The organism is Streptosporangium sp. NPDC049644, from assembly GCF_040675205.1.
In the GTDB taxonomy this organism is placed as follows: Bacteria; Actinomycetota; Actinomycetes; order Streptosporangiales; family Streptosporangiaceae; genus Streptosporangium; species Streptosporangium fukuiense.
In genome coordinates, this window is record NZ_JBFAOJ010000032.1 from 1 (window position 1) to 57,671 (window position 57,671).

At 69.6% G+C, this 57,671-nt stretch carries 49 protein-coding genes (1 of these 49 running past the window's edge); 29 read left to right on the forward strand and 20 right to left on the reverse strand.

The features are described 5' to 3' along the window. Positions 1-111: 111 nt before the first annotated feature. Complete coding sequence (locus AB0J58_RS19645) at positions 112-1,200, reverse strand: substrate-binding domain-containing protein (RefSeq protein ID WP_364217463.1); 1,089 nt, start codon at positions 1,198-1,200, stop codon at positions 112-114. Between the two features lie 260 nt (positions 1,201-1,460). On the opposite strand from AB0J58_RS19645, the gene AB0J58_RS19650 reads away from it, so the two are divergent. Continuing rightward, positions 1,461-2,474, forward strand: coding sequence for a LacI family DNA-binding transcriptional regulator (locus tag AB0J58_RS19650; protein ID WP_364217465.1), 1,014 nt, complete (start codon positions 1,461-1,463; stop codon positions 2,472-2,474). Between the two features lie 231 nt (positions 2,475-2,705). Here the strand turns inward: AB0J58_RS19650 and AB0J58_RS19655 are convergent, their stop codons facing one another. From AB0J58_RS19655 to AB0J58_RS19685, 7 genes are all read right to left on the reverse strand, one after another. Continuing rightward, positions 2,706-4,142: an RICIN domain-containing protein gene (locus AB0J58_RS19655; RefSeq protein WP_364217467.1), complete on the reverse strand. Its 1,437-nt coding sequence runs from the start codon at positions 4,140-4,142 to the stop codon at positions 2,706-2,708. A gap of 462 nt (positions 4,143-4,604) precedes the next feature. Then, on the reverse strand, positions 4,605-5,759 hold the full coding sequence (locus tag AB0J58_RS19660) for an alpha/beta hydrolase (RefSeq protein WP_364217469.1): 1,155 nt from the start codon (positions 5,757-5,759) through the stop codon (positions 4,605-4,607). Positions 5,760-5,771: 12 nt separating this feature from the next. After that, positions 5,772-7,190: a S41 family peptidase gene (locus AB0J58_RS19665; RefSeq protein WP_364217471.1), complete on the reverse strand. Its 1,419-nt coding sequence runs from the start codon at positions 7,188-7,190 to the stop codon at positions 5,772-5,774. Further along, positions 7,187-8,230, reverse strand: coding sequence for an ABC transporter permease (locus tag AB0J58_RS19670; RefSeq protein WP_364217473.1), 1,044 nt, complete (start codon positions 8,228-8,230; stop codon positions 7,187-7,189). Before AB0J58_RS19670 ends, AB0J58_RS19665 begins: the two co-directional genes overlap by 4 nt. After that, positions 8,227-9,114, reverse strand: a complete 888-nt coding sequence (locus AB0J58_RS19675; RefSeq protein ID WP_364217475.1) for an ABC transporter ATP-binding protein — start codon at positions 9,112-9,114, stop codon at positions 8,227-8,229. The genes AB0J58_RS19670 and AB0J58_RS19675 overlap by 4 nt, the downstream gene beginning before the upstream one ends. Further along, positions 9,111-9,515, reverse strand: a complete 405-nt coding sequence (locus tag AB0J58_RS19680; RefSeq protein WP_364217477.1) for a GntR family transcriptional regulator — start codon at positions 9,513-9,515, stop codon at positions 9,111-9,113. The genes AB0J58_RS19675 and AB0J58_RS19680 overlap by 4 nt, the downstream gene beginning before the upstream one ends. Before the next feature lie 493 nt (positions 9,516-10,008). After that, positions 10,009-10,872 (reverse strand): NAD(+)/NADH kinase, encoded by an 864-nt coding sequence (locus AB0J58_RS19685; protein WP_364217479.1) that lies wholly within the window; start codon positions 10,870-10,872, stop codon positions 10,009-10,011. Positions 10,873-11,022: 150 nt separating this feature from the next. Between AB0J58_RS19685 and AB0J58_RS19690 the strand changes: the two genes are divergently transcribed. The 4 genes from AB0J58_RS19690 (at position 11,023) to AB0J58_RS19705 (ending at position 16,122) form a co-directional block, all read left to right on the forward strand. Further along, positions 11,023-11,904 (forward strand): sulfotransferase, encoded by an 882-nt coding sequence (locus AB0J58_RS19690; RefSeq protein ID WP_364217481.1) that lies wholly within the window; start codon positions 11,023-11,025, stop codon positions 11,902-11,904. Continuing rightward, complete coding sequence (locus tag AB0J58_RS19695) at positions 11,901-13,082, forward strand: glycosyltransferase family 4 protein (RefSeq protein ID WP_364217483.1); 1,182 nt, start codon at positions 11,901-11,903, stop codon at positions 13,080-13,082. Before AB0J58_RS19690 ends, AB0J58_RS19695 begins: the two co-directional genes overlap by 4 nt. A gap of 501 nt (positions 13,083-13,583) precedes the next feature. Next, positions 13,584-14,969, forward strand: a complete 1,386-nt coding sequence (locus tag AB0J58_RS19700; protein WP_364217485.1) for a family 2B encapsulin nanocompartment shell protein — start codon at positions 13,584-13,586, stop codon at positions 14,967-14,969. 112 nt (positions 14,970-15,081) lie between these two features. Next, positions 15,082-16,122 (forward strand): family 2 encapsulin nanocompartment cargo protein polyprenyl transferase, encoded by a 1,041-nt coding sequence (locus AB0J58_RS19705; RefSeq protein WP_364217487.1) that lies wholly within the window; start codon positions 15,082-15,084, stop codon positions 16,120-16,122. A 128-nt stretch (positions 16,123-16,250) separates the two neighbouring features. Here the strand turns inward: AB0J58_RS19705 and AB0J58_RS19710 are convergent, their stop codons facing one another. Both AB0J58_RS19710 and AB0J58_RS19715 read right to left on the reverse strand, forming a co-directional pair. Beyond that, the gene (locus AB0J58_RS19710; RefSeq protein ID WP_343962003.1) at positions 16,251-17,402 is read right to left on the reverse strand and encodes an acyl-CoA dehydrogenase family protein; all 1,152 of its coding nucleotides are present in this window, start codon (positions 17,400-17,402) and stop codon (positions 16,251-16,253) included. Between the two features lie 176 nt (positions 17,403-17,578). After that, the gene (locus AB0J58_RS19715; RefSeq protein ID WP_364217489.1) at positions 17,579-18,319 is read right to left on the reverse strand and encodes a hypothetical protein; all 741 of its coding nucleotides are present in this window, start codon (positions 18,317-18,319) and stop codon (positions 17,579-17,581) included. Between the two features lie 325 nt (positions 18,320-18,644). Between AB0J58_RS19715 and AB0J58_RS19720 the strand changes: the two genes are divergently transcribed. The 4 genes from AB0J58_RS19720 to AB0J58_RS19735 all read left to right on the forward strand — a co-directional run bounded on the left by AB0J58_RS19720 (position 18,645) and on the right by AB0J58_RS19735 (position 23,240). Continuing rightward, positions 18,645-20,282, forward strand: a complete 1,638-nt coding sequence (locus AB0J58_RS19720) for an ABC-F family ATP-binding cassette domain-containing protein (protein ID WP_364217491.1) — start codon at positions 18,645-18,647, stop codon at positions 20,280-20,282. 86 nt (positions 20,283-20,368) lie between these two features. After that, the gene (locus AB0J58_RS19725) at positions 20,369-21,349 is read left to right on the forward strand and encodes a LacI family DNA-binding transcriptional regulator (protein WP_364217493.1); all 981 of its coding nucleotides are present in this window, start codon (positions 20,369-20,371) and stop codon (positions 21,347-21,349) included. A gap of 348 nt (positions 21,350-21,697) precedes the next feature. Continuing rightward, on the forward strand, positions 21,698-22,249 hold the full coding sequence (locus tag AB0J58_RS19730) for a hypothetical protein (RefSeq protein WP_364217495.1): 552 nt from the start codon (positions 21,698-21,700) through the stop codon (positions 22,247-22,249). 19 nt (positions 22,250-22,268) lie between these two features. Next, positions 22,269-23,240, forward strand: coding sequence for a hypothetical protein (locus AB0J58_RS19735; RefSeq protein WP_364217497.1), 972 nt, complete (start codon positions 22,269-22,271; stop codon positions 23,238-23,240). A gap of 31 nt (positions 23,241-23,271) precedes the next feature. On the opposite strand, the gene AB0J58_RS19740 is transcribed toward AB0J58_RS19735, so the two are convergent. Then, positions 23,272-23,781, reverse strand: coding sequence for a hypothetical protein (locus AB0J58_RS19740; protein WP_364217499.1), 510 nt, complete (start codon positions 23,779-23,781; stop codon positions 23,272-23,274). Positions 23,782-23,909: 128 nt separating this feature from the next. Between AB0J58_RS19740 and ppgK the strand changes: the two genes are divergently transcribed. Next, positions 23,910-24,662, forward strand: a complete 753-nt coding sequence (gene ppgK / locus AB0J58_RS19745; RefSeq protein ID WP_364217501.1) for a polyphosphate--glucose phosphotransferase — start codon at positions 23,910-23,912, stop codon at positions 24,660-24,662. A gap of 93 nt (positions 24,663-24,755) precedes the next feature. Here the strand turns inward: ppgK and AB0J58_RS19750 are convergent, their stop codons facing one another. Further along, a complete protein-coding gene (locus AB0J58_RS19750) occupies positions 24,756-25,745 on the reverse strand; it encodes an LLM class flavin-dependent oxidoreductase (RefSeq protein WP_364217503.1) in 990 nt (329 codons plus the stop codon). Positions 25,746-26,011: 266 nt separating this feature from the next. Between AB0J58_RS19750 and AB0J58_RS19755 the strand changes: the two genes are divergently transcribed. The 12 genes from AB0J58_RS19755 (at position 26,012) to hrpA (ending at position 41,677) form a co-directional block, all read left to right on the forward strand. Beyond that, positions 26,012-26,743, forward strand: a complete 732-nt coding sequence (locus AB0J58_RS19755) for a PIG-L deacetylase family protein (RefSeq protein ID WP_364217505.1) — start codon at positions 26,012-26,014, stop codon at positions 26,741-26,743. Between the two features lie 10 nt (positions 26,744-26,753). Continuing rightward, positions 26,754-27,455 carry a 4-carboxy-4-hydroxy-2-oxoadipate aldolase/oxaloacetate decarboxylase gene (locus tag AB0J58_RS19760; RefSeq protein ID WP_364217507.1) on the forward strand — a complete coding sequence of 234 codons (702 nt, stop codon included), beginning with the start codon at positions 26,754-26,756 and terminating at the stop codon, positions 27,453-27,455. After that, a complete protein-coding gene (locus AB0J58_RS19765; RefSeq protein WP_364217509.1) occupies positions 27,452-28,246 on the forward strand; it encodes a DUF1932 domain-containing protein in 795 nt (264 codons plus the stop codon). The genes AB0J58_RS19760 and AB0J58_RS19765 overlap by 4 nt, the downstream gene beginning before the upstream one ends. Further along, on the forward strand, positions 28,243-29,334 hold the full coding sequence (locus tag AB0J58_RS19770) for a 4-oxalomesaconate tautomerase (protein WP_364217511.1): 1,092 nt from the start codon (positions 28,243-28,245) through the stop codon (positions 29,332-29,334). Before AB0J58_RS19765 ends, AB0J58_RS19770 begins: the two co-directional genes overlap by 4 nt. A gap of 60 nt (positions 29,335-29,394) precedes the next feature. Further along, positions 29,395-30,348: a VOC family protein gene (locus AB0J58_RS19775; RefSeq protein WP_364217513.1), complete on the forward strand. Its 954-nt coding sequence runs from the start codon at positions 29,395-29,397 to the stop codon at positions 30,346-30,348. Between the two features lie 115 nt (positions 30,349-30,463). Beyond that, a complete protein-coding gene (locus AB0J58_RS19780; protein ID WP_364217514.1) occupies positions 30,464-31,132 on the forward strand; it encodes a GntR family transcriptional regulator in 669 nt (222 codons plus the stop codon). Between the two features lie 369 nt (positions 31,133-31,501). Then, positions 31,502-32,470 (forward strand): ABC transporter substrate-binding protein, encoded by a 969-nt coding sequence (locus tag AB0J58_RS19785; protein ID WP_364217515.1) that lies wholly within the window; start codon positions 31,502-31,504, stop codon positions 32,468-32,470. Further along, the gene (locus AB0J58_RS19790) at positions 32,467-33,270 is read left to right on the forward strand and encodes an ABC transporter permease (protein WP_364217517.1); all 804 of its coding nucleotides are present in this window, start codon (positions 32,467-32,469) and stop codon (positions 33,268-33,270) included. Before AB0J58_RS19785 ends, AB0J58_RS19790 begins: the two co-directional genes overlap by 4 nt. Next, on the forward strand, positions 33,270-34,055 hold the full coding sequence (locus AB0J58_RS19795; RefSeq protein WP_364217519.1) for an ABC transporter permease: 786 nt from the start codon (positions 33,270-33,272) through the stop codon (positions 34,053-34,055). The genes AB0J58_RS19790 and AB0J58_RS19795 overlap by 1 nt, the downstream gene beginning before the upstream one ends. A gap of 1 nt (position 34,056) precedes the next feature. After that, on the forward strand, positions 34,057-34,890 hold the full coding sequence (locus tag AB0J58_RS19800; protein ID WP_364217521.1) for an ABC transporter ATP-binding protein: 834 nt from the start codon (positions 34,057-34,059) through the stop codon (positions 34,888-34,890). A gap of 370 nt (positions 34,891-35,260) precedes the next feature. After that, complete coding sequence (locus AB0J58_RS19805) at positions 35,261-37,564, forward strand: glycoside hydrolase family 6 protein (protein ID WP_364217523.1); 2,304 nt, start codon at positions 35,261-35,263, stop codon at positions 37,562-37,564. A gap of 219 nt (positions 37,565-37,783) precedes the next feature. Continuing rightward, positions 37,784-41,677, forward strand: coding sequence for an ATP-dependent RNA helicase HrpA (gene hrpA / locus AB0J58_RS19810; protein WP_364217525.1), 3,894 nt, complete (start codon positions 37,784-37,786; stop codon positions 41,675-41,677). Positions 41,678-41,831: 154 nt separating this feature from the next. On the opposite strand, the gene AB0J58_RS19815 is transcribed toward hrpA, so the two are convergent. Then, positions 41,832-42,434: a Uma2 family endonuclease gene (locus AB0J58_RS19815; protein WP_364217527.1), complete on the reverse strand. Its 603-nt coding sequence runs from the start codon at positions 42,432-42,434 to the stop codon at positions 41,832-41,834. Positions 42,435-42,645: 211 nt separating this feature from the next. Between AB0J58_RS19815 and AB0J58_RS19820 the strand changes: the two genes are divergently transcribed. Further along, on the forward strand, positions 42,646-43,305 hold the full coding sequence (locus tag AB0J58_RS19820; protein WP_364217529.1) for an HAD family hydrolase: 660 nt from the start codon (positions 42,646-42,648) through the stop codon (positions 43,303-43,305). Positions 43,306-43,550: 245 nt separating this feature from the next. On the opposite strand, the gene AB0J58_RS19825 is transcribed toward AB0J58_RS19820, so the two are convergent. Then, complete coding sequence (locus AB0J58_RS19825; protein ID WP_364217531.1) at positions 43,551-43,856, reverse strand: DUF5709 domain-containing protein; 306 nt, start codon at positions 43,854-43,856, stop codon at positions 43,551-43,553. 99 nt (positions 43,857-43,955) lie between these two features. Continuing rightward, the gene (locus tag AB0J58_RS19830; RefSeq protein WP_364217533.1) at positions 43,956-44,297 is read right to left on the reverse strand and encodes a hypothetical protein; all 342 of its coding nucleotides are present in this window, start codon (positions 44,295-44,297) and stop codon (positions 43,956-43,958) included. Positions 44,298-44,556: 259 nt separating this feature from the next. Here AB0J58_RS19830 and AB0J58_RS19835 point away from each other — a divergent pair, with 259 nt between their 5' ends. Together AB0J58_RS19835 and AB0J58_RS19840 are read left to right on the forward strand one after the other, a co-directional pair. Then, a complete protein-coding gene (locus AB0J58_RS19835) occupies positions 44,557-45,414 on the forward strand; it encodes a helix-turn-helix transcriptional regulator (RefSeq protein ID WP_364217535.1) in 858 nt (285 codons plus the stop codon). 20 nt (positions 45,415-45,434) lie between these two features. Continuing rightward, a complete protein-coding gene (locus AB0J58_RS19840; protein WP_364217537.1) occupies positions 45,435-45,668 on the forward strand; it encodes a DUF397 domain-containing protein in 234 nt (77 codons plus the stop codon). A 35-nt stretch (positions 45,669-45,703) separates the two neighbouring features. On the opposite strand, the gene AB0J58_RS19845 is transcribed toward AB0J58_RS19840, so the two are convergent. The 3 genes from AB0J58_RS19845 to AB0J58_RS19855 all read right to left on the reverse strand — a co-directional run bounded on the left by AB0J58_RS19845 (position 45,704) and on the right by AB0J58_RS19855 (position 48,758). After that, positions 45,704-46,180, reverse strand: coding sequence for an NUDIX hydrolase (locus AB0J58_RS19845; protein ID WP_364217539.1), 477 nt, complete (start codon positions 46,178-46,180; stop codon positions 45,704-45,706). A gap of 163 nt (positions 46,181-46,343) precedes the next feature. Further along, on the reverse strand, positions 46,344-46,889 hold the full coding sequence (locus AB0J58_RS19850; protein WP_364217541.1) for a GNAT family N-acetyltransferase: 546 nt from the start codon (positions 46,887-46,889) through the stop codon (positions 46,344-46,346). A 57-nt stretch (positions 46,890-46,946) separates the two neighbouring features. After that, complete coding sequence (locus AB0J58_RS19855; RefSeq protein WP_364217543.1) at positions 46,947-48,758, reverse strand: ABC transporter ATP-binding protein; 1,812 nt, start codon at positions 48,756-48,758, stop codon at positions 46,947-46,949. A 288-nt stretch (positions 48,759-49,046) separates the two neighbouring features. Between AB0J58_RS19855 and AB0J58_RS19860 the strand changes: the two genes are divergently transcribed. From AB0J58_RS19860 to AB0J58_RS19875, 4 genes are all read left to right on the forward strand, one after another. Beyond that, on the forward strand, positions 49,047-51,146 hold the full coding sequence (locus AB0J58_RS19860) for a M6 family metalloprotease domain-containing protein (RefSeq protein ID WP_364217545.1): 2,100 nt from the start codon (positions 49,047-49,049) through the stop codon (positions 51,144-51,146). A gap of 182 nt (positions 51,147-51,328) precedes the next feature. Continuing rightward, positions 51,329-53,893: a tetratricopeptide repeat protein gene (locus AB0J58_RS19865; protein ID WP_364217547.1), complete on the forward strand. Its 2,565-nt coding sequence runs from the start codon at positions 51,329-51,331 to the stop codon at positions 53,891-53,893. Between the two features lie 516 nt (positions 53,894-54,409). Then, complete coding sequence (locus tag AB0J58_RS19870; protein ID WP_364217549.1) at positions 54,410-55,486, forward strand: RNA-guided endonuclease TnpB family protein; 1,077 nt, start codon at positions 54,410-54,412, stop codon at positions 55,484-55,486. A 184-nt stretch (positions 55,487-55,670) separates the two neighbouring features. Continuing rightward, complete coding sequence (locus AB0J58_RS19875; RefSeq protein ID WP_343962078.1) at positions 55,671-56,468, forward strand: tyrosine-protein phosphatase; 798 nt, start codon at positions 55,671-55,673, stop codon at positions 56,466-56,468. A gap of 71 nt (positions 56,469-56,539) precedes the next feature. On the opposite strand, the gene AB0J58_RS19880 is transcribed toward AB0J58_RS19875, so the two are convergent. After that, positions 56,540-57,586, reverse strand: coding sequence for a Gfo/Idh/MocA family oxidoreductase (locus AB0J58_RS19880; protein ID WP_364217551.1), 1,047 nt, complete (start codon positions 57,584-57,586; stop codon positions 56,540-56,542). After that, positions 57,579-57,671, reverse strand: the end of a protein-coding gene (locus AB0J58_RS19885; protein WP_364217553.1) for a PAC2 family protein. Its footprint extends 816 nt past the window's final position; only the last 93 of its 909 coding nucleotides appear in the window; its start codon lies beyond the right edge, outside the window; its stop codon occupies positions 57,579-57,581. Before AB0J58_RS19885 ends, AB0J58_RS19880 begins: the two co-directional genes overlap by 8 nt.

Here is a 57,671-nt window from a genome sequence, read left to right on the forward strand (position 1 = left end):
TGGCCACCACCGAAACCGAGGCCACCCCGTGCAGGACCTCGACGTCGCCGAACGACTTCCGGATGCCGCGCACGCCGAGGAAGGGATGTTCCGTCACGTGTGCTCTCCGAATCAGCAGGCGTACTGCGGGTAGTACTGCTTGACGTTGTCCTTGGTCACCACGGCGTGCGGCACGAGCAACTGCTCGGGCACCTTCTCGCCCTTGATGGCCTTGATCAGATAGGGGACGAGGATCTCGCCGTAGCGCTCGGGGAAGTAGGCGACACTGCCGATCCAGTTGGGGTGCTGGTAGATCACGCAGTTGGCCGGGTTCAGGTTCTGCACGCCGAGGTAGAGGTCGTCCGTGCGGTTCTGTGCGCGCGCGGCGGCCAGAGCCCCCAGGATGCCGTCCTCGTTGATCCCGACGACGATGATCCGCTTCTGCCCGGGGAGCGCGGTGAGGGTGTCGGTCATCAGCTTCTGGGCGATGTCGCCTCCCGCACCGCCGGTGTCGAGCTTGCGCAGGTTGCGCACCTCGCCGCAGACGCTCGCGAAGCCCTCGCGGACGCCGCCCATGCGCTGCTCGTTGACCGCGCCGACCTGCAGTGCCTCAAGGGAGATGAAGGCGTCGTACTCGCAGTTGAACTTCTCCTTGAAGTACTTGCCCACCTCGTAGCCGGCGAGTTGGCCGGCGTAGGCGTTCGCGGCGCCCATGAAGGCGGTCTGGCAGGGTTTCTGCTCGATGTCCACGGACAGGACCGGAACCTGGGGGCCGGCCGCGCAGATGCGGGGGGAGGCGTTGGTGTCGGCCTGGAAGGTGATCAGGCCCTTCGCGCCGCGGGTCTTGAACAGCTTGGCGCAGTCGAGCGCCTTGGCCGCGTCGAGTTTGGAGTCGCAGGTGATCAGTTCCGCTCCGGCGAGCTTGGCCTGCGCCTCCACCCCCTTCTGGACGTCCTGCGGGAAGCCGGAGGCGAGCGAGAGCTGGGTGAAGCCGATGGTCAGCCCCTCGCCGCTGCCGGGCTCCGCCTGCTCGAACTCGACCACGCCCTCAGGGGCCTTGGGCGGCTCGGCGGTCACCTGCCCGCCGCCGGTGCTCGCCGACGTGCCCGCCGCCGGGGCCTCAGCCGTCGTCGGCGTCCCGCTCCCGCACGCGAGCGCGCCGGTGAGGACCAGGACCGCCGCGGCGGTGGCGCGGCCCGCCCGCTGCCATGAACCCTTCACAACTACCTCCTCAAGACGGCGGGATCTTTATGAAACGTTTCAACCGTCTGGCAGTGGAGGCTAGGTTTGTAACAGAAGATGCGTCAAGAGTTACCAGCAAGTTTCCAGGTCACGAAGGTGTTTCGATCCTTAATGTTGCCTCTGGGCGATTATTACGTTTCAATCGGTCCGTCCCGCGCTGTAGTACGCTGCGCTCGGACAGGCTGCGGCGACGCCTGTTCGATCCGGAGACGCGCATCTGTTTCACGCTGCGAGGGGCCATGGCGATAGCGAGCATCAAGGAGGTCGCGCAGCTGGCCAGCGTCTCGGTGGGCACGGTCAGCAACGTGCTCAACCGGCCGGAGGCGGTGTCTCCGGCCACCCGCGAGCGGGTCCTCAGCGCGATGTCGGAGCTCGGATTCGTCCGCAACGAGTCGGCGCGGGCTCTGCGCTCCGGGCGCACCCGCACGATGGGCCTCGTCGTGCTCGACGTGACCAACCCCTTCTTCACCGATGTCGCCAAGGGCGTCGAGGGCGCGGCCGACGCCAGCGGCATGATCGTCACGCTGTGCAACAGCGACCAGGACGGCCCGAGGGAGCGCCGCTACCTCGACCATCTGGAGGAGCAGCGCGTCCAGGGGATCCTCATCACCCCGGTCGAGGCCCGCAACCCCCACCTGGAACAGATCATCGACAGAGGCACCCCCGTCGTGCTGCTCGACTGCCGGACCACCAAGAGGAACCGCTGCTCGGTGGCCGTCGACGACGTGCTCGGCGGGCGCCTGGCGGCCGAGCACCTTCTCGCGCAGGGCCACCGTCGCATCGCCTTCGCCGGAGGGCCGATGACGATAAGCCAGGTGACCGACAGGCGTCGCGGGGCTGCCGCCGCCGTGACCGAGGCCGAGGTGGGGGCCTCCCTGACGCTCATCGAGACACCGTCGCTGAGCTTCGCCTCCGGCAGGCACGCGGGGGAGCAGTTGCTGGAGACGGACCCGTCGCGGCGCCCGACCGCGGTCTTCTGCGCCAACGACCTGCTGGCCCTCGGCCTGCTGCAGGAACTGTCCGCGCGGGGCCTGCGCGTTCCCGACGACATCGCGCTCGTCGGGTACGACGACATCGACTACGCCGCCGCGGCCGCCGTCCCGCTGTCCTCGGTCCGCCAGCCCCGCGAGGAACTGGGGAAGGTCGCCGCACAGCTTCTGCTGGAGGAGATCGACGAGCGCGACAGCCACCGCCACCGCCACGTGGTCTTCGAGCCCGAGTTCGTGGTCCGCGAGTCGAGCGTGCGCGCCTGAGGACGTTCCGGCCCTCGGTGCCGGGGCCCGCCGGAAGGAACGCCCCCGGCCGCGGTGGCAGTGAAGCCTTGTGACCGGGCCCCGGCGGGGCCCGGTCACGCTCAGGGATCGCCGTCCCGGACCGGTGCGATCGGCTCGGCTGGGTGGGGGTGCGGGCCGAACGGGCCGGCCCGGTACCGATTCGGCTCCGTGCCAGGTCCGGGTCAGGTGGCAGACCTGGCACGGGCTGGATCAGACCGCGATCCGGCCGGCGCCGGCGCCGCCGGTCACGATCGACTTGACGCTGGAGGCGGTGTCGAGCGAGTAGGAGTAGGGGATGGAGGCGACGCTGCCGCCCGCGTCCCCGGCACCGGAGTTGACGAAGTGGTTGTTGCGGGCGACCAGGTTGGCGGCGGGAGAGGAGCCCTCGCCGCGGTGGTAGGGGTCGGGGGTGTTCTCGAAGTAGTTGCCCTCGACCAGGACGCCGGCGTTCTTCGTGGACGCCACGCCGTAGCCGCCGCCGCTGCCGACGTTGCCGTAGTAGTTGTTGTAGACGTGCACCGGGTTGCCGAAGCGGACCCGCGGGTGGCGCTGGTTGGTGCCGTCGAACCAGTTGTGGTGGTAGGTGACGCGCAGCTTGCCGGTGTCCTCACTGGCGTTGCCGTCGTCGTGGCCGAGCAGCATGGTCTTGTCGTGGCTGGAGACCCGGTTCCAGGAGATCGTGACGTAGTCGCTGGCGCGCTTGACGTCCACGGCTCCGTCGTAGCCGTTGCTGAAGGAGTTGTGGTCGATCCAGACCCGGGTGGAGTACTGGACCTGGATGCCGTCGTCGTTCCAGTTGCGGAAGGTCAGGTTGCGGACGATGACGTTGGACGCCTCGGAGATGTTGAGACCGCAGCCGGAGATGACGGCGCCGGAGTTGCCGAGGACCGTCTTGTTGGAGGTGACCTTGAGCATCCCGGAGCAGGAGATCGTGCCCGACACCCGGATGACCGCCGCGCCGCTCGCCGAGAGCGCGCCGGCCAGCGCGGAGGCGCTGCTGACCGTGGTCGCCGGGGTGTTGCCGCCGCCGGTGGTGCCGCCGCCCTGGGTCGCCCAGCCGACCAGGCCGGTCTGGCCGCTCGGGGGAGGCGTCGTGGTGGGGGTGACGGTCGGCGTCGGGTTCGAGCCGCCTGCGGGGACGAGCCGCCACTGCTTGGTCGCCACCGAGTCGCAGGAGTTCTGCTGTACGAGGGCGCCGGAGGAGGTGGAGTTGTCGGCGGTGTTGAGGCACTTGCCGCCGTTGGCGTTCACCACCCGGTAGTTCGACCCCGACTCGGTCAGGTTCCAGGTCTGGGAGGACGCGCCCGAGCAGCTCTCCTGCTGGACGGCCTTGCCCGCGGAGGTGCTGGCGTCCTTGACGCCCGCGCACTTGCCGCTGTGCGTGGCCTTGAGCTGGGTGCTGCCCCCGGACACGGCCCAGGCCTGCCCGGCGCCGCCGCAGCCGCTCTGGGTGAGCTGGACGCCGTCGGACGAGCCACCGCCTGGAACGGTCAGGCAGAGGCCACTGCCGTTGTTCACCAGAGTGTAGTTTCCCGCGGCGGGAGCGGCGGCCGCGGCGGCGGAGACGCCCGCCACCGTTCCCGACAGGGCGAGGGCCGCGGCGGCGATGACCGCACCGGCCGTCTTTCCGTTGAATCTGTACAGCACGGTTGAGCTCCTTGCTGGTCCGGCAGACCGGTGCGGCCTGCGTTTCGGAGTCCCCCCAGCGAGCACTCGCCGTTCACACATGCGATCCACGGACATGTGAGCGAACAATCCACAAGCTAGGTAAGCGCTTTCCTGCTGTCAACCCGCCTGTGGAACTTTCATGACTTCCGCTGTTGCCGTGCCGTTCGTCATCACGTTCCGTGACCGGCGGCTGCGTGCCGGGCGGAGGAGATGACGGCGTCCGGATCGGGACTCGGAGACACCTGGAACGGAATCAGGAGCCAGCGCGGTTCCCGCCGGTCGTGTAGCCGCTTGTGCCGGGGCCCTTGAAGTCCGGCACGCCGTTCTCGCGGACACCGGGCCGGGCCGACCGGGATCCTCGCCCACAGAGGACGGCCTGGCCCGTGGGCGCGTAGAACCGCTCCGGGGTGTCGGCCGGTGGGCTTCAGGGTGCGCAGGACCTCAGGATCGTCCGCATGTCGCGGGGCAGAACCTGACCTCCGGGTAGCGCGATGACGGCTTGTCCAGGAGGGGCTGTCGCCGCGACCTCAGGTGCTGGTCGAGGAAAGCGGCCACGTACGTGCGGGTGAGCTCCGCGGCGCGCGCCGCGGGCAGAACGCCGGCGGTGGGCGTGATGCCGAGGGAGCCGGCCATCAGCGGGGCGTCGGTGAAGGACCGGTGTTCCGAGCCCGTCAGCACGAGCCAGCGCTTCCACCCGGTCAGCAGCTTCCAGTCGCGGTCCCATGAGGTGTCGCGGCCGCCGGGGAGGTGCTGCGCCGAGCCCAGGAACATGAACGGCCGGGTGAACCCGCTCCTGGGGATCCGGGCGTAGGTGGTGCCGTCCATGTCGACTCCGGCGCGCACCCGGGGATCCTTCACCATGGCAGCCATGGCGCCGGCCCCGCCGATCGACTGGCCCACCATCGCGATCCTGGACCGGTCGATCACATCGGAACCCTCCCACTTCGACGGCAGCTCGTCGAGCACGAACGAGACGTCGGCCGCCCGGCCCGCGACCACCCCCGTGCCGAAGCCCGCGTCCGTGTCGCTGTCACAGGCGAGGCATTCGGCGACCCGCCCGCCGGGCAGAGTGGTGGCGTAGCTCTCGTAGGTGTGGTCGATACCGGCCACGACGTACCCTCGGCTGGCCAGTTCCTCGGCCAGGGAGGTGAGCGTGCTCATCGGATTGGTGAAGCCGGGGGAGAGCACCACCAGCGGAAGCCTCCGCCCCGCGGGTTCGGCGCCTTTGACGGCGTTCGTGCGCGTCCCGCTGAGCGTGTCGTTCGGCACGCCCCCGATCCCCAGGTGCCTCAGGGCGAGCTCCGATTCCTTCGGCGTCATGTACGGAGCCCGCTGCCCGTTTCGCTGCTTGGTCGGATACCACAGGGTGACCTTGAGCTCGCGCGCATCGGCGTCGAGGTTCCAGGGATCGGGGCGGGAGGTGTCCTTCAGATACAGGGCGGTGGTGCCGACCGGGTGGGCGCCGGTGGGGGCGGGCAGGGTGGCGGGGCCGGTGGGCGTGGGCGACGGGGCGGCGGAGCGGGGCGGCGTGGGCGCGGAGCAGGCGGACGCGGCCAGGACGACCAGTCCCGCGGCGACTGCCAGGGTCTGTCTCATCGAGAGGTCCATTCACTTGTGCAGCAGGGCAACGGCCTTGGCCAGGGCGGGGTCGCGCCCGGCGGCCGCGTCCTTCGGGGTCAGGGGCACGTGGTGGTCGGGCGGTACGCCGACCCGGTCGATCACCTCGCGATGGGGCCCCAGGTGGTGCCTGGCGGGGAAGCCCAGCGTGGTGTTGTCGCCGAGCAGGTACCTCTGCGCCGGCCCGGAGATGACCCCGGCCGTCCTGGTGCCGACCAGCCGGCCGAGGCGCAGGTCCTTGACCGCGGAGCTGAAGTGCTCGCACGCCGAGGCGCAGCTGCGGTCGGTGAGCACCGTCAGCGGCAGATCGAGCAGCTCGACGGTGTCGTCGGTCCACAAGGTCTCGCATCTGGCGTCCACGGTGCACAGGTAGGCGGTGGCCTTTCCATGGGTGAACGCGCTCACCAGCCGGGTCGCCTCCGTGGGGCTGCCGCCGCCGTTGCCGCGCAGGTCCAGCACCACGCCGGTGAGCGTCCGGCCGGTGCGCAGCCTGGAGATCGCCTTGAAGACCCTGTCCGCGGAGTCGGGAGCGAACCCGCGCAACCGTACATAGGCGATGCTGTCGTCCAGCAGCTTCGACTGCACCGTTTGCAGGGCGGCAGGATCCCGCTGGTAGAGGCCGGGCTTGAGCGTCGTGCTCCAGCGGCGGCCGGTGCTCTGTCGTAGCAGCCGCAGCCGCACCGGACGCGCGTCGGGGTACTCGGGGTAGAGGACGGCGATCGCGGGGGTGGCCTCGCCGTCGACGAAGGGCGCCGATCCGTTGATCGATTCGATGACGTCGCCCGGGCGCAGTCCGGCGGCCCGCGCCGCGCCACCCTGCACGGTGGTGACGAACAGCGGAGGGAGGGCGACGCCGGGGTCGCCGCCCACCTGCGGGCCGTTGACGTTCGCCTGGAAACCCAGGCCGTAGCCGTCACCGTCGTAGTGGTCCGGCGGCCGTTCGACGTCGTGTGCCCAGCGGGCGTGGTTGTCGCCGAGGGCGGCCACGATGGCCTCAAGGGTGCCGACGGCCAGCTTGTCGCGCAGGTCGGGAACCCGATCGGTGATCTTGCGGTAGACGGCTTCGAAAGCGGTCCAGTCGGCTTTCCGGTCACCCGTCAGCGCCGGCATGCCCGCCTCGGGCAGGTCGCGCCCGTTGCGGTTGAGCTCCTGCGTCAGGGCGACGAATCCGGCGGTCAGCAACGAGCGGGCGTCCAGCGTGGCGCCGCTGTAGTAGTTGCCGAGGATGCAGAAGTACGCCTGCTCGATGACGTCGATCGTGGTGGCCGTCTCCGCCCCTGGAGCTCCCCGGGGTGCCGCGCAGACCGTACCGGCTGCCCTGCTCGCCTCGCTGCGCGGCGGCGCCGGCGCCGTGCAGGCCGCTGCCAGGAGGAGGGCGAGCCCGGCGGCCGCGGTCCTGATGACGGTCATGACAGGCGCCTGCGGATCCACCAGAAGCAGAACCAGGTGAGGCCGAGGGTGAGCAGGGCGTAGATTCCGGTCTCGGTCCACTGGAAGGGCCAGAAGCGCTCAAGGGGCTGGTAGGTCGCCTGCTGCCGGTAGCCGAGCCGGTTGATCTCGACTATGCAGCCGTCCCCGCCGCCCGCCGACGGTGCGCAGGGGCCCGACGTGGTGGAGATCGGGACGGCGCCTTCGCCGCCGGTGCCGAGCGTACGTCCGGACGGATCGACCAGGCCGGCGGACAGGACCCAGGCGCCCGCGTGGCCGGGAACGGCCGACCTCAGTTGAATCTCCACATATCCGCCTCGGTCCCGGTTCACGCCGATGCCGTTCACGTTCGTCTTGCCGAGCTCGAAGGTCGAGGTGATCGGGGGCATCAGGTGGGGCCGGACCAGCAGCGGCATGGCGAGCTGGATCGCGGCGAAGACGGCCAGGGTGAGGGCCATGGCGGGCAGCGTGCGGCGCACCAGCATGCCCACGGTCACGCCGAGGACGAAGGTGAAGGCCGCGTACCCCATCGGGGCGATGCCGCGCGCGCCGAACACCAGGGGAGCCATCAGGGCCAGGTTCTCAGCGGCTGATCTGTCCAGAGGGTCGGACCACCAGGTCACCATGAGGCCGCACAGGCCGGCGACGGCCACCGCGGTCAAGCCCGTGAGCCCGAGCTTGACCGCCAGCCAGCGGCTGCGGGTGATGCTCTGGTTCCACACCATCAGGTGCGTGCCCGCCTCCAGCTCACGGGTGATCAACGGTGCTCCCCAGAAGAGCCCGGCGAGGGCGGGCAGAAGCAGCACGACGAGGGTCAGGGCCGTGAACGAGGTCTCGTGCCCGCCGAAGAAGTGGTCGTAGAAGCGGTCGCAGGTGTTGTCCTGGGTGCAGGCCGCGATCCCGGCGGAGTAGTCGGAGACCAAGCCGGGGCCGGTCAGGGCCAGGGCGGTGGCGAGGATGACAAGCAGGGCGGCCGTCGTCGCGGCCGAGCCGCGGAACTGGCGCCAGGTCAGCCAGATCATCGCCGCACCTCCAGGGCGACTCGCCGGTCCGTGGTGCGCTTGTCCATGTAGGCCAGGACGAGGTCTTCCAGGCCGAGCCGGCTGACCGTCCAGGCGGGATCGTGGATCGGGGCGTCGGTACGGACCACGAACGTGCTCTGCCGCTCGGTGTGACGCGCGGAGATCACGTGCTGGTCGGCGGGCAGCCGACCGGGATCGCGGCGCGGGCCGGTGAGCCGGTGATGCGTGGCCAGCAGCCTGTCGACCTCCCCGGCCACCTGCACGCGCGAGTCGACGAGCACGATCAGGAAGTCGCAGACCCGTTCCAGGTCGGAGACCAGGTGGGAGGAGAGCACCACGCTGAACTCATGCTCGACGGTGGCCTCCATCAGCCCCTGCAGGAACTCGCGGCGGGCCAGCGGGTCGAGCGAGGCCACGGGCTCGTCCAGGATCAGCAGCTCGGGCCGCTTGGCCAGACCCAGGGTGAGGGCGAGCTGAGCGCGCTGGCCGCCCGACAGCCTGCCGGCTCGCTGGGTGGGGACGAGACCGAGTCGCGCAACGCGTTCCCGCGCCCCGGTGGCGTCCCAGCGGGGGTTGAGCCGTGCTCCTAACCGCAGGTGATCGGCGACGGTCAGTCCCGCGTAGACGGGGGTGTCCTGGGCGACGAACCCGACCTTGGCCAGTTGCGCGGGGCCGCCGGCGGGCCGGCCGCCGAGCACGGTGATGCCGCCCGCCGTCGGTTCGAGCTGGCCGCTGGCCAGCTTCAGCAGCGTGGTCTTGCCGGCTCCGTTGGGGCCCACCAGCCCGATGACGTGGCCCGCCGGGATGTCGATGGTGCACTCGCGCAGCGCCCAGCGCCTGCCGTATTTCCTGCCCAGTCCCTGGGCCTGTAGGACGGCGTTCACGCTATGTCCTCCTGAGCGGTGGTCCGAAAGGTGGTCATGAAGAGGGCCTCGATGCTTTCCTCGTCGAGGCCGGCCCGGCGGGCCTTGGCCAGCCAGCGCTGCAGTTCCAGGCGCAGCGGGCCGTGCGCGGCCAGCGAGGTGTCGGCGAGCGTCGCCGTCACGAACGTCCCCACCCCTGGCCGGGCGGCGACCAGGCCCTCGTGCTCGAGTTCCCGGTAGGCCTTGAGCACGGTGTTGGCGTTGATCGCCAGTTGCGCCACGGCCTCCTTGACGGTCGGCAGCTGGTCGCCTTCGCGCAGCAGGCCCAGCCGTAGCGCATGCCGTACTTGCTGGACCAGCTGCAGGTACGGCGAAACACCCGACCTGCCGTCCAGATGGAACTCGATCACTGGCTGCTCCATTTATCTAGCTTCCTAGTACTTTAGACTTCTACATGTTAAGGGATCATAAGGATCACTGTCCCGGTATCGCCCGGCAGCCGAAGCGGCCCATCGCTCCTCGGTCCGACCGCGGCCCTACGCCGGGGGCGGATCCTTCTCCTGCCTCGCCGAACGACCGCCGCGGTGAATACCGGATTCACTGCGGCAAGATCGTGATCGCGGCCGTGCTGACCTGGACCGCCTTCCTCGGTGGCCGAGGTCGAGGTGTACGCGCCTACCGCGGCGGAGCAGAGGGCTGGAAATGACGAGCGCGGGCACCGCCGACGTGATCCCCCTCGGCCAGGATCGCTCCGAGGCGTACGGCGACGCGGTCGAGGTCTGTCCGCGCCCGGCCGGGATCGGCGAGGCACCCAAGCGGATCCATCGCATCTCGACGACGTGGGCCTTGCTCGCCTGCGCGGCGGGACGCTTCTCTGGCCGCGGCGTCGTCACCGGTCATCGCGCGGGCGGGGGCCTAGTCGACCTCGGCGCTGCCGTTGACGCGGAGCTTGCGGCGGGCGCGCTCGTAGAAGCTCGTGGTGCCGAGCCGGACCACCCACGCGGCGGCGCGCACCGCGGTGACGGTGAGCTCGTCCCCCGGCGACAGGTGCCCGCCCACCGCGCCGTCCACCTCCAGGGCCAGCCGGCCGCTCGCCGGCAGCAGACCGAGCACGACCCGCTCGTCCGCCGACAGCACGAGGGCCCGGTTGAACGACGAGTGCGCCGCGGCCGGGACCACGAGGAAGCCCTCGACCGTCGGTGAGACGATGGGGCCGCCCGCGGAGAAGCTGTAGGCGGTCGACCCGGTGGGGGTCGCGACGATCACCGCGTCGGCCGCGTAACGCACGAAGGGGTGCCCCTCCACGGCGATCGACATCGCGGACAGTCCGTGGCCCGGTATCCGCACCAGGGCGATGTCGTTGAACGCGGTCACCGAGGTGCCGTCGGGCAGGGTGGCCCGCACCGCCATCCGGGGTTCGACCGTGTAGGCGTGGTCGTCGATGGCCGACAGCGCGAAGGGCAGCTCGTCGACGTCGATCTCGGCGAGGAACCCCAGCTTGCCGAGGTTGACGCCGAGGATCGGAGTCCGCCGCCCCGAGATGAGCCGCATGGTGCGCAGCATCGTGCCGTCGCCGCCGAGGCTGACGAGCAGGTCGGCGCGGTCGACCAGGGTGGCGCCGTCGACGGCCACCGCGCTGCAGTCGATGCGCCCGACCTCCTCGGGCAGCCCGAGCACCGTGACGCTGCGGGCGCGGGCCCACTCCACGATCGTGTCGATGGCCACCTTCGAATCGCGCTGCGGGTGCAGCACCAGTCCCACGGTCTTGACCATCCCCATGGCTCACACTGTACGGCGATTCGCGGCCTGTCCCGCGCGGTGAAAACCCTGGCGCGCCGCCCGCGGCTCGCCGGTGCCCGGCGGGAACGGACCGGTTTCCAAACTGAACACACAGTGAAATGCCAGGAAAGATGGGTAGCCTGCCTGGGCATGAAGTGGCAGCGTAAGGCCAACGACGCCCTTGTCAGGCTCACCGGATTCCAGATTAACCGGGTAGGGAAAAACGGTTCGTCGGCGGACGTGAGGGCCCCTGTCGCGGAGGAGCCGTTCGGCCCGCCCGCCGACCCGAAGATCGACCGGCTGCTGGTGGCGCCGGTCTTCGTCCTCTCGCCGGTGAGGTCCGGCTCCACGCTGCTGAGGGCGATGCTCAACGCCCACTCCATGCTGCACGCCCCGCACGAGCCGCACGTGCGGAGGCTGAGGGTGGAGTTCGGCACCTCGCTGGCGGAGCGGGCGATGAAGGCCCTCGGCCACGACCGGGCCGACCTGGAACACCTGCTGTGGGATCGGGTGCTCCACCGCGAGCTGGTCAGGAGCGGCAAGACGTTCTTCGTGGACAAGACGCCGGCCAACGCCTTCGCCTACCGGCGCGTCGCCGCGTGCTGGCCGGATGCCAGGTTCGTCTTCCTGCTGCGCCACCCGGCGTCCATCGCCAGGTCGTGGTACGAGGCGGGGGCGGGCAGGCGGACGCCGGAGGAGGCGGCACTCGACGCCCTGCGTTACATGAAGGCGGTGCAGCGGGCGCGGGGGGCACTCAGCGGGTGCACCGTGCGCTACGAGGACCTGACCGCCGACCCCGAGGCCGAGGCACGCCGCGTCTGCGACTTCCTGGACGTTCCCTGGGAGCCGGAGATGCTGGCCTACGGCGAGCAGGCCGTGCTGGAGAAGGGGCTCGGCGACTGGAAGGACAAGATCCGGTCCGGGCGTGTGCAGCCCGGGCGCGACCTGCCGGGGCCGGAGGAGATACCCGACTCGCTCCGGCCGATGTGCGAGAGCTGGGGATATCTGCCGTCTGTCACGGATTCCACATGACGGCGCCGGAGACCACGAGGATCCGCTACCTGCTGCTGCACGCGTACGGCATGGGCGGGACGATCCGCACGGTGATCAACCAGGCGAACGCGATGGCCGCGGCCGGCCACGAGGTCGAGATCGTCAGCGTGGTACGGCGGAGGGAGAGACCCCAGTTCGAGATCGACCCGCGCATCCGTCTTCTGACGTTGTCGGACCAGCGTGAGGGCAGGCCCGTCGATTCCACGGGGCGGCGGGTGTGGCGGTGGATCCGGGGCAGGATCGTGCCCGCCGGCGAGTTCGCGGCCTCCTACTTCACCGAACGCGTGGAGCGGGCCGTCATCGACTACGTCTCCGCGCTCACCGACGGCGTCCTGGTGACCACCCGCCCCGCCCTGAACCTCATCTCGGCCCGCCGTGCTCCTGCCGGCATCGTCAAGGTCGGGCAGGAGCACATGAACCTGGCCACCCACTCCGAGGCGGTCCGCTCGGAGATCGGCCGCCACTACGGCAGGCTGGACGCGGTGGTCGTGCTCACCGAGACCGACAGGAGGGAGTACCAGGCGCTCCTGCCCACCACGCGCGTCGAGCGCATCCCCAACGCGGTCGGCTCCGTGCGCCGGACACCCTCCAGGAAAGACGACAGGCTCGTGGTCGCAGCCGGCCGACTGGTCGCGCAGAAGGGCTTCGACCTGCTGATCCCCGCGTTCCGGCAGGTTGTGGACCGTCACCCGGACTGGCGGCTGCGCATCTACGGCACCGGCAAGAAGAAGGGGCAGCTGCGCGCGCTCCTGAAGGAGTACCGGCTGGGTGACAACGTCACCCTGATGGGACGGACCGACCGCCTCGACGAGGAACTGGCCAGGGCCTCCTTCTACGTCCTCAGCTCGCGGTTCGAGGGGTTGCCGATGGTGATGATCGAGGCGATGACCCACGGGCTGCCCGTCGTGGCCTTCGACTGCCCGACCGGCCCGGCCGACGTGCTCACCCCCGAGGTCGACGGGCTGCTCGTCCCCTCCCGCGACGTCGACGCGCTGGCGGCGGCGATGATCCGGCTCATCGAGGACCGGGAGCTGCGGCGGCGGATGGGAGCGGCCGCGGCCGTCGCCGCGCACGACTACACCCCCGAAGTGGTCATGCCGCTCTGGGAGAAACTGTTCGCCGAACTGCTGGACCAAGGGCCGGAGCAGTCGCGCTGACCCGATTTGCTGGCTTCTGCTGAATTTATGAAAAAACCAGCCTTTAATGCCTTCCGCAGCCCTGCTGTGAGGGCGCCCGCAGGATGAAGGCGACTGTTGGTCGGTGGCGCTTCTTGGCGTTCTCCCTGTTCTGTTGGTAAGTGACGGATGCGCGCCCGAGGTGGGAAACATCGGCCGGCCGGCGGCCGGGGGAATCGAGGCGGATCCGCGGCCTGCCGGGACTCCGGTGCGGGCCGGGGGCGAAGAATAAGACATTCAATATTTTTCGGGCATTTGACGATGGAGTCTTTGTTCATTGTCGGCTCGATCGTATTCAATGCTTGACAATATATTTAAGGGCGACCCAAAATTGGGGCGTCCATGATGGCGGGTCGAATTCGGATCCGCGCGTCGGGAGGTCAGCATTTTGCCGTTTCTGTTGCGGTTGACTGACGTTTCCTCCTGATTGATTCATGTCTTCGCTTCCCCCGTTGGTACGAGCACGGATCGGTGGTGTGTGTTGTGACGGAGTTCGAGGCTGGCCGGTCGCAGCTGAGTCTGAGTACGGACGCCGCGCGTAACCTGGCGACGACGACCAAGTCGACTCCCCAGATGCAGGAGATCACCTCGCGGTGGCTGCTGCGGATGCTTCCCTGGACGCAGGTGTCGGGCGGCACCTACCGCGTCAACCGGAGGCTGACCTACACGATCGGCGACGGGCGGGTGAGCTTCACCAACGCCGGATCGCAGGTGGCGGTCATCCCCGCCGAGCTGTGCGAGCTGCCCCTGCTGCGCGGGTTCGACGACTCCGACACCCTCGACGCGCTGGCGGGCCGGTTCGTCCAGCGGGAGTTCCGGGCCGGCGACGTGCTCGCCGAGTCGGGGCAGCCGGCCGACGAGGTGGTGCTCATCGCGCACGGGAAGGTCAACAAGGTCGGCACCGGGCCGTACGGCGACGAGATCGTGCTGACGGTGCTGGCCGCGGGTGACCACTTCGGCGACGAGACGCTGGTCAGCACGGACGGCGAGTGGCCGTTCAGCGCGAGGGCGGTCACCAGCGGTACGGCGATGGTCCTGCCCCGGCACGCGTTCCTGGAGCTGGCCGAGCGTTCCGAGGAGCTCCAGGCCCACCTGCGGCGGCGGGAGACCGCCACCAGCGGGCCGCAGAACAAGTACGGCGAGGCCGCCGTCGAGGTGGCCGCCGGGCACGCCGGAGAGGCCGACCTGCCGGGCACGTTCGTCGACTACGAGCTCAGCCCGCGCGAGTACCAGCTGAGCGTCGCGCAGACGGTCCTGCGGGTGCACAGCCGGGTGGCCGACCTCTACAACGACCCGATGGACCAGGTCGAGCAGCAGCTCCGGCTGACGATCGAGGTGCTGCGCGAGCGGCAGGAGCACGAGCTGATCAACAACCGCGAGTTCGGGCTGCTGCACAACGCCGACCTCAAGCAGCGGATTCACACCCGCAGCGGGCCGCCCACCCCCGACGACCTCGACGAACTGCTCAGCCGCCGCCGGAGCACGAGCTTCTTCCTGGCACACCCGCACGCCATCGCCGCCTTCGGCCGCGAGTGCAACGCGCGCGGGCTCTACCCGCAGGGCGTCGACGTCGGCGGTAGCGGGGTGCCCGCCTGGCGTGGCGTCCCCATCTTCTCCTGCAGCAAGATCCCCATCACCGACACCCGCACCACGTCGATCCTGGCCCTGCGCGTCGGCGAGGACAACCAGGGCGTCATCGGCCTGCACCAGACCGGCATCCCCGACGAGTACCAGCCCAGCCTGTCGGTCCGGTTCATGGGCATCAGCGAGAAGGCGATCATCTCCTACCTGGTCAGCGCCTACTACTCCGCGGCCGTTCTGGTGCCCGATGCGCTCGGCATCCTGGAAGACGTCGAGATCGGTCACTGAGACCGGGGTCCCCGATCCTGGCGGACGCGTTCTCCCCGGGCCCGCCCGGGCCCGGCACCTCGGCCGTTCTGGCCGCATCGCTTGTTGGAACGGCCGAGTGAGGAAAGCAGGCATGACGACCACTGAGATGAGGACGGACGGGCGGTCCGCGGACGAGGTGCTGACCTGGAGCCGGAACATGGTCGAGGCGACCCTGCGTCCGGCGATCGACACGCTGTCGGCCCCGATGAGGCGCATCGCCGGTTATCACTTCGGCTGGTGGGACGAGCGGGGCCGGCCGTCCGCGGCCGGCGGGGGCAAGGCGCTCCGTCCCGCGCTGGCCCTGCTGTCGGCCGAGGCCGTCGGGGGTGCCGCGGCCCTGGCGCTTCGACCGGCGGCGGCGGTCGAGCTGGTGCACGACTTCTCCCTGCTGCACGACGACGTGATGGACGGTGACCGGACCCGCCGCCACCGTCCCACCGCCTGGGCCGTCTTCGGGATCAGCCCGGCCATCCTGGCCGGTGACGCGCTGCTGACGCTGGCCTTCGGCGTGCTCGCGACCGGCGGGCACGCGATCACCGCCGAGGCGACACGGGTCTTCGGCACCGCGGTCCAGGAACTGCTTGAGGGGCAGAGCGCGGACGTCGCGTTCGAGGGACGTCACGATGTCGGGCCGGCCGAGTGCCTGGGCATGGCGGCCGGCAAGACCGGCGCCCTGCTGGGGTGCGCCTGCGGGCTCGGCGCCCTGTTCGGGGGTGGCGGCCCGGAGCAGGTCGAGCACCTCACCGCCTTCGGCAGGGACCTGGGGCTGGCGTTCCAGCTCGTCGACGACCTGCTGGGCATCTGGGGAGATCCCGAGGTGACGGGCAAGCCGGCCCACTCGGATCTGCGCAGCCGGAAGAAGTCCATTCCGGTCGTCGCCGCCCTGACCTCGGGCACCCCCGCCGGGCATGAGCTGGCCGGTCTCTACCACCGGGAGCGGCCGCTCTCCGACGCCGACCTGGTCCGCGCGGCCGAGCTCGTCGAGACCGCGGGAGGGCGGGCCTGGACCCAGCGGGAGGCCGATGAGCTGCTCGCGCGGGCCCTGCGTCACCTGGGATCCGCGGGCGCGCTGCCCCGGCCCGCCGCCGAACTGGCCGCACTCGCCCGTCTCGTCACCCGCCGCGACCGCTGACCGGGACCATCACAGGTTCACGTCGTCTGCCACGACCGTGCCGGAGCCGTTCCACGGTCCCGGCACGGTCGTGGCCGGGCCGGACGCGGGGCACCCGCGTCCGGATGGCCCCTGACGGCGCCCGGGGCTCAGACGAAGGCGCCGATACCGGTGATCGCCCGCCCCACGATCAGGCTGTTGATCTCGCGTGTCCCCTCGTACGAGTAGATCGCCTCGGAGTCGGCCACGAACCGGCCGACGTCGTAGTCGAGGACGATGCCGTTGCCGCCCAGGATCTCCCGTGCCCATCCCACGGCCTCGCGCATCCGTGCCGTGCAGAACGCCTTGGCCATGGCCGAGTGCTCGTCCTTGTAGACGCCCGCGTCCTGAAGTTGTGCCAGCCGCACCACCATGCCCAGCGAGCAGGTGACGTTGCCGAGCATCCGCACGAGCAGGTCCTGTACGAGCTGGAACCCCGCGATCGGCCGTCCGAACTGCTCACGTGTCTTGGCGTACTCCAGTGCGAGCTCGTAGGCGCCCATCATGCAGCCCACCGCCTGCCAGGCCACGCCTCCCCGGGTCTGCCGCAGGATCGTGGCGGTGTCACGGAAGCCGTTCGCCCTCTCCAGCCGGTTGATCTCCGGCACCAGGCAGTTGGTGAGCGTGATATCGGCGTTCTGCACGGTCCGCAGGGCTATCTTGTTCTCGATCTTCGTCGCGGCGAAGCCGGGCGTGCCCTTCTCCACCACGAATCCCTTGACCTGGCCGTCGGCCTCGTCCTTGGCCCAGACCACGATCAGGTCGGCGAAGGTCGCGTTGCCGATCCAGCGCTTGGCGCCGTTGAGCACCCACACGTCGCCCTCACGCCTGGCCGTCGTGCGCAGCCCCGCCGCGACGTCGGAGCCCCCCTCGGGCTCGGTCAGCGCGAACGCCCCGATCTTCTCCATCGCCGCCATCGGCGGCAGCCACCGCTCCCGCTGCTCGTCCGACCCCAGCCGGTCGACGCTGCCCATCGCCAGGCCGTTGTGGACGCCGAAGAAAGTGCCCATGGACGGGTCCACCCGATTCATCTCCAGCACCACGAACCCGGTCAGCAGGCTCCGCGCACCCCGATAGGGCAGGCCCGCGATGTCGAGTTCGGCGAAATCGGGAATCACCTGGTGGGGGAAGTGCGCGTTGGTCCACGCCTCGTTCGCAATGGGTGCGATCTTGTTCGCCATGAACTCCCGCACCCGGAGCAGGATCTCCTTCTCGTGCTTCTCCAGTAGTTCGGAGTAGTCGTAGAAATCACCGGTCGTCATCGTCGCGGCTTCCCTCCGGTCGTCATGCCTGCTCACCTGCCCAGGAGGTGGGGGATCAACCGGTGACGCCACTCACAGACCACGGACCGGGGGTGTCCCCGCCGGACCGTCACCGTCAGAAGACGGCGGAGGCCCGGGTCGCCCCGGGCCTCCGCGTCGACTGCCGTCAGGCGGGACTACCGGTGGTAGCGGTAGCTGTACACGCGCACCCGGTCGGTCCAGCTCCTGCTCTCATCGAGCTCGTCGGTGCCGTCGAAGACCGCGCGGTACTCACCGCTCTTGGTGGCGCGGGCCCTGGCGTGGAACTCGCCCTTCCGGTTGGTGTCGTCGGCGGTCACGTACTTCCAGGCACTGGAGCCGCGCTTGCGGAAGTAGATCTCCACCTCCTCGCCCCGCACGTTCTTCCAGCGGTGGTCGTTGACCTGGAGACGACCGGTGAAGTAGACCCAGCGGCCCTTGCGGACGGACTCGGGGTTGGCGGAGAACCGGTAGACGCGGGTCTCGGCCTTCTCCTTCTTCTCGTGCTTGACGGAGAAGTTGACCTGGTCGGTGACCTTCTTGCCGTCCTTGTCGTACGCGTCGGCGATCGCGACCCAGCGGCCCTCGAAGTCGGAGGCGTCGAAGCTGGTCGTGAAACGCCACAGGTCGCCCTGGTGGAGGACCCGGGGCTCGCGCGCGTCCTGGGTGCGCAGCTGGTCGGAGACCGGCTTGAGGCGCAGTTCGACGCGCTCGGCCTCGGTGGTGCGGACCTCGATGGTGACCCTCGTGTCGTCGTCACCCTGCACGACGACCGGGTTGGGGTTGACGCTGTCGATGCGCACACTGAGGGCGACTCGCTCCGCGGAGGCCGTTCCGGCGGACATGAGCAGCGAGCCGCTCACGGCTGCGGAGAGCAGGCCGATGGCGATTCGTTTCATCAAGATTATTTCCTTTTCTCCCCGTTGCTGGAGGCAGCCGGGAGTGACCGCCTCCTCTCCATAAGACGGCCTAGAAGTAAGTGATGTTGCCCTAAATCGCAAAAAAAGTAGGTTTAAGTACCCGTAAGGTAATGCTTTTCTGCGGGAATAGCCAGGTCAATAGCTGATCGCCGGCACCCGAAAAAATTTCCAACAAAAGAAGATATGTCTGATTTGTCGGGAATAGGGGTCGCGGTGATGTGTGGCGCCCTACGGCCGGGCCGGTTTTTGAATCAGACATATCGGGCATGGCATCGCGGTCGGTGAGGGCGGATAACGTTTAGGCATGAGTGCCACCATCGTCGCCAAGGATCTGGCCGCCGGACACGGCGACCGAGCGCTTTTCACCGGGCTCGACCTGGTGGTCGCCCCGGGCGACGTCGTCGGGCTGGTCGGGGTGAACGGCGCGGGGAAGTCCACCCTGATGCGGATCCTCGCCGGGCTGCTGCCACCCGAGCACGGTTCGGTAAGGCTCAGCCCGCCCTCGGCGTCGGTCGGCTATCTGCCGCAGGAGCGCGAGCGCCGGGCGGACGAGACGGTCGCGGACTTCCTGGCCCGCCGCACCGGGGTGGCCGCCGCGCAGCGCGCGCTGGACGCCGCGACCCAGGGGCTGGTCGAGGGCCGTCCGGGTGCCGACGACGAGTACGCCGTGGGTCTGGAGCGCTGGCTCGCCCTGGGCGGTGCCGACCTGGAGGACCGCGCGGGGGAGGTGGTCGCCGAACTCGGCCTCGCCGTGGAGCTCGACCGGCCGATGACGGCGCTCTCCGGGGGGCAGGCGGCGCGGGCGGGCATGGCCTCCCTGCTGCTCAGCCGCTACGACGTCTTCCTGCTGGACGAGCCCACCAACGATCTCGACCTGGAGGGGCTGGAGCGGCTGGAACGCTTCGTCACCGGTCTGCGCGCCGGGACCGTCCTGGTCAGCCACGATCGCGAGTTCCTGGCCAGGACCGTGAACCGGGTCGTCGAACTCGACCTCGCCCAGCAGTTGATCCGCCTGCACGGCGGTGGCTACGAGGCGTACCTCGCCGAGCGTGAGGTCGCCCGCCGGCACGCCCGCGACGAGTACGAGGAGTACGCCGGCACCGTCGCCGCCCTCAAGCAGCGCGCCGGGATCCAGCGTGCCTGGATGGAGAAGGGCGTCAAGAACGCGCGGCGCAAGGCGCCGGACAATGACAAGGTCGGCCGCAACTTCCGTACCGAGACGACCGAGAAGCAGGCCGCGAAGGCCCGCCAGACCGAGCGGATGATCGAGCGGCTGGAGGAGGTCGAGGAGCCCCGCAAGGAGTGGGAGCTCCGGATGGAGATCGCGGTCGCCCCCCGCTCCGGAGCCGTCGTCGCGACGCTGCGCGAGGCCGTGGTCCGGCGCGGCGCGTTCACCCTCGGCCCGGTGAACCTGCAGATCGGCTGGGCCGACCGGGTGGCGGTCACCGGTGCCAACGGCTCGGGCAAGTCCACGCTGCTCGCCGCGCTCCTGGGCCGGACCCCGCTTCAGGAGGGAGCCGCCTCGCTCGGTCCCGGCGTGGTCGTCGGCGAGGTGGACCAGGCGCGCGGGCTGTTCCTCGGTGACGAGCCCCTGGTGGACGCCTTCGGGGCCGCCGTGCCCGACATGGTCCCCGCCGAGGTCCGTACGCTACTGGCCAAGTTCGGGCTGCGCGCCGCGCATGTGCCGCGCCCGGCCGTCACCCTGTCGCCGGGGGAGCGGACCAGGGCGGCGCTGGCGCTGCTCCAGGCGCGAGGGGTGAACCTGCTCGTGCTCGACGAACCGACCAACCACCTGGATCTGGCCGCGATCGAACAACTGGAGTCCGCGCTCGCCTCCTATCCCGGTACGCTGCTGCTGGTCACCCACGACCGCCGAATGCTGGACGCGGTGCACACCACCCGGCGCATCCACGTCGACGCCGGCCGGATCACCGAGAGCTGAACGGGACGGCTGCCGGGCCCTTGACTCTTGACGTAACTTTCGCAAATTTACGCAAGTAATTGCTTCCTTTGCCTTATAGTTTCATCATGACGCGACGGCTTGCAGAAGTGGCCAAGAAGGTCGGGATGAGCGAGGCGACGGTCAGCCGCGTGCTCAACGGGAAGCCCGGGGTGTCCGAGGCGACCCGCGAGGCCGTTCTCACCGCGCTCGACGTGCTTGGCTACGAGCGGCCGACCCAGCTGCGGGGGGACAGGGCGAGGCTGGTCGGGCTCGTCCTCCCCGAGCTGCAGAATCCCATCTTTCCCGCTTTCGCCGAGGTGGTCGGCGGGGCGCTGGCCCAGCAGGGGTTCACCTCCGTGTTGTGCACCCGCACGCTGGGCGGCGTCTCCGAGGCGGAGTACGTCGACCTGCTGCTCCAGCAGCAGGTGTCGGGTGTGGTGTTCGCCGGGGGCCTGTTCGCCCAGGCGGACGCCTCGCACGAGCACTACGAGTTGCTGCGGGAGCGGCGTCTGCCGACCGTGCTGGTGAACGCCGCGGTCGCGCATCTCGCCTTCCCGCAGGTCTCCTGCGACGACGTGGCCGCCGCCGAGATGGCGCTGGGCCACCTGCGGTCGCTGGGCCACGAGCGGATCGGCATGGTGCTCGGCCCTCCCGATCACGTGCCCTCGCGGCGCAAGCTGGACGCGGCGGGGCTCGACCCGGAGTTCGTGGAGCACACCATGTTCTCCCTGGAAGGCGGGCACGCGGCGACGGCGCGACTGATCCGCAAGGGCGTGACCGGCGTCATCTGCGCCAGCGACGTGATGGCGCTGGGGGCGATCAGGGCGGCCCGCAGGGCGGGACTCTCCGTGCCCGGTGACGTCTCGGTGATCGGCTATGACGACTCCGCGCTGATGAACTGCACGGACCCGCCGCTGACCACGCTGCGCCAGCCGATCGACGCGATGGGGCGCGCGGTCGTCGATCTGCTCGCGGCCCAGATCGACAAGGCGCTGGTCCCGGCCGACGAGCTGCTGTTCGAGCCCGAACTGGTGGTCAGGGCCTCGACGGGCCCGGTGGGACGCTGAGGGAACCCGCCGTTTCGGCAATCTTTTGTTGCTGGTTTTCTTTTTTTCGTCAAAGCGTTGCGGGAGAGTGCTTCAAAACAGGAATTCAGTGTTCGGGAATTTCTGAAATTTGCACTTCAAGCGTTCGTCTCCACTGTCGATCGGCCCATCGGAGGGCGATGCGCTCACTCTAGGGCGTCGTGGGGCTTGTCTGGCACTTTGGTGGTTACCGAGCCATCTACGGGCCGCCCTTTTACCGTTTCGGCCACGCTGCGTAGTTATTGATCTCTTAAGGTGATCGCAGCGAGTGTGGAAGATCCATTACTTGCTCATCCCCCCGAAGACTCCGTCATTCGGAAGGAAGAGACCTTGCGTAAGAGATTCGCCGCACTCACCTCGGCGGGGGCGGGTGCCTTGCTGTTCATCCTGGCGGCACCGGCGGTGGCGGCCCCCAGCGCCGACACCATCGTCACGTTCACCGTGTCGGCGGGAAGCCTGGACATCACCGCGCCGAACGGTCCGATCGACATCGGGTCCGCAGCTCCCGCCGGTTCGCTCACCGGGCAGATCGGCCTGGTGACGGTCTCCGACACTCGTGGTGGGGCCACCTCGAACTGGACCGCCTCGGTGTTCGCAACGGACTTCACCGTCGGCGCCCTGAACGTCCCCTTCGCCGCGGTGCAGTACTGGTCCGGCCCGGCGACCGCCACCACCGGCGGCGGCACCTTCACTCCCGGCCAGCTCACGGCAGGCGACGCCGTCCCCCTGGCCGGTACGACGGAGACCGCCGTGACGGCCTTCAGCCACGCCGGGGGCACCGGCGGCAGCACGGCCACCTGGAACCCCAGTCTGATCGTCAACGTCCCCATCACGGCCGAGGTGGGTGCCTACAGCGGGACGGTGACACATCAGGTGGCATAACCGGCTCGCTGGAGCGTTCATGCCGACGCTGCTGGCCGCGCTGTTCTCCAGCGCGGCCGGTGCGAGCCCGAGCACCGCCGACCCCCGGGGCACGATCGGCATCCGCCTCCTGGAGGCGCCGGTCAGCCACCGCAACGACCCACGCGCGCTCTCCTACATCGTCGACCATCTCCGTCCGGGCACCACCATCCAGCGAAAGCTGGAGGTTTCCAACACCTCCAGGAGGACCCAGCGGATCCGCCTGTATCCGGCCGGTGCCGACATCGTGCGGAACACTTTCAGCGCGCCGCCGGGCCAGGTCCGGAACGAGCTGGCGAGCTGGATATCACTCGACCGCCCCTCGATCGACGTGGCACCGGGCGGCAAGGAGGTCGCGCAAGTAAAGATCACAGTGCCGCCCGCCGCCTCGCGTGGTGAGCGGTACGGCGTCGTCTGGGCGGAGAGCATGGCCGAACCCGACGCGACCAACCCCGTGCGTGTCATCAATCGGGTCGGGATCCGCGTCTACCTCGACATCGGGAACGGCGGCGACCCGCCCTCGGACTTCCGGATCGAGAATCTGACCCCCAAGCGCGGCACGGACGGCAGCCCGCAGGTGGCGGTACTGGTCCGTAACACCGGTGAGCGGACGCTGGACATGAGCGGGACACTGTCGCTGTCGGACGGACCGAGTGGCCTGCAGACCGGGCCCTTCCCCGCAGACCTGGGAGTCACGCTGCTGCCGGGGGCCGCCGCTCCGGTGATCGTGACCCTGGACCCGCAGGTGCCGGCGGGGCCCTGGAAGGCGAGGCTGACCCTGATGAGCGGCATGGTGAAACGGGCGGTCACCGCCACCATCACCTTCCCCGCGACGGGCACGGGCCCGCCCGTCACGCCCGACCAGGACTACCTGCCCATGGCGGGGCTGATCGCGGGACTGGTCGTGCTGCCCGCGACGGCACTCGGATTCATGGTGCGCCGCAGGCGCCGGTCCGCCTCCCTGGTGAGCTGACGTTCCCACCGGGGAGGCGTCCGGCCACCGGTCACTTCGCGACGTAGAGGACCTTCCAGGTGCCCGCGTACAGGCAGTTCAGCGAGGGCTTGGCGGCCTTGGCCTCCGAACAGACCTTCAGTTCGAGCTGGTAGAGGTCGCGCTGGGTGAACGTGAACGACTTCGGAGTGCCGTACGAGCAGTCGACGACACTGCGGTGCTTGAACGGCAGGTTCCCGTCCGCGGTCCGGTAGGTGAGGCGGAAGACCGCCCAGCCGCAGGAGGACCCCCTGGTCAGGTCGTAGACCTTGCCGGAGATCCGGCCCGTCGCGGCGGCCGGGATGTCGGCGTGGTCCTCGCCGGAGACCGTCAGCGAGCCGTTCGTCTTGGCCTTCCGGCCGGGAGCGTACTTGACGCCCCACTGGATGGTGCGCGGGGTGGCGCTCTCCGCGGCCGTCGTGTCCTCGCCGGCCGGGCCGGTCGCGGCCTGGGCGGCCACCGGAGTGATCGATATGAGTGCGGCGGCGAGGGCGAGTCCTGTCAGGGAACGGGTGATCGTCATGGGAGGGGTTCCTTTCCGGCTGAGATGCCCACAGTCTGAGACGAGGTGCTTTCAACCGGGTTGACCGCCATCTGCAAACGAGTATCAGCCGCCTGTCGGAGGGAAGGGGGCCGGCAGGAGGTGCGTACATGGAAGCGCTGGGAATCGACATCGGCGGGTCGGGGATCAAGGGCGCGCCGGTGGACGTCGCCACGGGGCGGCTGACGCGAGAGCGGTTGCGCGTTCCCACACCGAAGCCCGCCAAGCCCAGAGCGGTGGCCGAAGTGGTGGTGCGGATCGTCCGGCACTTCGGCTGGGACGGGCCGGTGGGCGTGACCTTTCCTGGAGTCGTGGTCGACGGGGTCGCCGGTTCGGCCGCCAACGTGGACAAGGACTGGATCGGCACGAACGTGCGAGAGCTGTTCTCCGCGGAGACCGGCCTGCCGACGACGGTGCTCAACGACGCCGACGCGGCGGGCCTGGCCGAGGTGGAGGCGGGGGCGGCCAGGGGCAGACCGGGGGTGGTCATGCTGCTGACCTTCGGCACCGGGATCGGCAGTGCCCTGCTCATGGACGGCCGTCTGGTGCCCAACACCGAGCTCGGCCATCTGGAGATCAGGGGCAAGGAGGCGGAGAAGCGTGCCTCCGACCACGCACGGGAGGCACACGACCTCGGCTGGGACGAGTGGGCCGACCGGGTGGCCGAGTATCTCGAACACCTTGAGGTGCTTTTCTCTCCCGCGCTGTTCGTCATCGGCGGAGGGGTCAGCAAGAAGGCCGACAGGTTCCTGCCCCGGATCAGGATACGCACTCCGATCGTCCCCGCGGCCCTCCAGAACGAGGCGGGCATCGTGGGCGCGGCCATGGCGGCCTCGCGAAAGCAGCAGAACCGGCCCGCCTAGTGCGAGCCGGGTTTCGGCAGTCCGGCGGTTGACCCCACGCCGCAGCCGGGCTCGACGGGGAGCGGCCCGCGCCGCCGCCGAACGTGCCGGATGTCAGGTGGCGAGGAGGCCGCGGGCTTCCGCGAGGAGTTCGAAGGAGCGCAGCCAGGCCTCCCGGTCGGGGGAGGCCGAAACGGTGATCAGCTCGTCGGCCTGGAACTTCTCGGCGAAGCGGTGGAGATAGTCCGTCACCTCGGCCGGGGTTCCGATGGCGGAGTAGGTGGCCATCTGGAGGATCTGCTGCCCGGCGGGGGAGGCGAGGATGCCGTCCGCCTCCTCCGGCGTGAACTTCCGGCCCCGGCCGAGCAGCAGGCTGACCCGGCTGCGCTTCATGGCCAGGAAGTGCTCCTGCGCCTCGGCCGTGGTGTCGGCCGCGAGGACGTTGACGCCGGCGATGACGTACGGGCGGTCGAGCTGCCGGGACGGCTTGAACTCGCGCCGGTAGAGCGAGACGGCGTCCTGGAGCGCGTTCGGCGCGAAGTGGGAGGCGAAGGCGTACGGCAGCCCGAGTGCGGCGGCGAGCCTGGCTCCGAACAGGGAGGAGCCGAGGATGTACAGCGGCACGTCGGTGCCCTTGCCCGGCGTCGCGTCGACGCCCGGGATCCGGGACTCGCCGGTCAGGTATCCCTGCAGTTCCAGGACGTCCTGCGGGAAGTCGTCCGCGGCCATCGGGGTGCGGCGCAGGGCCCGTGCGGTCTGCTGGTCACTGCCCGGCGCCCGGCCGAGACCCAGGTCGATGCGCCCGGGATGCAGCGTTTCGAGGGTTCCGTACTGCTCGGCGATGGTCAGCGGGGAGTGGTTGGGGAGCATGACGCCGCCGGCTCCGAGGCGGATCGTCCGGGTGTGCGCGGCCACGTGGGCGATGAGGACGCTGGTCGCCGAGGACGCGATGGTGGGCATGTTGTGGTGCTCCGCGTACCAGATCCGCCGGTAGCCCCACTCCTCCGCGCGCCGGGCCAGGGTCACGCTGGCCCGCAGGCTGTCGGCGGCCGTCTCTCCCTCGCCGATGTACGCCAGATCAAGGATGGAGAGTGGAGGAGCCATGGGGAGCAAGCCTTTCGTCGCGGGGAGGGAGGAGCGCGCCCCCCTTCGAGTGCTGTTCAACGGCGTCGGCGCTGCGGTTATTTCAGCGCCGCTCACCGGGCGGGGCAACGGGATCCACCGCCCGGTTGTCCGTAAGGATGGTTAGGGATATTGTTGACAATCTCGTAACTAATTACGTTGGCGGCTCGGGCGCCATTCCGGTGGACTGTTGACGATCAAGCGGACGGCCGGGCCGGGTCGCCGTCTCGGGTATGAGGAGGACGAGTATGCCGACCAAGGGCACCCTGCTGGTCATCACCGCTCATCCAGGTGATTTCGTCTGGCGTGCGGGTGGGGCCGTAGCCCTGGCCACTCGAAGCGGGCAGCGCGCGGTGATCGCCTGTCTCAGCTTCGGTGAACGCGGTGAGTCCGCCGGCCTGTGGCGCCAGGGACGCGGGCTGGCGGAGGTCAAGGCGGTCCGGCGCGAGGAGGGCCAGAAGGCCGCCGCCGCGCTGGGTGCCGAAGTGCGCTTCTTCGACGCCGGTGACTACCCGTTGATCGAGACTCCGGAGCTGACCCGTTCGCTGATCGACCTGTATCGGGGCCTGCAGCCGACCGTCGTGTTGACACACGCGTCGAACGACCCGTACAACATCGATCACCCGGTCGCCGGAGAGATCGCCCGTAAGACGCGAATCCTCGCGCAGGCGCCCGGTGTGCCGGGTGACGGCGAGGTGATCGGTGCCCCTCCGGTGTTCTGTTTCGAGCCGCACCAGCCGGAGGTGTGCGACTTCCGGCCCGACGTCCTGCTGGACATCACGCCGGTGTGGGACCAGAAGCTCGCGGCGATGCGGAGTCTCGGCGCGCAGGGCCACCTGGTGGAGTACTACAGCGATCTGGCGCGCCGGCGCGGGGTGCAGGCCAAGCGCAACAGCGGGCCGAACCTGGGGCTGCCCGTGGAGACGTTCGCCGAGGCCTACCAGCGGGTCTACCCGCAGGTCACCGCAGAGCTGGACTAGGAGGACTCGCGTGGCAGGGCACTATGTCGTACGGAACATGACGCGTCCCGACCCGGACGTCGTCAAGGGGTTGCGCGAAGCCGGGGTGGCCACGGTGCACGAGGCGGCGGGGCGTACCGGGCTGGTGTCGCCGGAGGTCGGTCCCCGCCAGGACGGCGCGGTGATCGCGGGCCCCGCGGTGACGGTGTCGAGCCATCCGGGCGACAACCTGATGATTCACGCGGCTGTGGAGATGTGCCGGGAGGGCGACGTCCTGGTGGTGACGACGACGTCCCCGTCCACCGACGGCATGTTCGGCGACCTGCTCGCCGCGTCCCTGCTCTCCCGCGGAGTGGTGGGGCTCGTGACGGACGCCGGTGTGCGCGACATCGCCGCCCTGCGAGAGATGGGGTTCCCCGTCTGGGCACGCGCCGTCTCGGCGCGGGGCACCGTCAAGGCCACCCCCGGGTCCGTCAACGTGCCCGTCGTCTGCGGTGGTCAGGTGGTGCGGCCCGGCGACGTCGTGGTCGCCGACGACGACGGGGTCATGTGCGTGCCCGCCCGGTCGGCGGCGGAGGTGCTGGCCAGGTCACGGGCCCGGATCGCGGCCGAACGCGACAAGCGCGCGGCCCTGCGGTCCGGCGTGCTCGGCGTCGACATGTACGGCCTGCGCGAGGTGCTGACCCGGCTGGGCGTCGAGTACGTCGACGAACACCCCGAGGGCGCCCTGTGAAACCGCGCGTCGCCTTTCTCGGACTCGGCGAGGCGGGCTACGCCATCGCCTCGGGCCTCAGCGCCCGGGCGCACGTCACCGGCTTCGACCCCGCCTGGGCGGGCCGCCCGGCCGAGTTCACCGTCTCGGCCTCCGCCGCCGAGGCCGTGGCCGGCGCGGACGTGGTCATCGCGCTCACGGCGGCCGTCGACGCACCCGGCGCGCTGGAGTCCGTTCTCACCAGGACCGCGGACACCGCGATCTACCTCGACCTGTCGACGGCGAGCCCGGATCTCAAACGCGACCTCGCGGCCACCGCGACCGCGCACGGGCTGACCTTCGCCGAGGGGGTCCTGATGGCGCCGGTGCTCCGGCTGCCGGTGAGGACCCCCGTCCTGGCCGCGGGCCCCGGTGCCGGGCGGGCCGCCGAGCTGCTCTCCGCCTGCGGGATGGACGTCACCTCGCTCGGCGGGGAGGTCGGCGAGGCGGCGGCGCGCAAGCTGCTGCGCAGCATCGTGGTCAAGGGCCTGACCGCCCTGATGGTCGAGTCGCTGCGGGTGGCGGAGTCGCAGGGGCTGGGGCGGTGGTGCTACGACCACCTGGTCGACACCCTGACCGGGCTCGACGGTGACGTGGTCCGCGGGCTTCTCGACGGCACCGTGGCGCACAGCGTACGCCGCGTGGCCGAGATGGAGGCGGCGGCCTCGATGGCCAGGGCGGCGGGGGAGCCCGCGGCGATGACCCTGGCCACCGCCGAGGTCCTGAGGTCGGTGCCCGGCCGGGGGGTTCCGCGGTTCGGGACGGCGCAGTGAACACCGTGGCGGAGATCGAGGACGCGGGGATCCGGTGCATGCTGATGCGCGGCGGAACCTCGAAGGGGGCATACTTCCTCGCGGAGGATCTGCCCGCCGACCAGGCCCGCCGCGATGACCTGCTGCTCCGGCTGATGGGCTCGCCCGACGCCAGGCAGGTCGACGGGATCGGCGGCGGTCACCCGCTGACGAGCAAGGTCGCGGTGGTGTCGCGCTCGGCCGATCCGCAGGCCGATGTCGACTACCTGTTCCTGCAGGTGCAGGTCACCGAGGCCCGGGTCTCCGCACAGCAGACGTGCGGCAACCTACTGGCCGGCGTCGCGCCGTTCGCCATCGAGCGCGGGCTGATCCCGGTGGACGGCGACACCACCCGGGTGCGCGTCCGGATCGTCAACGGCGGCGGTGTGGCCATCGCCACCGTGGACACCCGTGACGGCCGGGTGAGGTACGCGGGCAGCACGCTCATCTCGGGCGTGCCCTTCGCCTCGGCGCCGGTGACCCTCGATTTCGAGGGTACGGAAGGCTCCGTGTGCGGCAGCCTGCTGCCCACCGGGTCGGTGCGGGACCGGATCGCCGGCGTGGAGGTGACCTGCGTCGACAACGGCATGCCCGTCGTGCTGATGGCGGCCGAGGCGCTCGGGGTGACGGGCCACGAGTCGCCCGCCGAACTGGAGGGCGACGCAACGCTGCGGGCGAAGGTCGAGGAGATCCGCCTCCAGGCGGGCCGGCTCATGGGACTGGGCGACGTGCGCGCGACCACGGTGCCCAAGATGTCACTGGTGGCCGCTCCCCGTGACGGGGGCGCCATCTCGACCCGGACGTTCATCCCGCACCGGGTCCACACCTCCATCGGAGTGCTGGGCGCGGTCTCGGTCGCCACCGCCGTACTCCTTGAGGGCTCGGTCGCCGCCGAGATCGCGGTGAGCGGGCCGCCGGGAGACGTCCTGCGGATCGAGCATCCGACCGGCTTCTTCGACACCTCGATCGAGGTGTCGGGTAGCGGAGCGCGGCTGCGCGTGCACCGGTCGGGGGTGCTGCGCACCGCGCGCAAACTCTTCGACGGCCTCACCTGGCCGCGCCATACCTGACCACCGGCGTGATTTCGAGAACGAGCCCGCCGTGGGCACCACCGACCCTGAGGAGATCCGATGCAGTCAGAAGCGTTCCGCGACATCGCCCATGTGGGATCCGTCGAGCTTTTCACCTCGGTGCCGGAGGAGACCCGCGACTTCTTCGTCGACCTGATGGCGATGAAGGAGGTCCACCGGGAGGGTGACTCGATCTACCTGCACTCCTGGGACGACTACGAGCGGTACACGGTGAAGGTCACCGGCAGGGATCGGGCCGGCGTCGGCCGTACGTTCCTGCGGGCGGCCGGCCCGCAGGCCCTGCGACGCAGGGTCGAGGCCGTCGAGGCGGCCGGCTTCGGCACCGGGTGGAGCGAGTCGGAGTTCGGGCTCGGGCCCGTCTACCTCTTCACCGACCCGGACGGTCACCAGATGGGGCTGTACTACGAGACGGAGCGGTATGTCGCGCCCCCGGAGCACCGGCCGTCGTTGAAGAACCAGGCCTCGGCGTTTCCCGGAAGGGGGGCGAACGTCCGGCGCCTGGACCATGTGAACTACCTGGCCGCCGATGTGCCGGTCGCCTCCGGCTTCATGGCCGGCGTGCTCGGGGCACGGCCCACCGAGCAGATCGTCACCGACGACGGTGAGGTCGCCGCCATCTGGTACTCGGTCTGCGACAAGTCCTACGACATCGTCTACACCGCCGACTGGCGCGGCGCGCGAGGGCGCCTGCACCATGTGGCGTTCGCGACCGACACCCGGGAGGACATCCTGCGGGCCGCCGACGTCTTCCTCGAGGCCGGCATCCACATCGAGACCGGCCCGCACAAGCACGCCATCCAGCAGACGTTCTTCCTCTATGTCTGGGAGCCCGGCGGCAACCGCATCGAGCTGTGCAACGCCGGTGCCCGGCTGATCCTGGCCCCCGACTGGGAGGTCGTCACCTGGACCCAGGCCGAGCGCGCCAAGGGGCAGGCCTGGGGGCTGAAGACCATCGACTCGTTCCACACCCACGGCACCCCGGTGATCGAGTGACGCGCCCGGCATCCCCGGAGGCCCGGAGGCGTACAGATCATGTCGCCGACTTCGGAACCTATAATGTTGACGCCTTCAGTTGCCGCCCTACGGTGACCGAAACGGGAGGAAGGTCATGGGAGCGGACGATCTCCAAGATCTGGTCGCGAAGATCCGCCGCTCGGTGCTGACCGGGCAGTTCGCCGCGGGGCAGCGCCTCATCGAATCCGAGCTGTGCGACTTCTACCAGGTCAGCCGGTCCACCGTGCGGCAGGCGCTGCGTGAACTCGTCGCCGACGGCCTGGTCGAGGTGCAGCGCAACAAGGGGGCACGCGTCCGCACGATCTCCACCGCCGAGGCGGTGGAGATCACCGAAGTACGGATGGTGCTGGAGGGCCTGCTGGCGGCGAAGGCGGCGGAGCGGGTGACACCCGAGCAGGCCGAGAGACTGCTCGGGATCAAAGAGGCGATGCGCGAGAGGGTGGCGGCACACGACCCGCTGGCCTACTCGGATCTCAACGCCGCACTGCACGCTCTCATCCAGGAGATCGCGGGGCAGTCGACCGTCCGGAACATCCTCGTCCGGCTGCAGGGCCAACTCGTCCGTCACCAGTTCCGGCTGTCGCTCCAGCCCGGGCGGTCCGCCGTCTCCCTCGATCAGCACGAGAGGATCGTCGATGCCATCGTCGCCGGCGACCCGGCCGGCGCCGAGGCCGCGATGCGGGCACACCTACGTGACGTGATCACGCAGATCTCGCGATTCCAGAGCCCCGACGTCGACGTGGCGGTGCTCGCCGAAGCCTGATCCGGCACGCACATCCCAGGCCTGTTCCCGGTGTCCAGGCCCGCTTCGGCATGCCCGCGCGAAGGTCCGCCCAAACTGCTCACAAGCTTGGTTCTTCGTTTGGTGAAAAAATCGTTGACAATCGCGTACATGATTTATAGCGTCATCCTCATCAAGCAGCCTCATGGTCGGGGAGAGCAGCCGCCGGTCGGTTGCCGTCCCTCAGCGCGGTAGCACCGCTACCGAAACCCGTACGGGCCCGGAGATCTCCGCGTCGTCGCCCGCCGGTGGACGGCGAGGGAAGACTCGCCCGGCCGACGTGCCTCCTGCGACCACGACGAGCGCCGACGTCAATTCCCCCCGATTTCACCGACGTCCTGGAGAAGTACCGTGATCAGATTCCGCGTAGCCATGGCAGCCGCCTCCGTCCTGTTCCTCGCGGCATGCGGGGGAGGACAGGCGGGACCGTCGGGCGCACCCGCCGGTACCTCGTCCGGCCCCACCTCGGTGAAGGTCAGCGTCATCCCCATCGTCGACGTGGCCCCCATCTACCTCGGCGTGCAGCAGGGCTTCTTCGAGGAGGAAGGGCTGAAACCGGAGCTCGTGCCGGCCCAGGGCGGCGCCGCCATCGTGCCGGCCGTCGTCAGCGGTCAGGTGGAGTTCGGGTTCAGCAACCTCACCTCGCTGGTCATCGCCCGCTCCAAGGGGCTTCCCCTCAAGGTCGTCGCGCCCGGCGCCGGTTCGACGGGGGTGCGGGGCAAGGACTTCGGCGGGGTGGTGGTCAAGGCCGGCAGCCCGCTGAAGTCGGCGGCCGACCTGGTCGGCAAGCGCGTCGCGGTCAACACGCTGGGCAACATCAACGACACCACGGTCCGGGCCTCGATCCGGGCCGCGGGCGGAGACCAGAAGAACGTGAACTTCGTCGAGCTGGCCTTCCCGGACATGCTCGCGGCCCTGGAGGCGGGAAACGTCGACGCGGTCCAGGTCGTCGAGCCGTTCCTGGCGACCGCGCTGAAGAACGGCGATCGGGTGATCGCGTCGAACTACGTGGACGCCGCTCCCGAGCTGACCGTCGCCGGGTACTTCACCTCCGAGCAGACCGCCACCGCCAAACCCGACCTGGTGAAACGCTTCACCGCCGCGATGCGGAAGTCGCTGAAGTACGCCACCGACAACCCTGACGCCGCGCGCAAGGTGCTGCTCACGTACACGAAGATCGACTCGGCGCTGACCGGCTCGCTCACGCTCCCGACCTTCCCCGCGGAGATCAACACCAAGTCGCTCGAGACGTTGATCCAGCTCGCTCTGCAGGACGGCCTCATCCAGGCCGCGCCGAACGTCAACGAGCTGCTGCCGTGACGGTGCGGGAACGGGACGAGAGCCGTCACCGCCCGTTGCCCGGCTGGCTGCTGGGCCTGATCGGTCTGGCGGGGTTCGTGGCGATCCTGGAGCTGGTGCCCAGAGCCGGGCTGGTGGACGAGCGGTTCCTGCCGCCGTTCGGTGCCATGCTCTCGGCGTTGGCGGAGCAGGCCAGGACGGCAGAGTTCTGGCAGGCCCTGCTGGAGACGTTGCGCGGCTGGGCGATCGGCCTCTCGATCGCGATGGCGGCGGGCGTGGTGCTCGGGATCCTGATCGGCGGCATCCCGCTGCTGCGGGCGGCGACGACCTCGACGATAGAGTTCCTGCGCCCGATCCCCTCGGTGGCGTTGATCCCGCTGGCCGTGCTCCTGTTCGGCACGGACATGCGCTCCACGCTGCTGCTGGTGGTGTACGCGGCCTTCTGGCAGGTGCTGGTGCAGGTTCTGTACGGGGTGCAGGACGTGGACCCGGTCGCACGGGAGACCGCGCGCTCCTACCGGTTCGGTCCGCTGACCCAGGTGCGCACGGTGATCTGGCCGACCGCGCTGCCGTACGTGATGACCGGGTTCCGGCTGGGGGCCGCGGTGGCACTGATCCTGGAGATCACCGGTGAGCTGATCATCGGATCCCCCGGGCTCGGCAGGCGGATCGCGGTGGCACAGACCTCGGGTGCGGTGGCGTCGATGTACGCCCTGGTCATCGTGGTCGGTCTGGTAGGCGTGGCGGTCAACGTGATCGCGCGCGCCGGTGAACGCCGGTCGCTGCGCTGGCACCCCTCGATCCGTACGGAGGTGCCGTAGTGAGGGATCCGGGCAGGGGCCTGAGAATCCTGTTGCTGCCGGCTCTGCCGCTGCTGCTGGTCGCGACCTGGTGGCTGACGACGGCGGACAGCACGAACTTCTTCTGGCCGCCGCTGGAGCGGATACTTCGCACGTTCGACGAGACCTGGTTCACCGGCAGATTCACCGCCGACGTGCTGCCCAGCCTGGCGCGGCTGCTCGCGGGCTACCTGGTGGCCGTGGCGCTGGGGGTGGGGCTGGGCACCGCGATCGGGTCCTCACGAACGCTGCGGGCCCTGGTGGAGCCGGTCCTGGAGTTCTTCCGGGCGATCCCCGCGCCGGTGCTCGTACCGATCCTGATGCTGTTCGCCGGCATCGGGAACGAGATGAAGGTGCTGGTCATCGTCTCCGGATGTGTCTGGCCGGTGCTGCTGAACACGGTGGAGGGAGTGCGCGCCCTGGACGAGGTACTGCGCGACACCGCCCGCTGCTATCGGCTGCGACCCCGATCGAGGCTCGTCCATCTGGTGCTGCGGGGAGCCGGCCCGCAGATCGCCGCCGGAGCGCGGCAGGCACTGTCCATCGGCATCATCCTGATGGTGATCAGCGAGATGTTCGCCGCGAGCAACGGCGTGGGGTTCACCATCATCCAGTTTCAGCGCGGCTTCGCGATCCCGCAGATGTGGACCGGGATCATCATGCTCGGACTGATCGGCGTCGTCCTTTCGATGATCTTCCGGGTGGTGGAGAGCCGGGTCCTGAGCTGGTACACCGGTCTGCGCGCCTCGCAACGGACAAAGGGTTGACATGACCACCACACCCATCGGCGCCGCCGCGCGCCCCGAGGCCCCGACCGCGCTGCTCGACGTACGTGACCTGCGCAAGGTGTACGGCGGCGGGAGCCGCAGCGTCGAGGCGGTCCGCAACCTGACCTTCAGCATCGCGCCCGGCGAGCTGGTCTGCATCGTCGGCCCCTCCGGGGCGGGCAAGACCACCCTGCTGAGATGCGTCGCCGGGCTGCTGGACACCACCTCGGGCGAGGTGGTGCTCGAAGGCGAGAAGGTGACCGGCCCGCCCCGCGGAATGGCCGTCGTGTTCCAGGAGTACGGCCGAAGCCTGTTCCCCTGGATGACCGTGCGGCAGAACGTCGAACTCCCGCTGAAGGAGAAGAAGGTCCCCAAGGCCGAACGCCGGCGGCTCGTCGAACAGGCGCTGGAGGCCGTCGGCCTGGCCGACGTCCACAACGCCCATCCCTGGCAGCTGTCGGGCGGCATGCAGCAGCGGGTGGCCATCGCCCGCGCGGTCGCCTATGAGCCGCGCATCCTGCTGATGGACGAACCCTTCGCCGCCGTCGACGCGCAGACCCGCGCCGACCTCGAAGATCTCGTCCGCACCCTGTGGCGGCGCCTCGGGGTCACCGTGCTGTTCGTCACCCACGACATCGACGAGTCCGTCTACCTCGGCCAGCGCGTCATCGTGCTGTCCAACTCGCCGACGGTCGTGCTCGAAGAGGTCGCCGTCGACCTGCCGGACGATCGCGACCAGCTCACCACCCGCTCCCTGCCCCGCTTCGCCGAGCTCCGGGCCCACGTCTACGAGCTCATCCAGCGCGCCAAACGCGGCGACCGGCCGGTGGGCTGAGCGGACCTTTCCGGCCACGGTGACCGTGGACGCCGCGGGCGGCCGCGGCGGCGAAGAGATCCAGGCGGCGGAACACCGAGGGCGTGCTCGGGTCCGGCGGCTCTCACGCGCGGGCAAGCGCTTCCCGGAGGGGAGGATCCGGGAGAGATTCGCAACGTCTCGCAGACCGTTCACCGGTGGCCGCCACGCACTGTTTTGGACCGGTCGTGGACAGGGCTCTGAAACTTTCATCGGGTTCGAAACCCGTTCGGTGAGGTCAGAGGCCGGGGCGGTCCTAATTCAGGGGCTTCGACGTGCAACAAGCTGTACACACGGGTGAAACATCCGGAATATGGGAGCGCTCCCACCACTGTCCTGGAGATGATCGCGCATGAGAGTCAATTCGCGTCGCCAAGCCTGGCGTAATCGGGCGGCGACCACGGCGGCACTGCTGGTGGCCGCCGCCGGCCTTGCCACCGGGCAAGCCGCCACCGCGCACGCCGCAGTCGCCTGCGACGTCGCCTACACGACCAACGACTGGCAGGGCGGCTTCACCGCGAGCGTGACCGTCAAGAACCTCGGTGACCCGCTGAACGGCTGGACCCTCGGGTTCAACTTCCCGACGACCACCCAGCAGCTCACCCAGGGCTGGAGCGCCACCTGGGCGCAGAGCGGCCAGGCCGTCACCGCCAAGAACCTGGACTGGAACGGCAACCTGGCCACCGGCGCCTCGACCAGCATCGGCTTCAACGGCAACTGGTCCGGTACCAACCCCAAGCCGACCTCCTTCACGGTCAACGGCGTGACCTGCGGCGGGACCACCCCCGGTAACCAGCCGCCCACGGTCAGCCTGACCAGCCCCGCCTCGGGCGCCTCCTACCAGACCGGCGCCGCCGTGCCGCTCACGGCGACCGCCAGTGACGACGGCGCGGTCAGCAAGGTCGAGTTCTACGTCGACGGCACGCTGGTCAACACCGACACCACCGCCCCCTACTCCTACTCCGCCACGGGCCTGGCGGCCGGTTCGCACACCGCCAAGGCCAAGGCGTACGACAACGCCTCCCCGGCGCTCTCCACCGAGACCGCCGCGGTCCCCTTCACCGTGGCCGGCACCTCGACCCCGTCGATCGTCGCCTCCCCGACCTCCGTCAGCGTCCCCGAGGGCGGCTCCGCGACCGTCGGTTTCAAGCTCAGCCAGGCACCGAGCGGCAACGTCACGGTCAACCTGAGCAAGACCGGTGACAGCGACATCACCATCTCGCCCTCCACGCTGAGCTTCACCACCGCCAACTGGAACACGGCGCAGAACGTGACGGTCTCGGCTGCCCAGGACGCCGACCAGGCCAACGGCACCGCCAACATCACGGCCGCCGCCAGCGGCCACACCGGCGCCACGGTCACCGCCACCGAGGCCGACGACGACGGCAACCCGCCGATCGGCGAGCACGTCGACAACCCGTACACCGACGCCACCGGTTACGTGAACCCCGACTGGTCGGCCAAGGCCGCCGCCGAGCCGGGCGGCAACGCGGTCGCCAAGATCTCCACCGGTGTGTGGCTGGACCGCATCGCCGCCATCGCCGGCTCCTCCTCGGCCATGGGCCTCCGCGCCCACCTGGAGGAGGCGCTCCGCCAGGACGCGGCCAACGGCAGCAAGCCGCTGACGATCCAGTTCGTCATCTACAACCTGCCCAACCGGGACTGCTCGGCGCTGGCCTCCAACGGTGAGCTGCTCATCTCCGAGAACGGCCTGAACCGCTACAAGACCGAGTACATCGACCCGATCGCCGCGATCATGGCCGAGCCCAGGTACGCGGCCCTGCGGATCGTGTCGATCATCGAGATCGACTCGCTGCCCAACCTGATCACCAACCTCAACCTGGCCAAGTGCCAGGAGGCCAAGGACAGCGGCGCCTACGTCAACGGCGTCCGCTACGCCCTGGACAAGCTGCACGCGATCAACAACGTCTACACCTACATCGACGCCGGTCACCACGGCTGGCTCGGCTGGGACACCAACTTCGGCCCGTCCGCCGACCTGTTCGCGAGCACCGTCTCCGGCACCGTCAAGGGCTTCGACAGCGTGGACGGCTTCATCACCAACACCGCCAACTACTCGGCGCTGAAGGAGCCCCACTTCACCATCGGCACCACGGTCAACGGGCAGACCGTCCGCCAGTCCAGCTGGATCGACTGGAACTTCTACGTCGACGAGCTGTCCTTCGCCCAGGCGTTCAGGAACACGCTGATCCAGAAGGGCTTCAAGTCGAACATCGGCATGCTGATCGACACCTCCCGCAACGGCTGGGGAGGCTCGGCCCGTCCCGGCGCTCCCAGCACCTCCACCGACCTGAACACCTTCGTCAACCAGTCCCGGGTGGACCGCCGGATCCACGCCGGCAACTGGTGCAACCAGAGCGGTGCCGGTCTGGGCGAGCGCCCGCAGGCCAGCCCCGCCGCCGGTCTGGACGCCTACGTCTGGATCAAGCCTCCGGGTGAGTCCGACGGCTCCAGCAAGGAGATCCCGAACAACGAGGGCAAGGGCTTCGACCGGATGTGCGACCCGACCTACACCGGCAACGCGCGCAACGGCAACAACATGAGCGGCGCCCTGGCCGACGCGCCGATCTCCGGCCAATGGTTCTCCGCCCAGTTCCGTCAGCTGCTGCAGAACGCCTACCCGGCGCTCCCGTAGTCCGCTGACCCCGGGTCCCGCCCCCCGCGGGACCCGGAACGGCCCCGTCACCCCCGCCAGGGGGCGGCGGGGCCGCTCTCTTTCCCCCGGCAGGGGCGGATATTGGGATGCGGGGAGGCGGCGGGTCAGGCAGCATGAACGGTTGGGGCTTCACACGGGGGCCTTCGAAGGGCACGCGTGAGCCGTCAGGCGCGAGCCGAAAGTATCCTGGGTTTCAGTATGGGAACGCCTCCTTTGACATCTCCGCTCTCCGAGTTGCACACGCGCCTGCCCGAGCTCACGCTCCGTGACCAACGGCGGCTACGACGCAGGCTCGACGGGGCTCGCAAGGTCAGAAACCGGGCCGCGCAGCAGAAGATCACCGTCGAGATCACCGCCGACATCGAGCGGGCCGAGCGCCGGGTCGCCCGACGTCGCGCCGGCGTTCCCGCGATCACCTATCCGGAGGCGCTGCCGGTCAGCCGGCGCAAGGACGACATCCTGGAGGCGATCCGCGACAACCAGGTCGTGATCGTCGCCGGTGAGACCGGCTCGGGCAAGACCACCCAGCTGCCGAAGATCTGCCTGGAGCTCGGCCGGGGCGTCAGAGGGCTGATCGGGCACACCCAGCCCCGCCGGATCGCCGCCCGTACCGTGGCCGAGCGCGTCGCCGAAGAGCTCGACACCCCGCTCGGTGACGCCGTGGGCTACAAGGTGCGCTTCACCGACCAGGTGAGCGACGGCACGCTCGTCAAGGTCATGACGGACGGCATCCTGCTGGCCGAGCTGCAGAACGACCGCGACCTCGACCAGTACGACACGCTGATCGTCGACGAGGCGCACGAGCGCAGCCTCAACATCGACTTCATCCTGGGCTATCTCAAGCAACTGCTGCCGCGCCGCCCCGACCTGAAGGTGATCATCACCTCGGCGACCATCGACCCCGAACGCTTCTCCAAGCACTTCGGCGACGCGCCGATCGTGGAGGTCTCCGGCCGGACCTACCCCGTCGAGGTGCGTTACCGGCCGATCGCCGAGGACGACGACCAGATCCAGGCGATCGGCAGCGCCGTCGACGAGCTGTGCGCCGAGGGACCAGGCGACATCCTGGTCTTCCTCAGCGGCGAGCGGGAGATCCGCGACACCGCCGAGGCGCTCGCCAAGCGCAAGGACGCCGAGATCCTGCCGCTGTACGCCAGGCTGTCCGCCGCCGAGCAGCACAAGGTCTTCCAGCGGCACACCAGGCGCAGGGTCGTGCTGGCCACCAACGTGGCCGAGACCTCGCTGACCGTGCCCGGCATCAAGTACGTGGTCGACCCCGGATTCGCCCGCATCTCCCGCTACAGCCACCGGACCAAGGTCCAGCGCCTCCCCATCGAGGCGATCTCCCAGGCCTCGGCCAACCAGCGCAAGGGCCGCTGCGGCCGGGTCTCCGACGGCATCTGCATCCGGCTGTACGAGGAGGACGACTTCGTCACCCGGCCGGAGTTCACCGACCCGGAGATCCTCCGTACCAACCTCGCCTCGGTCATCCTGCAGATGACCTCGATCGGCCTGGGCGACATCGGGGCCTTCCCGTTCGTCGAGCCGCCCGACCAGCGCCAGGTCAGGGACGGCTACGACCTGCTCCAGGAGCTGGGCGCCTTCGACCAGGGGCGGCAGATGACCCCGCTCGGCCGCAAGCTGGCCGGGCTCCCCGTCGACCCGCGACTGGCCCGCATGGTGCTGGAGGCCGACCACAACGGCTGCGTCCGCGAGGTCATGGTCATCGCCTCCGCCCTGTCGATTCAGGACCCGCGCGAACGTCCGGCCGACAAGCAGCAGGCCGCCGACGACAAGCACCGCCGGTTCGCCGACAAGGAGTCCGACTTCGTCTCGTACCTGAACCTGTGGAACTACCTGCAGGAGCAGCAGAAGGAGCTCTCCTCCAGCGCGTTCCGGCGCCTGTGCAAGGCGGAGTTCCTCAACTACCTGAGGGTCCGCGAGTGGCAGGACGTCTACGGCCAGCTGCGCCAGATGTCGAAGACCCTCGGCGTCGCCCTCAACAGCGCCCCCGGCGACGAGCAGAAGATCCACATCTCCCTGCTCTCCGGCCTGCTCTCCCACGTCGGCGTCAAGGACATCGACAAGAAGACCACGGAGCCCGGTGCCCGCCGCGGCACGAACGAGCCGCGCAGGCCGATGACCGAGTACATCGGCGCGCGCAACGCCCGGTTCGCGATCTTCCCTGGTTCCGCGCTCGCCAAGAAGCAGCCGCTCTGGGTGATGTCCGCCGAGCTGGTGGAGACCTCCCGGCTCTGGGCCCGGGTCAACGCCAAGATCGAACCGGAGTGGGTCGAACCGCTCGCCGCGCACCTGATCAAACGCACCTACTCCGAGCCGCACTGGGAGAAGAAACAGGGCTCGGTGATGGCGTACGAGAAGGTCACCCTGTACGGGGTGCCGATCGTGGCCCAGCGCAAGGTCAACTACGGCCGCATCGACCCCGAGCTGAGCCGGGAGCTGTTCATCCGGCACGCCCTGGTCGAGGGCGACTGGGAGACCCACCACGCCTTCTTCGCCGAGAACCGCAAGCTCCTCGAAGAGGTCGAGGAACTGGAGGAGCGGGCCAGGCGCCGCGACATCCTCGTCGACGACGAGACCCTGTTCGACTTCTACGACCAGCGCGTTCCCGCGGACGTCGTCTCGGGCCGGCACTTCGACTCCTGGTGGAAGAAGGCCCGCGCCGACCAGCCCGACCTGCTCAGCTTCGAGAAGTCGATGCTGATCAGCGAGTCGGCGGGCGACGTCAGCCGGCGCGACTACCCCGACGTGTGGCGCCAGGGCGGCCTGCGCTTCCCGCTGACCTACCAGTTCGAGCCTGGCACCGACGCCGACGGCGTCACCGCGCACATCCCGCTCGCGCTGCTCAACCAGGTCAACGTCGAGGGGTTCGACTGGCAGATCCCCGGGTTGCGCGAGGAGTTGCTCACCGCGCTCATCCGCAGCCTGCCCAAGAACATCCGGCGTAACTTCGTCCCGGCCCCCAACTACGCCAAGAGGATCCTGGAGCGGGCCAAGCCCACCCAGGAGCCGCTGCTCGCGGTGCTGGAGCGCGAGCTGCTCAACCTGACCGGCTTCCAGGTGACCCGCGAGAACTGGCAACCGGACCTGGTCCCGGACCACCTCAAGATCACCTTCAGGGTGACGGACGGCCGCAGGCAGAAACTGGCCGAGAGCAAGGACCTGGCCGACCTCAAGCGGCGCCTCGCCCCCAAACTCCGCCAGACCCTCTCCAAGGCCGCCGACGGCCTGGAGAGAACCGGCCTGACGGGGTGGACCGTGGGCGCGCTGCCCAAGACGTTCGAGCAGCGCAGGATGAAGGCCTATCCGGCGCTCGCCGACGAGGGCGCCACCGTGGCGGTACGGATGTTCGAGACCGAGGCCGAGCAGCGCCGGGCCATGTGGGAGGGCACCCGCAGGCTGCTGCTGCTCAACACCCCGTCCCCGGCCAAATGGGTGCTCGGCCGCCTCGGCAACCAGTCCAAGCTCGCCCTGAGCCGGAGCCCGCACGCCGGTGCCGTCGCCCTGTTCGACGACTGCATCGCCTGCGCCGCCGACCACCTCATGAACGAGTACGGCGGGCCGGTCTGGGACGAGTCCGCCTTCACCGCCCTGCACGAGGCGGTCCGCGCCGAGCTCTTCGACACCACGGCCGAGACGGTCGCTCGCGTGGAGAGCATCCTCAAGGTCTGGCACACCGTCTCGACGCTGCTGCCCGAGTCCCGGGGGACGCCCGCGATCGAGGACATCCGCGACCAGGTGGCCAACCTGGTCTACCCGGGCTTCGTCACCGAGACCGGTTACAAGCGCCTGCCCGACCTGCTCCGCTATCTCAAGGGGGCCGAGCGGCGGCTGGAGAAGGTGCACGAGGACGCGTTCCGCGACGGGGAGCGGATGGGCAAGGTGCACGACATCGAGGACGACTATCACGAGCTGGTCGAGAAGCTCCCCCCGGCCCGCCGCGCCGACGACGACGTCCGGCAGATCCGCTGGATGATCGAGGAGCTCAGGGTCAGCTACTTCGCCCAGACCCTCGGCACCCCGTACTCGATCTCCGACAAGCGCATCCGCAAGGCGATGGAGAAACTCTGACGGTTCACACAGGGAGGCGAACCGTCTGGCTTGATTTCGCGGAGCCGTTGCCACATCTCGACCACCGCTCACCTGGCGCTGGTCGCCCTGAGGTCTCCGGCTTGATGTCGGCGGAACCGTTGCCACGAGCCGAGGCTCCGCCGGATCGCGAGAGTTACAGGAAGATCGAGGTGTCGAGGTCGAAGTCGACGGGGGAGGGGATCCGGAGCGGTTTGCCCAGCTGGACGCGTGTGACGGTCCGGTAGGCGCCGTCCTCGGGATCGCTGAGAACCGTTGCCGTTCCAGGGGTGACGATCGGGTCGACGAGCAGCATGATCGGCACCCCGCCCGTGGCGTAGATGCGGGGTTTGTCGTCGCGGTCGGTTCGGGCGCTCCCTGGGGAGACGACCTCGGTGACCATGATCAAACCGGAGGAGCGCAGCTCCAGGGCACCCCAACGCGGGCAGTCCGCGGGGGCGATGACGAAGTCGGGGATGAGGCTGTCTCGGGGACCGTCGATGCAGATGTTCACTCCGCCCACGTGTGCGCGCCAGTCGCGCTCCATGACGACCGGCTGCAACGCGTAGGAGAGGAGCGTCGCGCTCCAGCTGTGTTCGGGGGTGCCCACGGGGCTCACGATCAGACTCCCGTCGATGACTTCGGCGCGGAAGCCGGGGGTGGGGGGCAGCGTTTCGAGGAGATCCCGCGCCGTACGAGCGGGTGGCGGATCCTTCGAGGAAGCATGGTGTGAGGGACGTCCCCGTGTCGTTGCCACCATCGCCCTATCCCCCTCCGTGTTCGACCAAGCACGCTAAGTGTCGCACGGACTCTCTTTGGGGCCGGGACACATGCCCTCCGGTTATGGATCAGCTTGGCGGGGTGTCGGCAGAGGGGCGCGTTTGTACGAGGGGGCTCGCTCCGGAGTGGTCCTCGGCTGTCCGTTTTGCCGGGTCGGGCTACGATCAGATGGGTTTGGGAAAGGGGGCGGCGTGGTCAGGGCGCTGGTGTTCGACGTGGGTGAGACGCTGATCGACGAGACGCGGATCTGGTCGCGCTGGGCCGATCGGCTCGGTGTCACCCCCTTCACCATGCTCGGCGTGCTGGGCGGCATGGCCGCGCTCGACCGGTCGTTCGAGGACGCGTTCCGGCTGCTGCGGCCCGGGTTCGACGTCGAGGCCGAGCAGGAGGCGTGGAAGCGTGACGACCCCGCCGGGCTCCGGGTGAACTTCGACGCCGACGACCTCTATCCGGACGTACGGCCTGGCCTGGCCGCGTTGCGCGGGCTCGGGTACGAGCTGATCATCGCGGGCAACCAGCCGCCGCAGGCGTATAACGCGCTGGCCGAGATGGATCTGCCCGTCGACGCGATTCACACCTCCGACGGCTGGGGTGTGTCCAAGCCCGATCCGGGCTTCTTCGCGAAGGTCGTCGCGGTGTCGGGGCGCGAGGCCGGCGAGATCCTCTACGTGGGAGACCGGCTCGACAACGATGTCCGGCCCGCCCGCGCGGCCGGAATGTGGACCGCGCTGATCCGCCGGGGCCCGTGGGGTCACCTGCACGCCGCCCGCCCTGAGGCGGCCGAGGCCGACCACGTCATCGACGACTTCCCCGGCCTCGTCGCGGCGCTGACTCGCGAGACCGGCGGTTGATCGCGGACCGCTCGCGGTGCCGGGGCGGGGGGGGTGCGTGTCTCGTGGACCCTGTTACTGACGATCAAAATGGGCGTTATCCAGAAGGTTCCTGATCATTGCAGGTCAGGGGCGTGATCATGGGTAACGTCGAGCCTCAGGTTCAGCAGCCGATCCAGGTGTCCACGCGGGGCCGGGTACCCGGCACGTGGCTTCGACGGCGTCCTCGGTGAGGACACCGCGAAGGGCCTTCCGCACGAGCCGGATCAGTCGGGTTCGATGTGGATGGCGCGTTCCTCGGCTGACAGGTCTCCGCTGTCGGGGCCGACATCCCGGGCGTACTCCTCGGACGTCTCGTCCGGGCCGATGCCCTCATCGGGTGCCACCAGCCGGTCCTCCTCGCGTGGCGGCCGTCGCTCGTGGTTCGGGGCCTCACGCCAGAGACGTTCGTCAAGCGTGTCCCGATGTTCGGGGTCGTCCGGGCGGATCTCGTGGTGCAGACCGAGGTCATCGGTCCACTCCTCGACCTCGACCGCCTGCTCGTCGCTTAGACCTTTACGGTCCGGGGGCATTTGACTCATATTCCGGCCTTACCCGTTTTACGCCCGAAAACCCACAGGTCAGAGCATGGCTCGGCGGCCGCCGAGCCATGCCGCACCAAGCGGGTACGGTCACCCGTCGCCGAGCCAGACGAGGTCGGAGCCGAGCCGGTACGCGGCGCTCCGCACGCTCGTCCACCGGCCGAATCCCCTGATCGCGCCGACGGTGGCCGCGTCGCCGCCCGGCAGGGCCAGTCCGTACGCCACCACCCGCGCCACGATCTCCTCGTCCTCGGCCTCCCGGACCAGCGCGAACACGCGGGGCAACCCTCCGGCCAGTGCCCGCACCTCCTCCCTGCTGAGCGGCGAATCGGACTGCCAGGACAAACCGCCCCCGCCGTCTCCGGTCTCGCCGTGCCGTGAGCCCATGCCGTGGTAAACAGTCGGGTAGTCGGAACCGTTGAAGTGCTCCATCTCGGGTGCTTCCTTCCGGCATCGGGACCGGGGCGGGCGTGGCCTGTCAGCGAAGCCCGCCCCGGTCTCCTTCTCTTCCTTGGTGTTCGTACGACCACAGGGCTCTCCGGTTGACCGGTAACTGCCGAACCGTGCACTTATTGTGATCGCCTCCTCACTCTGAGTATAGTTGCATGCACGACACGTGCTCCACAAGTTGTCCAACTTGATTGTTTGAGCTGGCATCCGGTTTGCGTTGATCTGTTCAGGAAGGAGGAGCGTGGCTGCTCCAAAGTGGGTCACGTTGCGTTCTCAGTGGCTCGGCCAGCAGCTCCGGGAGTTGCGCGAGGCCAACGATCTGCTCCTCAAAGACGTGGCCGAGTATCTGCAGCGAGATCCGGGCACCGTCAGCCGCTTCGAGTCCGGCGGCTATCCCATCCGACGCCCGGACCTGCTGGCTCTTCTCGATCTGTACGGCGTGGCCGACGGCAGGCGCCGCGAGAGCCTGATGAAACTCAGCCAGGAGGTCTGGCAGAAGGGTTGGTGGGACGGATACGCCAACGAGGTCGCCGGTGCGTTTGTCGACTATGTGTGGCTGGAGTCCCGCGCGGCCGAGATCCGTACCTTCGACAACACCCTGCTCCCAGGTTTGCTGCATACCTCGCAATACGCGCGGGCAGCGATCACGGCGGCCGAGTACGACGCGAAAAGCGAGCAGATCGACCGGTGGGTCGAGCTTCGCATGACTCGCCAAGGGATTCTCGAAAGAGAAAACCCACCCCGGTTCTCAGCGATCATCGATGAGGCCATCCTGCGTCGCGAGGTCGGTGGCGCAGGGTGTTTGTCAGCGCAGCTGCGACACCTGGCGGGCCTTATCGCCGAACCGAATGTCGAGATTCGTGTGCTGCCGTTCAGTGCTGGGGCGCACGCCAGTCCAACCGGTGCGTTCCGTATTTTCTCGATGGAGAAACCGTTTCCCGAGATCGGCTATGCGGAGACCCCAAAAGGGGCTATCTATGTTGAATCACCCGATACTCAACGCTTCATGCAGGCGTACGATGAATTGCGAGAGCTGGCTCTCACGCCTGAGGAGTCGGCTGAGTTGATCTCCGTGACAGCAGAGGAACTGCTGCGGTGAAACCGATGAAAGGGCATGGCATGCCTACTCCCGAGGACCTGGCCGGTGTTGCCTGGCGCATCAGCACGAAAAGCGACAACGGTGGCGGAAGCTGTGTGGAGGCGGGGCCGTTGGCGGATGGTAGTGGGCGGGTGGCGGTGCGGCACAGTCATCGGCCCGGTGGTGAGGTGATCGTCTATACCCGTGCCGAGTGGGAGGCGTTCGTCGGCGGCGTCAAGGACGGGGAGTTCGACTTCCCTGGCACCTCGCGCTGAGACGAGAGGGCTGAACTCGATCAGGCCCGGTCCGGTCATTCGTCCGACAGGTAGATGGGACGTCCTTCGTGCCGGGCGAGGCGGGCGGTGAGCAGGCGGGTGGTGATGTTCCCCGAAAGGAGGGTGACGGCGGTGTGCCACGGGAGGAACGCCACCTCGTCAAGCTCCTCGGCCTCCGGAGTGATCTGGTCGGCATCGCTCAGCACGCCGCCGTCGAACACGAAGCTGATCAGCGGGCGGGGGCGTTCCCCCGACGGGGGGCTCCAATGGACCACGAGGAGATCACCCACCTCGACGGGCACGCCGAGTTCCTCGGCCACCTCGCGCCTCGCGCACTCGTGGGGCGCCTCGTCCTCTTCCACGACCCCACCGGGAAAGTCCCAGGTCGGCCGGTAGTTGGGCTTGACCAGCAGCACCCGGCCCTCGGGGTCGGTGATCAGCAGGCAGGCGCAGACGAACACGGTGGGCAGGGTGGCGTACCAGGTGACGGGGTCGAGGTAGGGCTTGCTCACCCTCGCCACGCTACCGCCGAGAGCCGTCCGTCCCCGGCAAGGCCCGCCGAGGCGTCACCGGTCACTCGTATCCGGAAGGCCGAACGTCACCGCCCGGTCGAGCTTCCCAACCCGGCATGTTCCCCTCCCCGACGGCAGGTGTTCCGGTGGGCGATCCTTCTGCTCAGCCGAGCTTCTTGACCAGCACCTCGAACTCCAGGTCGTCCCTGGTCGGCAGGCCGAAGCTCTCGTCGCCGTAGGGGAACGGGGCCGTCTCGCCGGTGCGGACGTAGCCTCGGCGCACGTACCAGGCGAGCAGTTCCTCGCGGACCGAGATCACCGTCATGTGCATCTCGTCCACCCCCCACTCGTCGCGGGCGAGACGCTCGGCCTCGGCGAGGACCGCCTTGCCGAGGCCGCCGCCCTGCAGCGTGGGGCGTACGGCGAACATCCCGAAGTACGCGTGCCCGTCCCGGCGCTCCACCTGGCAGCAGGCGATGATCTCGCCCTCCGACTCCACGACCAGCACCCGGCCGTCCGGGTTCAGCACCGCGGCGGCCACGCCCCCGGCGTCCGTCCGCTGCCCGCCCAGCAGGCTCGCCTCGCTCGTCCAACCGGCCAGGCTCGACTCGCCCCGGTAGGCCGACTCGACCAAGGAGACCAGGGGGAGGACGTCCGCGTCGGTGGCGGTACGGAAGGTCGGTTGGGCGGTCCGCAAGGGGCTGTTCATGCGTCTTGTCCTTCAACAGGGAATGGCGAGGCGTCCGATGCCGTGGGTCGAATCTAATCAGGCCGTGGTGAGGGAGCGGTCGCGGTTGACCAGGGCGGCGTAGGGGCCGCCGGCGGCGAGGAGGTCGTCGTGGCCGCCGCGTTCGACGACACGGCCCCGGTCGAGGACCACGATCTGGTCGGCGTCGCGGATCGTCGACAGCCGGTGCGCGATCGTGATGGTGGTCCGGCCGCGCGACAGGGTGTCCAGCGCCTCCTGGACGGCGCGCTCGGTCTGGGTGTCCAGGGCACTGGTGGCCTCGTCGAGGACCAGTACGGGCGGGTCGCGCAGCAGCGTCCTGGCGATGGCCAGGCGCTGCTTCTCACCGCCGGAGAAGCGGTAGCCGCGCTCGCCGACCACGGTGTCGTACCCCTCGGGCAGCGAGGCGATGTGGTCGTGGATCCGGGCGGCCCGGGCGGCGGAGACGATCTCCTCGTCGGTGGCCGAGGGGTTGGCGAACCGCAGGTTGTCGGCGATCGAGGAGTGGAACAGGTAGGTCTCCTGGGAGACCACGCCGACCGTCTCGGCCAGGGCCTCGAAGGTCAGCTCCCGCACGTCCACCCCGTCGATGGTGATCCGCCCGCCGGTCACGTCGTACAGCCGGGGCAGCAGGTAGCTCAGCGTGGTCTTGCCCGAGCCGGTCTCGCCGACCACGGCCAGGGTGGTGCCGGCGGGGACGACGAGGTCGATGTCCGACAGGGTCGGGGTCTCTCCGTAGGAGAAGTCGACGTGCTCGAAGCGGATCTCGCCGCGTACCGTCTTCGGCGTGTGGGTGCCGGGGTGGATGTCCACGGCCAGGTCCAGATACTCGAAGATCCGGGCGAACAGCGCCAGGGAGCTCTGCACGTCGACGCCGAGCCGGAGCAGCGACACCGAGGGGCGGAACAGGTTCAGCTGGAGGGTGGTGAAGGCGACGACGGTGCCGATGGAGATCGCCGAGGTCAGCCCGGTGGCCCAGTAGATCATCGCGGGCATGGCCGCCATGATGATCTGGATGGTGGACTGCCGCCAGCGCCCGGCCATGCTGGAGCGGAGCTCCAGGACGGCCAGCTCGTCCGAGGCGGCGGAGAACCGTCTGGCGAGCTCGGGGCCCTGGCCCATCGTCCGGCCCAGCAGGATGCCGCTGATCGACAGCGACTCCTGGATCATCGACGACATGGCGGCCATCTTCCGCTGCCGCTCGGAGGTGATCTTCCTGCGCTCCCGGCCGACCCTGCGGCTGATGCCGACGAAGAGCGGGAGCAGCAGCAGCGACACCACGGTCAGCCGCCAGTCCAGCACGAGCATCGCGATGACCGTCGCGATCACGGTGGTCAGGTTGGAGACGATCGCGGCGGCGGTGGAGGTGACCACCAGCTGCATGCCGCCGATGTCGCTGGCGATGCGCGACTGCACCTCGCCGGTCCTGGTGCGGGTGAAGAAGGCCATGGACATGCGCTGCAGGTGGCCGTAGACGGCGGTGCGCAGATCGTGCATGACACGCTGGCCGACCCTGTTGGAGATCAGCATCTGGATGACGTCGAGCACGCTGGTGACGACGGCGACCGCGACCATGCCGAGTACGAGCAGCGTCAGCAGGCCGGTCCTGCCGTGCGGGATGGCGTCGTCGAGCACCGCGCGGAGCATGAACGGCGAGGCCAGCGAGACGAGCGAGGACAGTCCGATGAGGGCGCCCACGATGACCAGCCGGCCCCGATAGGGGCGGAACAGGCCGACGACGCGCCGCAGCGGCGCGCGGGGTTCGCCGTTCGCGTTTTCGGCAGGTGCCTCGTCGCCGGGAGGCGCTGTGTCCTTGGAGGGCGCTTCGTCCGCGCGGGGATCGTCGGTCATGTGAGGGGTTTCGTGCCGTTCGGCATTCCTGGTCTGTTCCGTCATGGAGCTCCCTTCTGAAGTTTGCTCGGACTAGAGATTACTGTGCTGGTCAGACCCCTCCTTGGGCAGTCGGCTCGTCGAGGAGTTCACCCGGCGGGAGAGAACCGGACTCGAAACGGCCGTTCACGCGGGAGGCCCGGCCCGTGCGGGTGGGGATCTCCGGGCTTCGGCGCCGGGGAGGAACCGGCAACTTTCCTGACAGCGGATCGTTGATCTATCCGAAAGCGATCTATAACGTCATTTAGCGTGACTCGTCCCCCCAAGTTGCTTAAAGTACTGATCGCCGCAGTTGTACTGATGCCCATCGGTCTCGCCTCCCTGCCCGCCTCCGCCGACCCCGCCCCGGACCCGGAGCACCCCTGGCGCCTGGAGCAGTGGCCCCAGACCCAGCCCTGGCAGCGGGACGCCCCCGAGGACTCGGCCGCACGGCGCGCCGAGCCCGCCGCCCCGGCACCGATCGACCCGCAGAACTGGAAGAACCCGGACCACATGACGTGGGCCGACTACCGCAAACCACCCGGCACCAACTGGGCCGACCCTGCGGTCAAGGGTTCCAAGCGCACCTTCCGCGGCGCGCTCGTCCTGGCCGACTATCCCAACCAGCCGTTCGTGGTCACCCAGCCCAAGGGCTCGACGGTCTTCAAAAACCCCAGTGCCGAGGCCCACGACGTCCCCCGTGACCAGGTCGCCGGCTTCTACCGGGACTTCCTCAACACCCCCAACGACCTCAACCGGGGCCACACCATCCACGAGTACTGGATGGAGGACTCAGGGGGGCGCTACGGCGTGGAGCTGACCGCGTTCGGCCCCTACCAGATGCCGGGCAAGTCACACGAGTACGCCATGGAGTTCCAGGGAGGCACCGCCTGCCCGGCCGGTGACGCCTGTAACCGCAACATCAGGACCGACGCGCGGGCGGCGTGGATCGGCGACGTCGGCCAGGAGGTTCCGGCGGGCTTCGACTTCGTCTTCTACCTGAGCGCAGGACAGGACGAGTCGGCCACCTGGCAGGAGTTCGGCTCGATCAAGTTCCCCACCAAGGAGGCGGTGACCGACGACTTCGGCCCGCCCGACCCGGCCCTGCCCAACTGGGCCAGGACCCGCTACGTGGAGTGGACGTCCTGGGCCTCGGCCGCCTCCATCTGGCCCAACGCCGGGGGCGGGTCCTCCACCCAGGCGGAGAGCTCGGGGCAGGGCGTCTACGCCCACGAGCTCAGTCACATCCTCGGCATCGGCGACAACTACAACAACCCGTTCGGGGTACCGCCGCGCCGGGCGTACACCGGGATCTGGGAGATGCTCAGCCGGGGCAGCTTCAACGGCCCGGGTGGCCCGCACAGCCGCTGGCTGATCCCGCCCACCTCGGGTGGCTCCATGGGAGCCCAGCACATGCTCCGAAACAAGATCAAGCTTGAGATGGTGGACGAGGACAACGTGCTGCGCCTGTCCCGTGAGGCGCTGGCCGAGTCCGGGGTCGTCGTGGCGGAGGTGACCGCCCGAGTGATCCAGCCGGGACCGGCCGGCCTGTCCGGGGTCAACATCGCCTTCGGTGACGGCGACCGCAGCCCGGCCTGCGACGTGCGCGTCGACCCGCTCTGCGACGGCGGCGGATACCAGAACTACACGGTCGAGGTCGTGGACAGGATGGGCGCCGACTCCTTCACGCCCGACTCGGGGGTGCTGCTGGCCAAGACCAAGAACGCCGACCAGGCGCCCTTCGAGTGGGTGATCGACGCCAACCCGCAGGACATCGGGATGACCGACTATGTCCTGCCGGACGGCACCGCCGTGCCCATCACGATCGGCGACTACCGCCAGCTGTCGGACGCCCTGTTCCACGCGGGCACCGGCTCGGGTTCCGAGTTCGAGTACGTGGACGAGGCCAACCGGCTGCACTTCTACGTCCTGGATCTCAAGCGCGACCGCAAGGGCGTGCTCTCCTACACGGTGGCGATCCGCTCGCTGGACGGCGCCGGCCCGAACAAGCGCGGCGTGAAGGTGCTCCCGTCCGTCGGCCTCCCGTCCGGCGACGGCCTGTCCACCTGCCGCTTCCCGCTGTTCAACACCGGCAAGGCGGCCCAGGCCGCCGGGCAGCACCCCGAGGATGTGAGCGCCTATCTCAAGAGTGACGTCTACCGGCTGTCGGCGAAGGTCGAGGGCCGAGGCTGGACCGCCTCGCTGCCCAACGAGCTCGCGACCGCGGGGTCGGGCAAGAGCACGCTGGTCGCCGTCAACGCCCTGCGGGCGGCGGGTGGCAGCCACCTCGCGAAGGTGACCCTGACCGCCACCTCGGAGAGCGACCCGGCCAAGACCGCCAAGGCGACCTGTCAGGTGCTGGGGCGCTGAGGCCCGGACCGTGTCAACCCGGCGTCACCCCGGCGTCACCCCGGCGTCACCCCGGCGGGGTGACACGGAAGTGTCCATCGCGAGGGCGCGCGGAGCGTCCCTTGTGATCGAATGGAGTCGATCGTCCGGCCACCGGACGATCGACTCCAGGGCGTGTCGTGGTCTTCCTGCGAGGAGTGTGAATGGCCGGGCCGTCGAACGTGCCTGATCGGCGTGGCTCCAGAGCGCCGAGACGCCGGATCCCACTGGCGGCGCCCGCGGTGGCGGGGATCGCCGCGGCGGTGGCCAGCGTCCTGGCGACCTCGCTGGACGTGTGGGAGCTGCCCACCGAGGCCAAGATCGGTGCCACCGCGGTCGCCGGTCTCCTGGTCGGGCTGCTCACCTGGGCGACGACCGGCAAGCAGGCCGAGGGGCGGGGCACGGCCGCCACGACGGTGTCGCGCCCGCCGGACCAGTGGCCGCCGGTCTCCGCGCACTTCACAGGCCGCACCGAGTCGCTGGCCGAGCTGCGCGAGGTCTTCGCCGCGCGCCGCCGCTCCAGGGACCACGCGGAGAACGCCTCGCCGCTGGTCGTCTCGGTGTACGGCAGAGGCGGGGTGGGCAAGTCCGTGCTCACCGCCAGGTTCGGCCACGAGATCGCCGGGAGCTTTCCCGACGGCCGCCTCTACGCGGACCTGCGCGGCGAGGTGGAGGCTCCGGTCGGCCCCGAGGAGGTGCTGATCGGCTTCCTGCGCGCGCTCGGCGTCCGGGTCACCACCGACCCCGGAGGTCTCGCCGAGCTCCGCGCGCTCTGGCTGACCTGGACCAAGGGCAGGCGCATCCTTATCTGCCTGGACAACGCCCACGACGGCGACCAGGTCAAGGACCTGATCCCGGCCGAGCCCGGGTGCGCGGTCCTGATCACCTCCAGGCAGCCGCTGTTCCTGCTCAACACCTACGACAAGCGGCTGTCGGTGTTCAGCGAGGCGCAGGGTGTCGAGCTGCTGGCCCGGCTGGCCGGGGACGACAGGGTCGCCGCCGACCTGGAGTCGGCCCAGGAGATCGTACGGATGTGCGACCACCTGCCGCTGGCCATCAGCATCTGCGGCGGACGCCTGGCCACCCGGGAGAACTGGACGCTGCGCCGGCTCGCCGACCGGCTGCGGGACGAGCGCCGCCGCCTGGACCAGCTTGAGCTCGCCCGCAGGCTGGACAAGAGCGTGCGGGCCTCCCTCCAGCTGAGCTACGACGACTGCACCGGCCTGCAGCGCCGCCTGCTGCGCCTGCTCAGCCTGCTGAGCGCTCCCGACGTGCCCGGCTGGGTGGCGGGGGAACTGCTCGCCACCTCGGAACCCGAGGGCGCCGACCAGCTGGAGGCGCTCATCGACGCCCAGCTCGCCGAGTGCTCGGGTACCGACCTCTCCGGGGTGATGCGCTACCGGCTGCACGACCTCGTCAGGATCTTCGCCCGCGAGCTGGCGTTCTCCGACGACGACGAGAGTCACCGCCGGGCCGCCATCGAACGGGTCCTGTCCGGCTACCGCCGCCGCGCGGAGGCGGCGGCCGTGGCCCGCTGGCCACAGGACTGGGGCCGCAGGGTCAGGCCCGGTGGGCCGGGAGCGGTGACGCAGGCCCAGGTCTCGGCGGCCGACTGGCTCAACGCCGAGCGGCTGACCCTGGTCGCCGTGATCGGCCAGGCCAGGGGCATGGAGATGTGGGAGCTGGCCTGGGGGCTCGGCCGGGCCTTCTGCTCGCTCTGCCACTCGCTGCGGGCCTACTGGTCCGACTGGCGGGCGGTCGCCGAGATCCTGTGCGAGGCCGCGGAGCGGATGGACGACCGGCGGGCGCTGGGCATCGCGCTGCTGGATCGGGCGGCGGTGGCGGGCGGTCAGGGCGGCCACCACAGCGCCGCGGCGGACGCCGAACGGGCCCTGGAGATCTTCACCGACCTCGGCGAGTCCTGGTGGGCGGCGCGGGCGATGCGCACGGTCGGCATGACCCTGTTCAACAACGGCAACCTGGACCGGGGACAGGGCTACCTGATCGGCGCGGTCACCGCCTTCAAGGGCGAGGAGGACCGCTGGTGGACGGCCAGGACCCGGCGCAACCTCGCGGAGCTCAGGCTCGCCCAGCGCAGGCCCGAGGAGGCGCGCGAACTGCTGGAGGAGGCCCTGGGGGTGTTCGAGCGCGACCGCAACCGCTACTCGGAGGCGCAGACGCTGCGCGCCTACGGAGAGGTGCTCGGCGTGACGGCCAGGGGGCTGCACGCCGCGGGTGATCGCCGGGCCGCCGAGGAGGACTTCGCCAGGGCCGGTTTCAGCCTGGACCGGGCGGCCGAGATGTTCCGGCTCCGCGGCGAGCTGTGGGAGGAGGCCAGGTGTCTGCGCGCGGCGGGGGAGGTCGGCAACCCGGCCAACGCGCTCCGCGAGCTCACCTACGTGCGCCGGGCCACCGAGATGCTGAGCGCGCTCGGCGACTCGTGGGGCGTGGCCAGGGCCGAGCTGTCGGCGGGACGCGCCCACGGGCGGCTCGGCCGTACGCGAGAGGCGCAGGAGTCACTGCTGCGGGCGGTGCGCGACTTCGAGGAGCTGGGTGACCGCTGGTGGATGGCCAGGAGCCTTCGCTACCTGGGGGAGGCGTATCTGGAGGCGGGTGAGCGGCAGCCCGCGGTGGACGCTCTGCGCCAGGCCCAGGACATCTACCGCAGTCTCGGCAACCAGGCGGGGATGGGCCGCACCCTGGAACTCCTGCGCCGTGCGGAGGGCTGAGCGTCCTTTGGGAAATACGGCGGCTCGGGGTCCGCGCCGGGTTCTTCGGTCACAACGGCCGATGGCGGCTCGGAGCCCGCGCCCGACGAGGTCAGGGATCGGCGGCCGTCAGCAGGTGCCTGGCGGCGTCGCGGGCCTCGTCGATGCTCCGGTGGAACAACTTTCTGATCTGCTGGGCCTGCTCGGTCAGGCGTTCCAGGTGCGTGTCCTGCGCGGTCTCGGCGACCGGTGCCTCGTACTGCGGGGTCCGTTCGGCGAGTACTGGGGGACCTGTCCCAGCCGGGCCGCGCGCAGCGCCTGCGGGCCGGCGCGCAGGACCGAGGAGATCGAGTCGGGCAGAGCCAGATCGATCAGCAGATGGGGGGAGCGTCTCCTCGGATCTACGGGACCTCCTCGCGCCGGGACACAGGCGGGCACCTTCACCGTAATTGCAGCGTGGAGGCCTCGTCGTTCACGACGGGGAGGAAACGCGGGAAAACGGTGCCGCCCGGTAGCGGTGAGTGACAGGATCGGTGCGTGCTGGTGACGGAAATGCTGAAACTCGCGCCCTCCCCCGAACAGGGACAGGCCCTGCTGGCGACGATGCGCGCGTGTAACGCCGCCGCGACCAGGGCCGCCGAGGTCGCGTTTGCGCACCGCACCGCGAACAAGATCGCTTTGCAGAGGCTCGTCTACGCCGAACTGCGCCACGGGTTCGGGTTGTCGGCGCAGATGGCCGTTCGCTCCATCGCCAAGGCCTGCGAGGCCTACAAGCGTGACAAGACCATCAAACCGGTCTTCCGCCCGTTGGGGGCGGTCGCCTACGATCAGCGCATCCTTACCTGGAAGGGACAAGAGGCGGTCAGTCTCCTCACCTTGGGCGGCCGGGTCGTCGTGCCCGTCCTCTATCGGGGGCGGTGGCTGCAGCGTGAGGGGACGAGGTTGCGGGGGCAGGCCGATCTCGTCTACCGCGATGGGGTGTTCTTCCTCGCCGTGGTCGTCGAGATCCCCGAACCACCACGGCAGCAGGAGACGCAGGGGTGGCTGGGGGTGGATCTGGGCATCGTCAACCTCGCCACCGACTCCACCGGCGAGTCCTACAGCGGCAAAGGGGTACGGGCGGTGCGGCGGCGTAACGCCCGGCTGCGGGCCCGGCTGCAGGCCAAGGGCACCAAGTCCGCCAAGCGGCTGCTGAAGAGGCGCCGTCGTAAGGAGTCACGGTTCGTCCGGAACGTCAACCATGTCATCGCCAAGAAACTGGTCGGCAAGGCCAAAGACACCCGCTCCGGGATCGCCCTGGAAGACCTCACGGGCATCCGGGATCGGGTCACGGTTCACAAGGCTCAGCGTGCCGACCTGCACTCGTGGGGTTTCCATCAGCTGCGCACGTTCGTGACCTACAAGGCCGCCCTGGCCGGGGTGGCCGTGCGGTTGGTGGATCCGCGCAACACCTCCCGCACCTGCCCCGGCTGCGGTCACCTCGACAAACGGAATCGTCCCGCCCGGGATGAGTTCCGGTGTGTTTCGTGCGGGCTCGCTGGCCTGGCGGATCACTTCGCGGCGATCAACATCGGTCGCCGGGCAGTGGGTCACGCTGCCGACGACGCGGCCTGAACCGTACCTGCCAGGTACGGCGAGGAGCTGCAAGCTCGGTCCTTTCAGGGCCGAGAAGCTGACTCTTCCTCATCGAGAAAAATGCGGTGCATTTACGGACGCGGTACATGGACATCGGCAATTACGGAAATAGGTCCTAGGCGTTAACTGGCCATACGTAAAGGGGCGTATAAACTTGGCGGCGATGAACGACTTCACGCGTTGGATTGATCTTGAAGGTGCCGTCAACGTACGCGACCTCGGCGGGCTCGCCACGGTGGACGGCGGGACCACACGCTTCGGCCGCATCTACCGGGCCGACAACCTGCAGGGGCTGACCGAGCGGGACATTCAGCTGCTCGTCGCCGACCTGAAGCTCCGCAACGTCGTCGACCTGCGCTCCGGTCCCGAGGTGCGCCTGGAGGGGCCGGGGCCGCTCACCGGGGTGCCGGAGGTGAACATCCACCACCTCACCCTGTTCGCCGAGGGCGGCAGGTACACCGACGTCGAGGCCGACACCATCGAGGGCGACAGGGTGCTGCCCTGGACGGCGCGGGACGAGGAGGACCTCGCCGAGTTGCGGGTGACCGGTTACTACTACGCCTACCTCCGCGACCGTCCCGATTCGGTCCTGGCGGCCCTGCGCGCCATGGCCCGCGACGACGGCGCGGCCCTCGTGCACTGCGCGGCGGGCAAGGACCGCACCGGTGTCGTCAGCGCCCTCGCGCTGGAGGTCGCCGGTGCCACCCGTGAGGCGATCGTCGCCGACTACGTCGCCACGGGCGACCGCCTGGAGGGCATCCTGGCCCGGTTGCGTTCCAGCGCCACCTACCGTGACGACCTCGACAACCGGCCGGCCGACGACCACCGGCCGAGGCCCGAGTACATCGAGCAGTTCCTGCACGTCCTGGACAACCGGTTCGGCGGCCCGCTCGAATGGCTCGCCTCGCACGGCTGGAGCGAGAACGACTCCGGTCTCCTCCGCGCCCGCCTGCGCGACTGAGGTCCCCGGTCAGGTCGTGCGACCGGCCCGCGCCTCCGGTACGGAGGCGCGGCACCCGGCTGTAGGTCTCCTCAGAGGGTGACGACCCGGCGCTCGGCGGCCGAGCGCCGGGCCGCCTCCAGCACGGCGAGAGCCTCGACGACCTCCTCGGGGCCGACCGGCGGCGGAGCGCCCTGGCGCAGACAGGCGGCCACGGCCGGGTAGAACCCGGCGTAGCCGCCGGGTTCGGTGGGGACGACGCGGTTGTCGTCGTCGGTGCCGAGGGTGCCCCACCGCTCCGGAGGCTCCGCACCGAAGCCGGGAGAGGCGGGGGTGAGACCGGCGCGCAACTGCTCCTCCTGCACGTCCAGCCCGTACTTCAGGTAGCCCGCCCGCGAGCCGAGCACCCGGAATCGGGGGCCCAGCCGGGGGGTGACCGCGCCGGCCCACAGGTGGGAACGGGCCCCGCCCGAATGGGAGAGGGCGATGAAGGTGTCGTCGTCGGCGTTCACCCCCGGGCGCCGCACATCCGACTCGGCGTAGACGGCGACGACCGGGCCGAGCAGGCGCAGAGCCTGGTCCACCAGGTGGCTGCCGAGGTCGTAGAGCAGTCCGGCGACCTCGTCGGTGCCGCCCGTCTCGCGCCAGCCGCCCTTCGGCACCGGCCGCCAGCGCTCGAAACGCGACTCCAGCCGGGTGACCTCGCCGAGCTCGCCCGCCGAGACCAGCCGCCCGAGCGTCAGGAAGTCGCCGTCCCAGCGCCGGTTCTGGAACACGGTCAGCATCAGGCCCCTCGCGCGCGCCAGCTCCACCAGGCCGCGCGCCTGTCCGGCGGTCGCGGCCAGCGGCTTGTCCACCACGACCGGCAGGCCGGCCCTCAGGGCGGCCTCCGCCAGCGGAACGTGTGTGCGGTTGGGGGAGGCGATCACCACCAGGTCGACCGGGTCGGCGCCGTTCCACAGGTCGGCGGCGTCGCCGACCACCCGCGCACCGTACTTCCCCGAGACCTCGGCGGCCCGGCCGGGGTCACCGGTGACCACCGCGGACAGCCGCATGCCGGGGGTCGCGGCGATCAGCGGGGCATGGAAGAACGCCCCCGCCACCCCGTACCCGACGAGGCCGACGCGCAGCTCAGTCACCGCGACGTTCGTCGCGTTCGGCGAGGAACGCCTCGAACTGGGCGGCGAGCTCGTCGCCGGTCGGCATCTCCGCGGACTCGGCCAT

What these genes read in the sequence shown, in the direction of transcription:
- AB0J58_RS19740 (WP_364217499.1), bottom strand. Translation starts at nt 23,781, where the DNA reads ATGACGATCACCCGTTCCCTGACAGGACTCGCCCTCGCCGCCGCACTC.
- AB0J58_RS19720 (WP_364217491.1), top strand. Translation starts at nt 18,645, where the DNA reads ATGAGTGCCACCATCGTCGCCAAGGATCTGGCCGCCGGACACGGCGAC.
- AB0J58_RS19855 (WP_364217543.1), bottom strand. Translation starts at nt 48,758, where the DNA reads ATGACCGACGATCCCCGCGCGGACGAAGCGCCCTCCAAGGACACAGCG.
- AB0J58_RS19865 (WP_364217547.1), top strand. Translation starts at nt 51,329, where the DNA reads ATGGCCGGGCCGTCGAACGTGCCTGATCGGCGTGGCTCCAGAGCGCCG.
- AB0J58_RS19775 (WP_364217513.1), top strand. Translation starts at nt 29,395, where the DNA reads ATGCAGTCAGAAGCGTTCCGCGACATCGCCCATGTGGGATCCGTCGAG.
- AB0J58_RS19800 (WP_364217521.1), top strand. Translation starts at nt 34,057, where the DNA reads ATGACCACCACACCCATCGGCGCCGCCGCGCGCCCCGAGGCCCCGACC.
- AB0J58_RS19780 (WP_364217514.1), top strand. Translation starts at nt 30,464, where the DNA reads ATGGGAGCGGACGATCTCCAAGATCTGGTCGCGAAGATCCGCCGCTCG.
- AB0J58_RS19825 (WP_364217531.1), bottom strand. Translation starts at nt 43,856, where the DNA reads ATGCCCCCGGACCGTAAAGGTCTAAGCGACGAGCAGGCGGTCGAGGTC.
- AB0J58_RS19685 (WP_364217479.1), bottom strand. Translation starts at nt 10,872, where the DNA reads ATGGGGATGGTCAAGACCGTGGGACTGGTGCTGCACCCGCAGCGCGAT.
- AB0J58_RS19670 (WP_364217473.1), bottom strand. Translation starts at nt 8,230, where the DNA reads ATGATCTGGCTGACCTGGCGCCAGTTCCGCGGCTCGGCCGCGACGACG.
- AB0J58_RS19710 (WP_343962003.1), bottom strand. Translation starts at nt 17,402, where the DNA reads ATGACGACCGGTGATTTCTACGACTACTCCGAACTACTGGAGAAGCAC.
- AB0J58_RS19725 (WP_364217493.1), top strand. Translation starts at nt 20,369, where the DNA reads ATGACGCGACGGCTTGCAGAAGTGGCCAAGAAGGTCGGGATGAGCGAG.
- AB0J58_RS19840 (WP_364217537.1), top strand. Translation starts at nt 45,435, where the DNA reads ATGCCTACTCCCGAGGACCTGGCCGGTGTTGCCTGGCGCATCAGCACG.
- AB0J58_RS19680 (WP_364217477.1), bottom strand. Translation starts at nt 9,515, where the DNA reads ATGGAGCAGCCAGTGATCGAGTTCCATCTGGACGGCAGGTCGGGTGTT.
- AB0J58_RS19695 (WP_364217483.1), top strand. Translation starts at nt 11,901, where the DNA reads ATGACGGCGCCGGAGACCACGAGGATCCGCTACCTGCTGCTGCACGCG.
- AB0J58_RS19850 (WP_364217541.1), bottom strand. Translation starts at nt 46,889, where the DNA reads ATGAACAGCCCCTTGCGGACCGCCCAACCGACCTTCCGTACCGCCACC.
- AB0J58_RS19660 (WP_364217469.1), bottom strand. Translation starts at nt 5,759, where the DNA reads ATGAGACAGACCCTGGCAGTCGCCGCGGGACTGGTCGTCCTGGCCGCG.
- AB0J58_RS19665 (WP_364217471.1), bottom strand. Translation starts at nt 7,190, where the DNA reads ATGACCGTCATCAGGACCGCGGCCGCCGGGCTCGCCCTCCTCCTGGCA.
- AB0J58_RS19815 (WP_364217527.1), bottom strand. Translation starts at nt 42,434, where the DNA reads ATGGTGGCAACGACACGGGGACGTCCCTCACACCATGCTTCCTCGAAG.
- ppgK (WP_364217501.1), top strand. Translation starts at nt 23,910, where the DNA reads ATGGAAGCGCTGGGAATCGACATCGGCGGGTCGGGGATCAAGGGCGCG.
- AB0J58_RS19735 (WP_364217497.1), top strand. Translation starts at nt 22,269, where the DNA reads ATGCCGACGCTGCTGGCCGCGCTGTTCTCCAGCGCGGCCGGTGCGAGC.
- AB0J58_RS19755 (WP_364217505.1), top strand. Translation starts at nt 26,012, where the DNA reads ATGCCGACCAAGGGCACCCTGCTGGTCATCACCGCTCATCCAGGTGAT.
- AB0J58_RS19830 (WP_364217533.1), bottom strand. Translation starts at nt 44,297, where the DNA reads ATGGAGCACTTCAACGGTTCCGACTACCCGACTGTTTACCACGGCATG.
- AB0J58_RS19705 (WP_364217487.1), top strand. Translation starts at nt 15,082, where the DNA reads ATGACGACCACTGAGATGAGGACGGACGGGCGGTCCGCGGACGAGGTG.
- AB0J58_RS19750 (WP_364217503.1), bottom strand. Translation starts at nt 25,745, where the DNA reads ATGGCTCCTCCACTCTCCATCCTTGATCTGGCGTACATCGGCGAGGGA.
- AB0J58_RS19805 (WP_364217523.1), top strand. Translation starts at nt 35,261, where the DNA reads ATGAGAGTCAATTCGCGTCGCCAAGCCTGGCGTAATCGGGCGGCGACC.
- AB0J58_RS19715 (WP_364217489.1), bottom strand. Translation starts at nt 18,319, where the DNA reads ATGAAACGAATCGCCATCGGCCTGCTCTCCGCAGCCGTGAGCGGCTCG.
- AB0J58_RS19875 (WP_343962078.1), top strand. Translation starts at nt 55,671, where the DNA reads ATGAACGACTTCACGCGTTGGATTGATCTTGAAGGTGCCGTCAACGTA.
- hrpA (WP_364217525.1), top strand. Translation starts at nt 37,784, where the DNA reads ATGGGAACGCCTCCTTTGACATCTCCGCTCTCCGAGTTGCACACGCGC.
- AB0J58_RS19690 (WP_364217481.1), top strand. Translation starts at nt 11,023, where the DNA reads ATGAAGTGGCAGCGTAAGGCCAACGACGCCCTTGTCAGGCTCACCGGA.
- AB0J58_RS19650 (WP_364217465.1), top strand. Translation starts at nt 1,461, where the DNA reads ATGGCGATAGCGAGCATCAAGGAGGTCGCGCAGCTGGCCAGCGTCTCG.